The 56,502-nt window shown below is 42.2% G+C and carries 6 protein-coding genes and 1 pseudogene; 2 read left to right on the plus strand and 5 right to left on the minus strand.

Features of this window, described 5'->3' with window-relative positions; genetic code table 11:
• A pseudogene (locus AYJ08_RS07320) lies at nt 1-1,341 on the minus strand (molybdopterin-dependent oxidoreductase); the annotation flags it as partial.
• Nucleotides 1,342-1,755: 414 nt separating this feature from the next.
• Here AYJ08_RS07320 and AYJ08_RS07325 point away from each other — a divergent pair.
• Nucleotides 1,756-2,148: an AT hook motif family protein gene (locus AYJ08_RS07325; RefSeq protein WP_031415221.1), complete on the plus strand. Its 393-nt coding sequence runs from the start codon at nt 1,756-1,758 to the stop codon at nt 2,146-2,148.
• A 30-nt stretch (nt 2,149-2,178) separates the two neighbouring features.
• The gene (locus AYJ08_RS07330; protein ID WP_064017178.1) at nt 2,179-3,630 is read left to right on the plus strand and encodes an MFS transporter; all 1,452 of its coding nucleotides are present in this window, start codon (nt 2,179-2,181) and stop codon (nt 3,628-3,630) included.
• 250 nt (nt 3,631-3,880) lie between these two features.
• On the opposite strand, the gene AYJ08_RS07335 is transcribed toward AYJ08_RS07330, so the two are convergent.
• The 4 genes from AYJ08_RS07335 to AYJ08_RS07350 all read right to left on the minus strand — a co-directional run.
• Nucleotides 3,881-16,480: a non-ribosomal peptide synthetase gene (locus AYJ08_RS07335; protein ID WP_064017179.1), complete on the minus strand. Its 12,600-nt coding sequence runs from the start codon at nt 16,478-16,480 to the stop codon at nt 3,881-3,883.
• A 176-nt stretch (nt 16,481-16,656) separates the two neighbouring features.
• Nucleotides 16,657-53,190 (minus strand): non-ribosomal peptide synthase/polyketide synthase, encoded by a 36,534-nt coding sequence (locus tag AYJ08_RS07340; protein WP_064017180.1) that lies wholly within the window; start codon nt 53,188-53,190, stop codon nt 16,657-16,659.
• Nucleotides 53,191-53,725: 535 nt separating this feature from the next.
• Nucleotides 53,726-55,516, minus strand: a complete 1,791-nt coding sequence (locus AYJ08_RS07345) for an ABC transporter ATP-binding protein (RefSeq protein ID WP_064017181.1) — start codon at nt 55,514-55,516, stop codon at nt 53,726-53,728.
• A 14-nt stretch (nt 55,517-55,530) separates the two neighbouring features.
• The coding region (locus AYJ08_RS07350; RefSeq protein WP_157452835.1) for an ABC transporter ATP-binding protein at nt 55,531-56,502 on the minus strand (972 nt) is incomplete at its 5' end.

Genomic DNA, 56,502 nt, shown 5'->3' on the forward strand with positions numbered 1-56,502 from the left:
GTTTTTGCACCATGTATTTTCTTCCCACCCTGTCACCCGTGCCAACAAAACTGGATCACCCTCTGTTGAATTCCCTCAAATAAAAATGACAACCCCGACAACAGAAATATCAATAATTACCCCAGAATCACCGCCATAACCAACAGTTGACAATAGCCCGTCTGTAGCTGGAGATTGGCAATAACGTGAACAGTTGTCTACATTATTTGTTTCAAAGACCTGTCGGGCCAATTTCTGTACCAAATAAGCTTCCTCATTGGTTGTTTTTGATGAGCTAACGAAACCGAAAGCGTCTCCTCCATACTTTTGCTTCATCTCTTTCCACTTAGACGCAATCAATGTAAGCGCTTCCTTCCAGGTAGCTGGAACAAACTCATCTCCCCGTCGAATTAATGGTGTTGACAGCCGTTCATTGCTGTTGACGAAATCCCAACCGAACTTGCCTTTAATACAGGTCGAAATGCTATTGACTGGTGCTTCCTCAGATGGCTCAATTTTTAAAATTTGGCGTCCTTTCGTCCAAACCTCAAAGCTACAGCCTACACCGCAAAATGTACAAACCGTTTTCGTTTTTTTAGTTCGAGCTTCACGCATGGCTGCTTCTGCTTCAGAGATGGCCAATATTCCACTGTAACCAGGCTCTACTTCCTTGACCAAATCAATCATGGGATCAAGCAATTCCTTTCCCATCTTTGTCATGAACCCAGCTTCACCTAGCATAGTTTTTTCCATTAAAGCATTACATGGACATACAGTGACGCAATGTCCACAGGAGACACAGGAGGATTCATTGATGGGTTTATCCTGATCCCAGATAACGCGCGGCATTTCTCGTTCCCAATCAATGGTTAGTGTCTCGTTGACTTGTAAATCCTGACATGCTTCTACACACCGCCCGCACAGGATACATTGATTCGGGTCATATCGGTAGAAAGGATGAGACATATCTACCTCATAGCCCTTCTCTCTAAACGGTCGCTCCTGATGCTCCACTTCCATCAGCTCTACAGTATTATGTACACGACAATTGCCATTATTATTATCACACACCGTACAGTACAGCATATGGTTTTCGAGCACACGATCCATCGCTTGTTTTTGCGCTTCCTTTGCCCGTGAAGATGAAGTCTGGATACTCATTCCTTCCTCCACAACAGTAGAGCAAGCTCGCATCAGTTGACCGTTAATTTCGCAGGTACAAGTATCGCATGTTTGAATTGGGCCTAAAATAGGTGAATAGCAAATATGAGGATGCTTGATGTCTTGCTCAAGCAGATAATCAAGAATTCTAGTTCCCGCTTTTGCTTGGTGTAACGTATCATTGATGGTAAATGAAATCATTTTGTTCAAGGGTTATTTCCTCCGTTTCCTTCTCCATCTGCTTCAAAAAATAAAAATAACCCACCACAAAACAACCAGCGCAAATGTAAAACGTTGCCCAAGCTGTTTTATGGTGGGTTAATACTTAGCAGTGGTAAATACCAGTTATCAAGCCCTCCATACTCTGTACGCGTATGCGTAAAAGCACAGGATGAATAGAATGACTGTAATCAGCCAGACTTAGACATCAATGAACTTCTTTTTTAATGATAACCAAACTTTCAGAAATTGCAAGAGAAGAGCCTATTTTTTTCAGATTTATGCTGATTCAACAACAAAAAAATAAACTATTACATTTTTTGCAAAATAAATATATTGCCTAATTTTGGAAATGAGTTTATATTTTTTGTAGAACAAAAAAGGGTGGAATTATTTATGGATAATCGATACAGCTCTTTTCAAGAATTCGCTCAAGCATTTGAGAAAAAATGGGTAAACATAGCAATCGAACATGGATTAGTGGATGAGCCAATGGATATATATCTAGCTAAGGTCCGCAAAAAAGCACTTTTTGTCTGGAAGAAAAATAAAGGGGATGAATGGATAGAAAGACAAGGATATACCATTGTTGACAGAAACCTCGACAAGGAAGAGATTTTCGATAAAAAACTAGGGCGCGGTCGTCCACGAAAGCATGAGGATGATCGGCTACATCATGCCATCCATGTCAGACTAGACGAGGAAACATATCAAAAATTACTATCCCTGTGTCAAAAAAACAACCTTGACCTCTCTGAGACTATTCGTATGCTCATAAAAAAAGGGTAAACCGTTTCGCTATGTAAAGGAGGAATTAAGATGAGTCAGGAAGGTCAGTTGCCTACTATCAGGACTACACTTCGCTGGTGGATCCTTGCTAATGTGTCTTTGGGAATATTTATGTCAACCTTGGATGGCAGCATCACGAATGTAGCTCTCCCTAGTATTTCGGGTACATTAGACGTCCCCCTGCATATTGTACAATGGGTTGTAACAGCTTATTTATTAGCGATCGCTTCCCTTTTACCCATTATCGGAAAATTATCGGATCTTTTTGGACGTGGGAACTTATATAATCTGGGATTTTTAATTTTTTTGATTGGATCTGCTTTATGCGGTTTATCAAAATCCATTTGGATGTTAATTGGCATGCGTGTCCTACAAGCTGCTGGCGCCGCACTGCTGATGGCTAATAGTCAAGCTATCATAGCTGCCACTTTTCCCAAAGAAGAACGTGGTCGCGCCCTCGGTATAACCGGTATGGTGGTATCACTTGGTTCATTATCCGGTCCAGCCATCGGTGGCATTCTAGTTGATTCGTTTGGCTGGGAATCTATTTTTTGGATTAACGTCCCCATCGGTTTAATCGGATTTATCGCAGCATTACGCATCATGCCAAAACAGCACCAAAAACGTGCGGGAGAGCCTTTCGACTATCTTGGTTCGATTATGTATATGACAAGTATGATTACCTTCCTATATATCATTTCTAATGCAGAGGAGCATGGATGGACAACGGGAATTACATTAGGTGGTCTTCTCTTTTCAATCATCATCTTTGTCTTGTTTTATCGACGTGAAACCAGAATATCACATCCTATGCTTGACTTCTCACTATTTAAGATAAGGACCTTTCGTTCAGGAAGCTTTGCGACACTCCTGTCTTTTCTCTCTCTTTTTTGCATAACCATTCTCATGCCGTTTTATATGCAATTGGTGCTAGAATATCCCCCGAATATCGTGGGTTATGTTATGATGGCAAATGCTGTAATGATGGCGATCGTTGCTCCGTTCTCTGGTTGGCTGTCTGATAAAATTGGCTCCTATTATTTAACGATTTCAGGCTTGGTGATTAATGCGATATCCTTTGTTCTGCTAACGAAGCTTACAACAAATGAACCGGCATGGCTTGTCGCAACGCACATGGGTATATTTGGAATTGGCACTGGTCTTTTTTTATCTCCAAACAATGCAAGTATTCTAGGATCAGTTCCGCCTAAACTATTAGGAACAGCAGGCGGCCTAAATGCATTGGTCCGCAATATCGGGATGGTATTAGGGACGACATTTGCTATCTCACTATTCTCTTTTCAATTGAATAGATTAACAGAAGATCAATCTGAATCTAGCAGCACTGATATCCTAAATGTGGAAGCTTACATGACAGCTCTTCATACTGTCTTTTGGGTAGCAGCCGTGATTTGCCTATTTGCTGCCGTACTCTCCTCTATGCGTGATAAGCCTCAACGACAGAAAAGGAAAGTAGCGTAGCTTTTCTCTATTTACATTTCTATATTCTCCCATCTAAAACGAATAGCCCAGGTGAAGGATAAGCACGCATCATTGTAAGCAAATTACCTTTCATCAGATCAAAATCACTCAGTAAAGCTGGATTACCATATGTTGCTAAAAAATACGGGCATGATGCTCACGAATTCCAATTCGCGACGTCATGCCCGCAGCTTTTATGATTCTAGCCTATGCTTTTATTTGTGACAAAAAAACTTTTTAGCCACGGCCTTTAACGAAAATCATTCGTTGCATGGGTAGAGACAGCATACATTTCATCGATGATTTTCTGTAAGATCATGCGGACTATCCTTGCATTACCCTCAATCATTTCAGGATCAAGCAACTCTTCATGGGTTCCCACCGCTTGATATTGCATATGATTTCCATGAGTTGCCTGTTTCCAAGACCAAGAAGATTCTACTGTCGAGCATTTCTGAGAATCGGATGCTAGTAATTCATGGATATTGGCTTGAACCATCCCCTCATTGACAAGCTGATTCCGATATCTAGCGTACGAATAAATTCTATTTGTATAGGAAGGCGTCACAAGATGCTTGTACTGTTCAGGTGTGTCTTCTAAGAGAGTAGCGATTTCCTGTAAGGCGTCCTCTTTTAAAGATACAGAAACTCCACTCCTGATAATGGAATCTAGCATGATAATATCTTTTACTTCGTAGCCTCTTGACTCCATGGCTTTTGCCACTTCAAATGCCAAATTACCACCTATTGAATAACCTAGGAACACATACGGTTGATTTCCCTGTACATCAGTGAGGAGTTTGACATATTGCTCCATTAATTCCTCGTCATTTGTATACTCCTCAATAAAATCCATACCGTACAATACACACTGGTGTTCAAGTAATTTTGCCATTTCGATGTATGCCATGCCATACCCGATTGCTGGCGGGAAGCAGAACACATGTAAGCCTCCATGCTCGTTTAATTTTGTGATTGGTTTCCTATTATTTTTTGTAAACATAGATCTTACTATCTCTTCGGCCATCGCTTCTACAGTTGGCATCTCGAACACAACACGTATAGGGATTTCGACCCGAATATCTGTGTAGATTTTCCTGATTAATTCAAGTACATGTAAAGAATGCCCACCCAATTCAAAGAAGTTGTCATTCTTACCAATTTTAGAAACACCCAATACCTCTTGCCAAATAGCAGCCAATTGTACCTCCGTTGGTGTCTGTGGAGCGATGTACTCCACTCCTAGATGAATATGACCTTCTGGAGTCGGGAGTGCATTTCGATTAATTTTGCCGTTTGGAGTCAATGGCATCTGTTCAAGCTGGATAAAAAAGGATGGAATCATATAAGCAGGCAAATCTTGTGACAGCGAATTTCTGATTTCACCTACTGTAAGCTGTTGATTTGCCACAAAATAAGCACACAACTGCTTCTGTCCTGCTTGCTCCTCTCTTGCAATGACTACCGCTTCCTGAACAGAAGGAATTTGTAGGAGCAGGGCTTCAATTTCACCAAGCTCAATGCGATAACCTCGAATTTTTACCTGGTGGTCAATTCGTCCCAGATACTCAATGGTTCCATCAGGTAGCCATTTCGCTAAATCTCCTGTGCGATACATTTTTTCCCCGGTTATAAATGGATTCTCTACGAATTTTTCTGTTGTTAGCTCAGGACGATTCCAGTAGCCTTTTGCCAATCCTTCTCCTGCAATGCACAGTTCACCTGCTATCCCGATCGGTTGGAGGTGGTTTTCAGCGCTCAAAATATAGAAGGAAGTGTTTACGAGCGGTTTACCAATTGTTATCGGTTCTCCTTCTATCAGCTCTCCCACCGATGACCACACCGTTGTTTCAGTTGGACCGTACATATTATACAGGCGTGCCTGGGTGGTCTCTTGCAGGGCTTTGATCAGGGAAGCGGGAAGTGCTTCTCCGCCGAGCATAATTTCTTGTAATCCCTGTAGGCAGTGAATGTGCTCCGAGGATAACAACATTTGCATCCGAGAAGGCGTCATTTGGATCATGTCCACCTGTTGTTTTTGAATCACATCACATAATGCTCTTGGATCAGTTTGCTGAAGGCTGCTTGCTAAAATTACCCTTACACCTTTACACAGCGGCAGTAGCGTCTCTAACACAAAAATATCAAATGAGATCGTCGTCACTGAAAGAAGTGTTTTTCCTTGGGTAAAGTCGATCTGATCGGTTATGCCTTGTAATAGGTTTACGACTGCATGCTGTAAAATCATGACGCCTTTTGGCTTACCTGTTGAGCCCGATGTATAAATAACATAGGCCAAATCAGTAGGTCCACTAATAGGTTCAAGATTAGATTGCTCATGCTGATCCGCAGACTCTTTATCCATTAGTATCAAGCTTCCTGCAAAAGCAATCCGCTCTTGCAAATGACTCTGTGTCACTACCCAATTCGCTTTCGAATCTTCCAGCATGTAGCGAATCCGTTCGTCCGGATAATCTGGGTCAATTGGAACATAGCCTCCTCCAGCTTTCAAAATCCCCATTAACCCAATCATCATGTCTAAGGAACGATCCACCATAATTCCAACTAACTGATTGGCTCCCACACCTTCGGATCGCAGGATTCGTGCCAGTTGATTTGCTCGCTCGTTTAATTCCCGGTAGGTGAGCTGTTCATTTTCGTAAACGACAGCTATCTGCTCAGGGGTACGTTCCACTTGACTCTCAAACAATTGATAAATGGTTTTCTCTCTTGGATAATCTCCTTCTGTATCATTAAAGGTGTGCAGAAGCAACTCTTTCTCTTGCGAAGTAGCAATCTCAATGGCAGAAAGCTTTGCAGCTGGATCAGCCACTATGCTGTCAACGATCTGTAGGAAATGCTCTGACATTCGCTTGATTGTGTCACGCTTAAACAATGAGGTAGCAAACTCGAAAGTACACACAATGTTTTTATCATCTTCATTGGCATATAAGCTTAGATCAAATTTAGAGACATTATGCTCTGCTTCATATGGTCTGAGCTGTAAACCTTCGATGGCCTGATTACCTTGCTCCACGTTTTGTAAGGCAAACATTGTATCAAACAGGGGATTGCGACTAAAATCGCGTGCTACCTGTAATTTTTCTACTAGCTCTTCAAACGGATATTCCTGATTTTCATAGGCTTGTAATGCATGCTCTTTAACTTCTTTGACATATTCGTAAAATGTTTTTGTTGCCATTGGCTGAGTACGAATCGCTAGTGTATTAATAAATATGCCAATCAGGCTTTCAAGATCTGCATGCGGTCTTCCCGCTATTGGAGTTCCTACAATAATATCCTCTTGTCCACTGCTTTTGCCCAACAAGGTGGTATATGCAGCCAATAAGACCATAAACAAGGTGGAACCTGTTTGTGAAGCAATTTGTCGGAGTCCTTCACTTCTTCGTTGATCGATGACAAATTCAAAGATATCCCCCTGATAGCTTTGCAAGGCAGGTCTTGGATAGTCCGTTGGCAAATTAAGAACCGGAATTTCATTTCCATGAATGTTCAGCCAGTATGCTTCTTGATTTCGGATGCGTTCGCTTTGCACTTCTTCCTGTTGCCATACGGCGTAATCCTTATATTGAATTCGGAGCGGTTCTAGTTCCTCGCCTGTGTATAACTGAACCAAATCTTGAACCAAAATACTTAATGAAGCCGCATCAGAAATGATGTGATGCGTGTCAAACATTAAAATATGTCGATCTGCTTCAAGTTCAATCAGGCCTACCCGTAAAAGGGGAGCTTTTGCAAGATCAAACTCACGCACAAATGCTTGAATGATGCTAGCTATCTCTTCCTCTTTTGCCAGCGTGTATTCAATCTCAAATGTCACATCACGATAAATCTGTTGGACTGGCTCCCCGTTAATCATCGTAAAGCCTGTTCGTAAGGTCTCATGGCGATTGATTAACTTCTGGAATGCATCCTCAAGAGTTTTCCGATGAAGCTGTCCCTCTACCACTAGGACGGTTGGCATGTTATAGCTGAGCCCTCCACCCTCAATCTGATTTAAAATATATAATCGTTTTTGAGCAGAGGATACTGGATAAAACTCTCTGTCTAAAATGACAGGAATTGAGAAATGCGCCACGTGATCAATCTCAGATACTCGTTTGGCCATCTGTTCGATCGTAGGATATGCAAAGACATCTCGCAGAGGAAGATTCACTCCCATTTCTTTATGCATCTTGGCAACGAGAGTCGTAGCTCGCAAGGAATGTCCACCACTATCGAAGAAGTTATCTCTCACCCCGATATCAGTAATTCCTAGAACCTCCTGCCAAATACCAGCGATCTGCACTTCCCATTGTGTCTGTGGCGCTACGTATTCCACTCCCGTTTGCAGGTTTCCTTCAGGTACAGGTAATGCTTTACGATCAATTTTTCCATTTGGTGTTAAAGGCATTTTCTCCAATTGGACAAAGTAGGAAGGAATCATATAACCAGGTAGCTTTTGCAGCAATGTGCTTCTTACATCGCTTACAAGTAATGGTTGATCCGCTACAATATATGCGTATAAATGCTGTAGCCCAGCATGGTCTTCCTGTGCGATTACCACTGCTTCTTCAACCTCTTTTATATTCCTTATCTGTTCTTCTATTTCTCCAAGTTCAATGCGATAGCCCCTCACCTTTACCTGATGATCGATTCGACCTAGATACTCAATGGTTCCATCAGGAAGCCACTTTGCTAAATCACCCGTTTTATACATCTTACTTCCTGGTAGGAATGGATTTTCTACAAACTTATCCATCGTTAGTTCGGGACGATTCCAGTATCCTCTCGCAAGTCCCATACCAGCAATGCACAGCTCCCCAGCTACCCCTACTGGCTGAAGATGACCTTCCATACTCAAGATATAAAATTGTGTATTTGTTATCGGTTTGCCAATTGTAATAGGCTGGCCCGCTGTCACTGATCCAATCGATGACCATACGGTTGTTTCAGTCGGACCATACATATTAAACAAGCGTGCCGGTGTATGCTCTTGTAGCGCATTGACTAAGGAAATAGGAAGCGCCTCGCCACCAAGCATAATTTCTTGGACATGCTGCAATTCTTTGAACGGCTCTGTACTATCTACTGAAGATAACAGCATCTGCATGCGAGAAGGCGTCATTTGGATCATATCGATTTTTTGCTCAGCAATGACGTTTCTTAAAGCCTGTGAATCCGTCTGTTGAATTTCGCTAGTTACTACTACTCGTATCCCTTTACTAAGCGATAGGAGCGTTTCTAGCACGAAGATATCAAATGAAATGGTAGTAACACAAAGCAGAGATTTTCCTTCTGCAAAGTCAATCCGATCCGTTATGCCATGTATCAGGTTGACAACTGCCTGATGAGTAATCATAACGCCCTTAGGCTTACCGGTCGATCCTGATGTGTAGATGACATAAGCTAAATCAAGCGGGCTGCTTTCTGGTTCAAGATTAGTTGCATCCTCCTGATAAGAAGCCTCTTCCTCTATTACGATACATTTTCCCTGATATCCATCGAAGCTGATCTGAGCCTGTAAATGACTGTGCACAATTACGAACGTAACCCCCGCATCCTCTAGCATGTAGCGAATGCGATCTTCAGGATATCCTGGATCAATTGGTACGTAAGCTCCGCCAGCCTTCAGGATGCCTAACAGTCCAACTAACATGTCAAGAGAACGCTCCACCAAAATACCGACTAGTTGATTCGAGCTTATCCCTTCTGCTCGCAGTGTTCTTGCCAGTTGATTTGCTCGCTCATTTAACTCACGGTACGTCAGTTGTTCACCTTCATAGACTACTGCTGCTTGATCCGGTGTACGTTCGACCTGCATCTCAAATAATTGGTGAATGGTCTGGTCCGCTGCATCCTGCATTGCTGTATTGTTAAATGTTTCGAGAATCAACTTCTTCTCATCCGTTGTCACCATCTCGATGGCGGACAGCTTCGCATGCGGTTGACTTACAAGACCATCTACCAATTGGACAAAGTGCTTCGCCATTCGCTCGATCGTTTCTTGTTTGAATAGTCTTGTCGCATATTCAAAGCTACACAGGACTGTATCTGCATCCTCCATCGCATGTAAGGTTAAATCAAACTTGGATATGGTTTGTTCACTTGCATATGATGAAATGCGTAAGCCCTCTAGCTCCTGCTCTTTCTTTTCTAAATTTTGCAGGACGAGCATTGTATCAAACAATGGATTACGACTCATATCCCGATTTACATCGAGCTTGCCTACCAGCTCTTCGAATAAATAGTCTTGATTCTCATATGCCTTCAAGGAAGCTTCTTTGACTTCCTGTAAATATTCGTAGAATGTTTTTTCACCAACTGGATAGTTACGTATCGCAAGCGTGTTTATAAATATACCAATCATACTTTCTAAATCTGGATGAGGTCTTCCCGCTATCGGAGTTCCAACAATAATATCCTCTTGTCCACTGTATTTACTCAGTAGAGTCGTATAGACAGCCAATAACACCATATACAGCGTAGAACCGGTTTGGGCTGCGATTTGCCTTAATCCATCACTGCTTTTTTGGTCAAGCACAAATTCAAACGTGCTTCCCTCAAAGCTTTTCATAGCTGGACGGGCATAATCGACTGGCAAGTTGAGTACAGGAATCTCTCCCTGGAAAACTTCAAGCCAATATGCTTCTTGTCGCTTGATTGCCTCACGGTGAACGCCTTCGCGTTGCCAGACTGCATAATCCCTATATTGAATGCGAAGCGAGGATAACTCTCCTCCCGTGTACAGGCTGATAAATTCTTGCATCAAAACACCTGCGGAAACACCATCTGAAATAATATGGTGCATGTCTAACATTAGAACATGGCTGTCTTTTCCCATCTTAACAAGCCCAACACGGAGTAATGGAGCTTGCTCAAGGTTAAACGGACGGACAAAGCCTTGAATAATTGCTTCTAGCTCCTCCATACTGGCTTCAGCATATTCTATAGAAAAATCTACATTTGGGTGTACTCGTTGCATCGTTTCTCCGTTTACCAGCTCAAAACTAGTTCGTAAGATTTCATGACGCGAAATCAGCTTCTGGAAGACGATTTCTAAACGTTCTTGATCGAGCTCTCCATCTATCCTTACCACGTTCGGCATATTATAACTAATTTCTCCACCAATTAATTGACTTAAAATATACAATCGCTTCTGGGCTGAAGAAACCGGATAGAATTCTCTCTCTTCAATAATGGGAATGGAAGTATAGGCAATTTTTTCTCTTCCTATTAATATCTCTGCCATTTGCTCAATAGTCGGATTTTGGAAGACATCCCGCAGCGGCAGGTTTTGATTTAATTCTTTATAAATTCTGGAAACCAAATGTGTAGCTCGCAGGGAATGGCCACCAATATCAAAGAAATGATCCTTCACCCCAATCATGGAAAGACCGAGAACCTCTTGCCAAATCTGAACAAGCTTCGATTCCATCCATATACGTGGCGGCACATATTCTGCTCCTGTTTGGATAGTGCCATCCTCTGGGGCAGGTAAAGACTTTCGATCGAGCTTTCCATTTGGTGTATGCGTGATTTTGTCTACCTGTATGAAATAAGACGGTACCATGTAGCTAGGAAGCTGATTGGCCAATCTGCTTTTTAGCTCACTAATCATCAATTGCTTTTCCGATACAATATATGCGCATAAGTGCTGTAGTCCAGCATGGTCTTCCCGAGCGATTACCACTGCTTCTTGGACCTCTTCCATGCTTACGATCCGTGCTTCTATTTCTCCTAGCTCAATCCGATATCCTCGGATTTTAACCTGATCATCTGTTCTTCCCACATATTCCATATTTCCATCTGGCAACCATCGCGCAAGGTCACCTGTTCGATACATTCTTTCCCCAGGCCTAAAGGGATTTTCTATAAATTTTTCCGCGGTTAGCTCGGGGCGATTTAAATACCCTCTGGCAACCCCATCCCCTGCAATGTACATTTCTCCAATAGAGCCGATTGGCACTGGACGCAGAGCTTTATCTAATACATAAATCCTTACATTGTCGGCTGGTACACCAATTGGTACAGAGTCCTGAGAGGTATTATTCGGATCAAATGTATAGAGCATGCAGCCTACTACTGTTTCGGTAGGTCCATATTCATTCATAATTTGGACATTCCCACCAAAATTACGATGGATTTTGCTAGCCAGTTGCGTGTGCAGGTTCTCACCGCCGACAATAAATCTTTTCATGTTACTATTCGTGCCATCGTAGTCTTCTATTAATTTTAGATGGGTAGGTGTTAGCTTCATAATCCCAACCTTATTGTCTGCAAGGATGTCTTGAATGACCTGTACCTTGTCTTCTCCTCTATAAATATAGATCGTATTTCCAGAAATCAGAGGAGTATAAATTGACGTGACGGTCAAATCAAACGAAATGGACGAGTAAAGCGGGAAATGAACGGTCTCATTTTGCACATACACCTTTTTAGCCCACCAAATATAATTGACAAGCCCCTGATGAGTGATCATAGCTCCCTTCGGATTTCCAGTCGAGCCTGAAGTATAAATGATATACGCTAGATCATTCATGTTGTTTACGTGTTCAAGATTGGTGGTATTTCCCTGATAGATCTCTTGATTGTCTAGGTAAAGAATCTTTTTGTTATAAGTAAGTTTTTCGGAGAATTTTTGCTGCGTGAGTAAAATAGTTGTTTGACTATCCTCTAGCAAGTACTGAATTCGATCCTCTGGGTAGTCTGGATCAATCGGTACATAAGCCCCCCCAGCCTTTAAGATACCTAGCAATCCAACCATCATATCCAATGAATGCTCCATCAAAATACCGACTAGCTGATCTGAGCCTATTCCTTCTGCTCGCAGTGTTCGTGCTACTTGATTTGCTCGCTCATTTAACTCACGGTATGTCAGATGTTCACCTTCATAAACAACAGCTACCTGATCTGGTGTGCGTTCGACCTGCATCTCGAATAATTGGTGAATGGTTTGCTCCTCTACACCCTCTACTGTCGTATTGTTAAACGTTTCGAGAATCAACATTTTCTCATCTGTTGTCATCATCTCGATGGTCGACAGCTTCGCATGCGGATCACGTAAAAGTCCATCTATCAATTGGACAAAGTGCTTTGCCATACGCTCGATGGTTTCTCGTTTGAATAGTGTTGTCGCATATTCAAAACTACACAGTAGCGTATCCGCATCCTCCATTGCATGTAGAGTTAAATCGAACTTGGAAATCGTATGCTCACTTGCATATGGTGCGATGCGTAACTGCTCTAAGTCCTGCTCCTGATTTTCTAAATTTTGCAGGACAAGCATCGTATCAAACAATGGGTTGCGACTCATATCCCGGTTTACATCCAGCTTTTCTACCAGCTCTTCGAATAAATAATCTTGATTTTCATATGCCTTCAAAGAAGCTTCTTTCACTTCCTGCAGGTATTCATAGAATGTTTTTTCACTCGCTGGATAGTTGCGGATTGCCAGTGTATTTACAAACATACCAATCATGCTTTCCAAATCGGCATGGGGTCTTCCTGCAATCGGTGTTCCAACAATAATATCTTCTTGTCCACTATATTTACTCAGCAGGGTTGTATAGACCGCCAATAGCACCATGTACAACGTAGAACCGGTTTGGGCTGCAAGCAGCTTTAATTCCTCACTTGTGTGTTTGCCGATTCTAAATTCCAAAAGACCTCCGTCAAAGCTTCTAATAGCAGGACGGGTATAATCAGTAGGCAGTTGAAGTACTGGCAGTTCTTTTGAAAATACTTGTAGCCAATAATTTTCTTGTTGCTGATACCACTCACTTTTCATCTGCTGCTGTTGCCAAGAAGCGTAGTCCTTGTACTGGATTCGTTGTGTAGGCAATACCTCTCCCTGATACATGCTGGCAAACTCTTGAATAAGAACATTCATAGAGGTTCCATCAGAGATGATATGGTGCATGTCAAACAATAAGACATGGCGATCATAGGCTAACTGGATAAGTCCTACACGCAACAATGGAGCGCTTTGCAAATCAAACATTCTTGTAAAATCACGAATGATTCCTTCCGCCTCTTCTTCATTGGCAACCTGTACATATTCCAAGGCGAAAGGAACCTCTTTATGTACGCGTTGAATTGGTTCACCGCCTACCAGCTCAAAGCTGGTTCGTAAGATTTCATGTCGCGCAATGAGTTGCTGAAAAGTTTTTTCTATACGTTCTCGATCGATCTCTCCATCCAGCAACATAGCATTCGGCATATTATAGCTGATTTCCCCGCCTGCTAGCTGACTTAGAATATAGAGTCGTTTCTGAGCGGATGAGACGGGGTAATAAGGTTGTTCCTCAATATTCGTTATAACTGAATAAGCCGTTTGCTCTATATTCTCAATTACCCGAGCCAGTTGTTCGATGGTCGGATGTGAAAACACATCTCTTAGCTGGATATTTTTTTGTAGCTCCTTCTGAATCGTAGAGACCAGGGCCGTTGCTCGTAAGGAATGTCCGCCTCTTTCAAAAAAGTTGTCTTTTATTCCAACCTTAGATAGCCCTAAAATCCCCTTCCAAATTTCCGCTAATTTTTCTTCCAACAAGGTGCCGGGGGCTACATATTCTTCAATTGGCATTGTCTCCTCAACAGATGGGAGCATTTTTCGATCAATCTTTCCGTTCGGAGTAAGCGGCATTTGGTCAAGTGGTATGCAATAATCAGGAACCATATACTCAGGTAATTTATCGGACAGATTTTTGAGTAATTCTCCTGGCTGAATAGACTCCTTTCCCACGTAATAGGCGGCTAAATATTTATTTCCATCCTTTATTCCATCCACCACAATGGCTTCGTTGACCTCTGGGAATGCTAAAAGAGCATTTTCTATTTCTCCTAGCTCAATACGGAATCCTCTGATTTTAACCTGCTTATCTATCCGATCTAAAAAATCAATATTTCCATCTGGCAGCATCTTCACTAAATCGCCTGTTCGATACATGGGAGTACCTGGCACAAACGGATTATCAACAAACTTTTCTACATTTAACTCTTCTCTATTGAGATATCCTTTCGATAAACCCTCTCCTGCGATGCACAATTCACCCGGAACCCCAATCGGTCTGAGATTATTGAATTGATCCACTACGTACACCAATGTATTAGCCAGAGGTTTCCCAATCGGAACTGTAGCGACATCTTCATCCAAAGGAGTATTAATGGGATAGAAGGTGGTAAATACCGTACTCTCGGTAGGACCATAGACATGAATGAGTCGTTCTGGCCCTAAATAATGGAATGCCTTGCGAATATGAGTAACCGATGCACGCTCTCCCCCAAATAAGACTTTGCGGACATTCGTAAAGCATGTCAGCTGATTGTCAACAAGCGTATTGAAGAATGCAGTAGGTATAAAGAAGATCGTTACATGCTGTTGCTCGATTACGCTACTAAGCTTAGTAAGGTCAAGCATATCTGTTTTTTTCATGAGGATCAGCCTTGCCCCATTTAACAAAGCACCGTAGATGTCAAAAATAGAACCGTCAAATACATAATTAGAAAGCTGTAATAGTGTATCTTCTTCTCTTATTTCGATGTAATTGGTCTTTAGTACCACTCTTGTAGCGCTGAAGTGTCTGATTTGCGTACCTTTAGGTGTTCCAGTCGATCCAGAAGTATAAATGACATAAGCCACATCTGTTGCTTCTGCTACTGGCTCTACGTTGGAACTGTCTTCACTGTAAGCCTTCGAATCATCTAGGAATACGCACGTTCCCTCGAAATCTGCTCGATGCCGTATGTGACTTTGTGTAACAAATACTTTTGCTCCTGAATCCTCCAGCATATAGCGAATGCGATCATTCGGATATTCTGGATCAATCGGCACATAGGCTCCCCCCGCTTTTAAAATCCCGAAAATTCCGATGATCATTTCTAAGGAGCGTTCAACCATGAGCCCGACTAATTGCCCTCTAGTGACTCCTTGGTTTCGTAGCGTTCTTGCTAGTTGATTAGCCTTTTCATTTAACTCTTGATAGGTTAGTTGCTCATCATCTAATACAACTGCTACCTGATTTGGTGTACGCTCTACCTGTTCCTCAAACAACTGTTGAATGGTTTTCTCTCTGGGATAGGCGGTAGCCGTGTTATTAAACGTACGCAGAAGCTGTTCCTGCTCTTTTTCTGATAACAGATCAACCTGTTCTAGTGAAAGCTCTAGATCAAATAGGACAATGGATAAAATGTGAGATAAGTGCCTGCTGACTTGGTTAATCAGCTCTGGATCATAACGATTTTCGTTATAAATTGTGTTTAATTGAAGAGAGCCATTTTCCAGACCAAATTGAAAATGGATGTCAGAAACAGCATGTTCCTCGAAATCTAGTGTATGGATCTCCTTTAACGACACGATAGTATTAATGATTGGGACTCGATTCGAATCGTAATGTACATTCAGAGTATCAATAAAATTCCAAAAAGGAAGACTCTGATGTTTCATTGCTTCACTAATGGAGGATTTGATTTGGTTCAATAAGGATTTAAAAGTATTCTTGCTATGTACTTCATTTTTTAAAATGATGAGCTGATTTGAAAGTGGTTGGGCATCAGGTGAAGCACCAAATCCTGGAACACCCACAATGATGGTTTCTTGGCTAGTATATTTGGACAACAAGGTTTCTAAACCAGCTAATAAAATCATAAAGATAGCGATATGTGACCCGCCTGCAATGGAACTGATTCTTTCGAAAATCTGAGGCGGCATTGCACTGGAAATGCTTTGGTAGCTGTCGGTATTTCTATGAATAGTGGAAGTTCTGTTATACGGCAGAATTACGATTTGATCATCGGCATCAAACTTGCTACTCCAAAAAGCTTTTTCTTTTTCAAATAGAGCTTTCAATTACATCACTCCAAGTTTTTAGTCACATTTGAACGCTAAACAACAGCGAGGTGTCTTACTACTGCATCCACACCTCTAATCGAATTGAAATTCAGAAAAATGAATGAGTGCAAAAATGAAGGGTGAGCGTGTGCAATGGAACCCGCCCAAAACACACGCTCGTAAAGCTTTTTTCCTTAGAAATCAAATGTAATAGATTCTACTAGGTCATGATTGCTAGCTGTATTCTCTACTAGCTCGAATTCCCCTAGCTTTCTGTTTGGAGTGCTAACAACCTCAGATAGGATCCGTACGAAATCATTTGCTAACTGTTCAATCATGTTTTTATTGAAAAGTTTTGTGCAATATTCGAATGCTCCCCTGATCTCTCCCCCTTCTGTACTCATTGACAAGGTTAGGTCAAATTTAGCTACAGTATGGTCTTGTACATAAGGAGTAACGGATAACGATCCAATGGTTGCTTCCTGATCCTCCGTATTTTGCATAACAAACACTGTGTCGAAGAGAGGATTTCGGCTTGGATCCCGCTTCACATTCAGCCTTTCCACTAATTCTTCCAATGGATACTCTTGGTTTTCAAACGCTTGTAGCGTGCGCTCTTTCACCTCTTCAAGATATCCATGGAACGTCTTATCCTTCTGCGGATAGTTACGAATTGCTAAGGTGTTAACAAACATACCGATAAGCGGTTCTAATTCGGCAGAAAGTCTTCCACCAACAGGAGTACCAACAATGATATCCTCTTGTCCACTGTACTTAGAAAGCAAGATCGTATAGGTAGTCATGAGAAGCATATATAATGTGCTTCCGCTATTTTCAGCCAATTGGGTGACTTGGTCTGCCAAAGCACGGTCAATGACAAATTCATGCTCAGCGCCCTCAAAGCTGCGTACCGCAGGTCTCGGATAAGCAATCATTAAATCCAAGACAGGCAATGGACCAAAGAACTCACCAAACCAATAGTTTTCTTGCTGTTCATAGAGCTCACTCTTCGCTCGTTGCTGCTGCCAAACCGCATAATCCTTGTACTGTAGCCGCAATGGGGACAATTCCTTGCCCTCGTACAACTCGGCCACTTCCTGTATAAGGATGCCCATCGAAATTCCATCAGAAATGATATGGTGCATGTCATAGAGTAGGATATGGCGATCTGGCTCTATTTCTATCAGGCCGGCTCTGATCAACGGTGCTTGTTGAAGATCAAATTTCCGCACAAAACTGTTAAGATGTGCATCCACTTCCTCTTCTCTTGCTTGTATCTTCTCTAAGGTGAACTTCACGTCTTTATAGATCCGTTGAACTACCTCTCCATCGACCATTTCAAAGCCTGTGCGTAATGACTCATGACGATCAATCAATTGACGGAATGCTGTCTCTAGCTTCATCCAATCAAGCTGACCTTCAATTCTCATCACACCCGGCATATTGTAGCTAAGCTCTCCACCCTCGACGTGACTCAAAATATAGAGACGTTTTTGAGCTGAAGACACAGGATAGTACTCTTTTTCCTCTGCAAGAGGAATGGATATATAAGCTTGCTTCTCTGTATTGGCAATGTGCTCAGCCATCTGCTCAATCGTTGGGATTTGGAATACATCTCGCAGTGTAATGCTCGTGTCCAATGCTTGATGTATTTTGGCTACAAGGGTCGTAGCACGTAAGGAATGTCCGCCAATCTCAAAGAAGTTCTCTGTAATCCCTACTTGCGATAGCCCTAGGACTTCCTGCCAAATTTGAGCTAGCTTCGCTTCCACCCGGGTTCTAGGTGCAACATATTCTCTACCTGTTTGCATACTTTCTTCTGGTGTTGGCAACGCTTTTCGGTCTAATTTACCGTTTGCAGTCAGAGGCATCCGTTCCATTTGGACAAAATAAGCTGGAATCATATAGTCCGGTAACTGTTGTGACAATGCTTTTCTTAGCTCGGCTACAGTCAGCTCATGATCTGCAACAAAATACGCGCATAAGTATTTGTCACCGCTTGCGTCTTCATGTGCAATCACAATCGCTTCTTGCATGGATTCGATGTTTAGAAGCTGCGTTTCAACTTCTCCCAGCTCAATGCGATAGCCGCGAATTTTGACTTGATGATCAATTCGGCCTAAATACTCAATATTGCCATCTGCCAGCCATCTCGCTAGATCGCCAGTCTTATACATTCGTTCACCAGGTACAAACGGATTAGGAACAAATCGCTCATTCGTCAACTCTGGACGATTTAAGTAGCCACGGGCTAATCCTTCACCAGCAATATACAATTCTCCCTTAACTCCTACAGGTTGAAGACGCAAATGTTCATCGAGAATGTAAGCAGATAAGGTTGGGATTGTTTTACCGATATTGCTTTTCGCCTGAGAAATTTCTACTTCGGTAATTTCCTTGTACGTAACATGGACAGTGGTTTCTGTTATTCCATACATGTTGATTAGCTTGACTTGTGGGTATTTCGCCTTCCAATCCTTCAATAAAGCTGGACTTAACGCTTCCCCACCGAAAATCACATTTCGTAGAGACAACTCTTTTCTATTATCCTTCGCTTCTTCCTGAAGCAATTGATAGAAATAGGTTGGTGTTTGATTTAATATCGTCACTTGTTGATCCTGAAGTAACTGAAGGAATTGCTTCGGATTCTTCGCTGTTAACGGAGGCACGATAACCAATTTTCCACCGTATAAGAGTGCTCCGTACATTTCCCACACAGAGAAATCAAAGCAGAACGAATGGAATAGTGTCCATGTATCAGAATCAGTAAAATCAAACAGATTTTTGCTGTTAAATAACAGACGAACCACGTTCTTATGCTCGATCAAGGTACCCTTTGGTTTACCTGTAGTCCCTGACGTATAGATCACATACGCCAGATTCCTTGGTCCAGAGCGCAGCTCCAGATTAGAATGATCAGTCTGGTAGGATTGTTCGTCATCTAGTAACAAGACCTGCTTATCAAAAGCTACACGTCCTAGTAAATGGGACTGCAACAATAGCAGATTCACATTTGAATCCTCCAGCATATAGGCAATACGATCTTCTGGATACTCTGGATCAATCGGTACATAGGCCCCTCCTGCTTTGAGGATCGCAAGCATTCCTACAACCATATCCAAGGATCGTTCAGCCATGATGCCTACTAACTCATCAGCTTGAACACCTTGAGCTACTAATGATCTTGCAAGTCGATTTGCCTTCTCGTTTAGATCACGATACGAAAGCTGTTCCCCCTCAAAGAAGACTGCGACATGATCTGGTACAAGTGCTGCCTGCTCTTCAAACAACTGATGAATTGCCTTCTCGCGTGGATAATCCGCCTCTGAATCGTTAAATGTCTCAAGAATGGTAGTCTTTTCATGTGACGTAATCATCTCAATAGAGGAAAGTAGTGCCTCTGGATTTGCAAGAACAGAATCAACCACCTGCATGAAATGTTCGATCAGTCGTTCTATGGTTTCGCGTTTGTACAGGGAGCTTGCAAAATCAAAGCTGCATACGATGCTATCCTCAAGCTCTTCAGCATTTAAGGTCAAATCAAACTTAGCTACTATTGGTTGTTCCCCATAAGGTTTTAGTTGCAAGCCTTCAATGGACAGATCTCCTTGTTCCGTGTTTTGCAGCACAAACATTGTGTCAAACAGCGGGTTACGGCTTAGATCTCGTTTCACATCCAGCTTTTCTACTAATTCTTCAAATGGATAGTCCTGATTTTCAAAAGCTTGTAACGAATTGTCTTTGACCTCTTGCAAGTAAGTCAAGAAGGATTTATCCGCTTCTGGGTAATTCCGAATAGCTAAGGTGTTAACAAACATACCGATAATTGACTCAAGATCAGCGTGTGGTCTTGCTGCAATCGGCGTACCTACAATAATGTCTTCCTGACCGCTCTGTTTAGCAAGCAATGTGGTATAGACTGCAAGTAACACCATATACAAGGTGGACTCATGATCGGCTGCGAGTTTTTTCAATCCTTCGCTTCTCTGTTCATTGATTACGAATTCGACGGCTTCTCCCTCAAATTTTCTGTTTGCAGGTCGCTGATAATCAGTTGGCATGTCCAGAACAGGGATTTCACCAGCAAAGACTTTCATCCAGTAAGCTTCCTGCTTGCTCATCCACTCGCTTTGCATGCCTGCTTGCTGCCAAGCGGCATAATCCTTGTATTGGATTCGTAGTGGAGAAAGCTCTTCTCCCCGATATAGCTGGACAAATTCTTGCATGAGAACGCCCATAGATACACCGTCAGAGATAATATGATGCATATCAAATAGCAGAATATATTGATTCACATCGACTGAAAGTAAGCCTACCCGCAATAGTGGAGCCTGTTTGAGATCGAACGCACGTACGAATCCTTCAATCATTGGTTCTGCTTCCTCTAAGTTGGTTTCCCAATACTCCAGCTTAAACGACACTTCATCGTGTACTCGTTGCATTGGTTCCCCATTTACAAGCTCAAAGCCTGTGCGTAACGTTTCGTGACGTTGCGTTAATTGTTGGAACGCTGCTTCTACACGATCCTTATCTAGCGAACCCTCTAGCATCATAATGCCTGGCATGTTGTAGCTTAGCTCTCCACCCTCAAGATGACTTAGAATGTATAGTCTCTTTTGAGCAGAGGAAACCAAATAGTACTCACTGTCCTCTATGACAGGAATGGAGGCGTACGTGTTATGCTCCATGCTAGCTATCAACTGAGCCAACTGTTCAATCGTCGGATATTTGAAAATGTCCCGTAGTGGTATCGCAACATTCATCTCTTTATGAATCTTGGCAACTAAAGTAGTTGCACGTAGCGAATGTCCTCCCACATCAAAGAAATTCTCTGTCACTCCAACAGTTGAAAGACCAAGCACCTCTTGCCAAATCAATGCCAAGGCTGTTTCCACTGGTGTCCTGGGAGCAACAAACTCGTTTCCAGTTTGAATGCTTTCTTCAGGCACCGGCAAAGCTTTTCGATCAATTTTTCCATTTGGAGTAAGAGGCATTTTCTCCAATTGTACAAAGTAAGATGGAACCATGAATTCAGGCAGAACCTGACTCAATGCTTTTCGAAGTTCACTTACCTTCAACTGATCTTCAGAAACAAAGTAGGCGCATAACTGATTTTGTCCAGCTTCTCCTTCTTTTACAATGACGATCGCTTCCTGAATAGGAGCCACCTTCATTAGCTGTACTTCCACTTCGCTAAGCTCAATACGATAGCCGCGAATTTTGACTTGATGATCAATTCGGCCTAAATACTCAATATTGCCGTTTGGTAACCATCTGGCCAAATCACCTGTTTTATACATCCGTTCGCCGGCTGCAAACGGATTATCAACGAATTTCTCCGCTGTAAGCTCTGGTAGGTGCAGGTATCCCCTAGCTAAGCCACTTCCTGCAATGCATAGCTCTCCTGCTACTCCAATTGGCTGAAGCTGATTGTGAACGCCAATGATATAGACCTGTTTATTTGCTATCGGGCTTCCGATAGAAATTTCCTGTTCTGGATTCGTAATCATTAGAGATGTAGAGACTACGCTGCTCTCTGTCGGACCGTATTCGTTGCAGATTTCAATGCTTGGCTTCATTTCCATCACTTTGTTAACTAGCGACGAAACGATCTTTTCTCCCCCAGCTACGATATTCCTTACAGACTTCAGATCCTCTGGATTCATCGTATCCACAATACTCCATAAGAAACTAGGTGAGCTTTGCAGATGCGTAATGCTCTCTTGCTTAATAGCATTTTTAATAGCAACAGGGTCTTTGCTTTCTCCATCCGGCAACAAATACACCGTTGAACCAGATACCAATGGACCAAACAAGTGTGTCAGGAATGGATCGAAGACAAATGGAGTAACCATCAGCACGCGGTCGTTTTTCGTAAACCCGAATGCATTAGCTTTCCAATGGATCGTATTTGCAATACTTGCGTGTTCGACCATAACCCCTTTTGGTTTGCCCGTTGTTCCTGAGGTATAGATCACATAGGCTAAATCACTTTGTCCATGGATTGGCTCCAAATTGGAACGCTCAGCCTGATAATTCGCAGAATCATCAAGAAGAACAAGCCTTTCTGCAGCAAAGAAGGAAAGCTGATCTAGCAAATGTTGCTGCGTAACAACCAACTTCGCATCTGCATCCTCTAGCATGTAACGAATGCGATCCTCCGGGTATTCAGGGTCAATTGGTACGTATGCACCGCCAGCCTTCAGGATTGCCAGAATGCCGACGATCATTTCTGTGGAACGTTCAGCCATAATGGCCACCAATTGATCAGCTTGCACACCTTTCAATCGTAATGTTCTTGCCAGTTGGTTTGCTTGATTATTTAATTCACGATAGGTCATTTGCTTATCCTGGCATACAATGGCTAGCTGATCTGCCGAGAGTTCTGCTTGCTGTTCAAACAATTGATGAATCATGTACTCCTGTGGATAAGGAACTGCTGTATGGTTGAATGCCTTGATAATCTGCTCTTTTTCCTGCTCTGTTACTACTTCCACCATATTGACAGCGATGGCAGGGTTATTGATCACTTGCTGCATAACATGAACAAAATGCCCCAGGATTCTCTCAACACCCGCTTGATCGTACATAGCCGCATTGTACTCGACATGAATTCTAATTTCTTCACCAGGAATTACGATGAGATTAAAGTCATAGTTGGTTTGTTCGACCATCTTGACGTTTGTAACCTCAAATGCCGTTTCGTCATCTTTTCCCACCTGCTCCATCTGCTCTTCAACAGGATAGTTTTCAAACACCATAATATGGTTGATCAAATCCTGTTTTTGTTCTGTCAGAGCCTGAATTTCGTAAAGTGGATGCGTGTCATATGCATGAGATGCCAAAGCTTTTTCTTGATTCTGCTTTAATAAATCAGTGAAAGAAATGCCTTCCTCGCAATGGATACGAACAGGAATTGTATTGATAAACAAGCCGATCATATTCTCAACGTCTCGAATATCCGCTGGTCTACCAGAAACTACACTTCCAAAGACGACATCATCCGTTCCATTGTACTTTTGAAGCATGATGCCCCATACCGTCTGCATTAATGTATTGATTGTCACCTGATGCTGTCTTGCTAGATTGTTCAACTGTGCCGTCAGATCTTTCTCTACATCGCAGAAGCTCGTTCTAAAGATTTGCTCCGCTTCTTTATCTGGCGACTTCGCTTTTGGAACGATTGTTTGTTGCTCATAGCCTGCCAAATAATTGCTCCAATAGCTAAAGGCTTCCCTACTGTCCTGGCGCTCCAGCCATTCAATATAGGCACTATAAGGCGAGACTTCAGCCAATTGTGGGGCTCTTTGCTGCAGAATGGCAAAGTAGCATTCAAACACCTCTGATGCAACTAAAGATAAGCACCAGCCATCCATTAAAATGTGATGGGAGCTCCAAATTATTTTGTATTCTTCTTCCTCTGTCCGAAGAATAGAAACGCGCATCAATAAATCTTGGCTTAAATCAAAGCCTGTTTCCCTGTCCTTCTTGATAAAGGAGGCAACGTAAGCATTCCGCTCTTCTACATTCATCACCATCAGGTCCTCATAATATAGAGAGCTATCTTTCTCTCGATATACGACCTGTAGCGGCTGCTCCTTCCATCCGTTGTAGAAATTCGTTCTAAATATCTCATGTCTTTGGAACAGCATACGTAAGCTTGTTTCAAAGATGTCTACATGGAAGTTTCCACGGATGTCAAAAGTCGTTTGTTCAAAATAAGCTCCAGACTGCGGGTCCATCAAGCTATGGAACCACATTCCCTTTTGCATAGGTGTCATCGCATAAATGTTTTCCACTTCACCTACATGGCTGGTCTGTTCAACGATCTGTTCCAATTCATCAACAGTAAGTCCACGTAACAAGACATCGCTTGGCGTTAATTCTGGCCGCTCCTTGGCTACGCAATGATTTAGAACTTCTCGGAGGCTTGCTTGTAGTAATGCTGCTAGCTGCTCCATCGTTTCTCTCTGGTACTCTTTTTCACTGTAGGTAATTTCAATGGATAGAGCGCCTTCTGAGATCAAACCATTCATGTCTAGTGTAAATGGCATGGCTGCATTCGGGCTTGTCTCTGCACCACTTGCATACGCAGAGAGCTTGATATCATTGTTTTGCAAATCCTGGTCAAACTGTCCCAGATAGTTAAAGCTAATCTCAGGGTCCGTAAATGCACGATCCTCGTTTCGCTTAGACAAATATCTATGAATGCCGTAACCAATTCCCTTTTGCGGGATATGGCGAAGCCCTTCTTTAACACTCTTGATTTGCTGGGAAACATGTTTTCCTTCATGTAGTGCCAGTACTACTGGATATTGACTTGTAAACCAGCCTACTGTTCGGGTAATATCTATGTCTTCAATAATAGATTCGCGACCATGCCCCTCTAGGCTCACATGGATTTGTTCTATTCCAGTCCAAGAATGTATAGCCATGCCGAGTGCTGTGAGCAGCAAATCATTCACTTCTGTATTGTAGGCACGATTCGCTTGTTTCAGCAGTTGCTCTGTTTCCTCTGCTGTCCAATGCACCATAATAGACTGGCTGTCTTTCATAAGCGATGTAGCTTGGGCATTATCTTTTGGCAGCGGAGTCATTGGAATTTGTTCAAGGTGTTGCCAATACTCTCGCTCTTGCTCCATCGCATCTGACTTAGCATAAAGAGCCAAATGATGTGCCCACATCTGGAAGGAATCTGTTTTGTACGGGAGGCTAATGTCCTCTTTGTTTTGCGCTTGTTCATACCCATTCGCAATATCTTCGAATAGAATCCGCCATGAAACCCCATCTACTACTAGGTGATGAAGTATGATCAACAAATGATCACCATTCTTGCAACGGAACAAGCCCAGTTTCATAAGCGGTCCTTCGCTTACGTTCATGCTGCTTTGCATCTCACTTGCCTTAGCTTCGACCGCTGTCGCTTCGTCAGATACATCTCGGAAATCAACAACCTCCAGGCTGTAGAGTTCGCCTTCCTCAATGCCACGGTTCCGTGCTTTATACCCGTTTTCCGTTGGGATATATACGGTCCGCACAGCATCATGGTGTTCAGCAATCTTTTGCATCACCTTGCGAAGCGCTTCTTCCTCAAAGCCTTGCTCTTTAAACAACATAACGGACTGGTTATAGTGATGTTGTTGTGTGTATGCTTGCTCAAAGAACCAATGCTGAATCGGAGTTAATTCAACTTCGCCTACCACTTCACCTTGATCCGCCAATCTTGTGATCGATTGAATCCGTTTGCTCAATTCGGCAATGGTTGGATATTGGAACAAGTCCTTCATTTCCAGCTTATAGCCTGCTTGGAACAAGCGTGATGATACCTGGATAGATTTGATAGAGTCACCACCAAGATCAAAGAATTTATCCATGATCCCTATTGCATCTGTTCCAAGTACTTCTTGCCAGATAGACACAAGCGTCTTCTCAACCGGTGTACGTGGAGCTACGTAATCTGCACCTGTTTGTACACTTCCTTCTGGGGCAGGCAAAGCCTTGCGGTCAATTTTACCGTTTGGCGTTAGTGGCATCTCATCCAATTGAATAAAGTAGGTTGGAATCATGTACCCTGGCAATTCTTGAGATAGTGTGTTGCGAAGTTCGCTTAGGGTCAGGGTTTTCGCCGCTACAAAATAAGCGCACAACTGCTTAACCCCAGCCTCATTTTCTTGAGCAACTACTATAGCCTCTTGCATGAATGGCGTCTTCAAGAGCTTGGACTCAACTTCCCCTAGTTCAATCCGATTACCGCGAATTTTTACTTGGTGGTCGATTCGGCCAACATACTCCATGTTTCCATCCGACAGCCATCTTGCCAAATCTCCAGTTCTGTACATTTTCTCTCCCGGAACAAACGGATTATCCACAAACTTTTCTGCCGTTAGCTCTGGTCGATTCAAATAGCCTCGCCCTACTCCTTTTCCGCCAATATACAGTTCACCTAGCACACCTATCGGCAACATAGCATGGTTCTCATTTAACACGTACATATTGACATTAGGTAACGGTTTCCCAATAGGCAAGCTTACTGAAGGTACAGTCGTTACTTGTTCGAAATAACTAGAATCGATGCACGCTTCTGTAACACCGTAACTATTTAAAATACGCATTTGTGAACCAAATCTACTCACCAATTGAGCAAAGGCATCTGAAGGGCATTGATCTGATCCTACAATTAATGTTTTCAAAGAACGAATGTCCAAGCTGTTTTCATACACGTACTCCATAAGTGGAATAACGATGGCTGGTGTAGATTCAAAAATGGTGATTTTGTACTCTTTCATCAATCCGTAGATACGAACAGGATCTAATCTGGACTGACTCGGGCAAATCACTAATTTTCCGCCATGCAACAATGCTCGAACATAATCACCTGTAAATACGTCAAATGAGAAGCTTGCCCATTGCAGCAATCGAACGGCATTGTCTTCTAATCGGTACGCTTTGTTCCAAGCAGCAGCGATTGAAGTAACCTGCTTGTGCTCAATCATGACACCTTTAGGCTTGCCTGTTGTTCCTGATGTATAGATGACATAAGCAAGATGCTCTGGGCTCGATGCTGCTACTAGATTCGTTCCATCTCGATCGTAGCTGTCGGAATCATCTAGCAGTACGAGTTTTCCAGTAAAGGACACGCACTCTACTAAATGACTTTGCAAGACCAATAGTTTCGCTTGAGCATCCTCTAGCATATAGCTGATACGTTCTTCTGGATATTCAGGATCAATTGGTACATACGCACCGCCAGCTTTGAGAATTCCCAAGATCCCAACCATCATTTCCACCGATCGATCAACCATTATTCCTACTAACTGATCGGCTTCAACACCTTCAGCTCGCAATGTTCGGGCTAGTTGATTCGCTCGCTCGTTGAGTTCGCGGTAAGTTAATTGATTGCCCTCATGTACAACCGCTACTTGATCTGGAGTACGCTCCACTTGCTCTTCAAATAAGCGATGTATCGTTTTTTCGCTTGCATAATCAATAGCCGTAGCATTAAACACATCTAAAATTGCTTCTTTTTCTGCCAAAGTAATCATGTCGAAAGACCCTAGTGTATTTTGAGGATTTTGGACAATGGCAGAAATGATTTGTTTGAAATGCCCCACTATGCGCTCAACAGTCTCTCTCTTGAATAGAGCCGTAGCATATTCTAACGTGCATACAATTCCTTCTTCTCTCTCCATAGCTTCTAGCGTTAGATCGAATTTAGCCACGGTATTTTCACTTGGATAAGGCTTAACATGTAAACCTTCCATCTGTAGCTCGCCTTGCTCCAAAGTGATAAATTCAAACATCGTGTCAAACAGAGGATTTCGACTTAAATCTCGGTTTACTTTCAGCTTTTCTACCAATTCTTCAAATGGATAATCCTGATTTTCATAAGCTTTCAGAGCATTTGCCTTCACTTCTTGCAAATATTCATAGAAGGATTTGTCTTTAGACGGATAGTTGCGAAGTGCTAAGGTATTCAGGAAAACTCCTATCATGTCTTCAAGGTCAGCATGTGGTCTTCCAGCAATCGGAGTTCCCACAATTATATCCTCTTGTCCTGTATATTTATGCAGGAGCGTAGTATAGGCTGCTAGCATGACCATGTGTAAGGTAGAACCTGTTTGGGCCGCTAGTTTCTTTAAGCCCTCTCTGTCATGATCCTCTATTACAAATTCAATCGTTTCACCAGCAAAGCTTTGTAGAGCTGGTCGAACATAGTCGGTAGGCAGATCTAGTACAGGAATCTCTTTGCGGAATGCATCCAGCCAATATGCTTCCCGCTGTTTCATTTGCTCACTGTGAACATTTGTATGTTGCCATGCCGCATAATCCTTGTATTGGATGCGAAGCGGTGATAGCTCTTCTCCTGCATATAGTCGAGCGAATTCTTGAATAAGATTGCCCATTGAAACCCCATCAGAAATGATATGGTGCATATCAAATAGCAAGAGATAACGATCAGGGTTGGTTTCAATCAAACCAATACGTAGCAATGGTGCCATTTTCAAGTCAAATTCGCGGATAAATCCACGTATATGCTCTTTTGCTTCTTCAAGACTTGCCCGTTCATACGAAATAGAGAAGTCAACCTCTTGATGAACTCGTTGTACTGGTTCTCCATTTACCATTTCAAAGCTGGTTCGTAAGGTTTCGTGACGCTCGATCAGCTTCTGGAAGGCTTCCTCCACCCGCTGTTTATCCAACGAGCCTTCAATCATCACGATGTCTGGCATATTGTAGCTAATTTCGCCACCTGTGAACTGACTTAAAATGTATAAACGTTTTTGTACAGAAGATACAGGGTAATACTCTCGCTCCTCAGTAACTGGAATTGAGGTATAAGTACTTTGCTCCTTACCAGCTATTACGTTGGCCATTTGCTCGATAGTCGGGTATTGGAATACATCCCGAAGAGGAAGATTTTTGTTCATTTCTTTATAGATCCTCGCTACCAAGTTTGTGGCACGTAAGGAATGCCCACCGATTTCAAAGAAGTTATCTCTTATTCCGATGGTTTCTAGTCCTAGTACCTCTTGCCAAATTTGTACCAGCTTAACTTCCATCCAAGTACGAGGTGCCGCGTATTCTGCTCCAGTGTGAATGCCTCCTTCTGGGGCAGGCAGTGCGTTACGATCAATCTTTCCATTTGGTGTAAGTGGCATTTGTTCCAGTTGAATAAAGTAAGTCGGAACCATATAGCTTGGTAATTCCTGAGACAATTGGGCTTTTAGATCATGGACAGTCAGTTGCTGATTCGCTACAAAATAAGCGCATAACTGCTGCTGACCCTCTTGATCTCCACGTGCAATGACCACTGCCTCCGCTACCGAGCTTACCTGTAATAGCTGTGTCTCTATTTCACCTAGCTCGATTCGATGGCCTCTAATTTTTACCTGATGGTCAATCCGACCAAGATACTCGATCGTTCCATCTGGTAGCCATTTGGCCAAATCTCCTGTTTGATAAATTCTTTCTCCTGGTACAAGCGGGTTCTCAACAAACTTCTCTGCCGTAAGCTCAGGACGATTCCAATAGCCTCTTGCCAATCCTTCACCTGCGATGCACAGCTCCCCTGCAACCCCGATCGGTTGTGGCTGACCCTCAGCATTTAACAGATAGAAGCGTGTATTGAGAAGCGGCTTACCGATTGTTATTTGCTCCTCATCTGTCACATCTCCGACTGAAGACCATACAGTGGTTTCCGTTGGCCCATACATATTGTATAGACTTGCAGATGTATTCTTGCGCAACGTCTCCAGCAAGGAAGTAGGCAGTGCTTCTCCCCCGAGCATAATTACTTGTAGCTGTTGCAAGCAATCCAGATAGTTAGACGATAGCAACATCTGCATACGGGATGGCGTCATTTGAATCATGTCTATTTGTTGTTCGACAATCGCATCACTCAATGCTTTTGGATCTGTTTGCTGATCTGTATTAGCTAAAACGACTCTTACTCCTTTACTTAATGCTAGGAACGTCTCTAACACGAAGATATCAAACGAGATCGTGGTAACAGATAAGAGGGACTTGCCTTGAACAAATTCAATTCGATCTGTGATACCTTGTATCAGGTTTACGACCGACTGATGCTGAAGCATAACCCCTTTTGGTTTACCTGTTGATCCAGACGTATAGATGACATAAGCCAAATCATCGGAACTACCCAACGCATCTAGATTTGAGCCGTCATGATGATAAGAGGCTTCCTCATCTAACGAGATACGTCTGTTTACAAAAGTGAGGCGATCGTGCAATTGGTTTTGCATGACGACCAGCTTGGCTCCAGCGTCCTCTAGCATGTAACGGATACGTTCTTCTGGATATTCCGGATCAATCGGTACGTAAGCCCCGCCAGCCTTCAAGATACCTAATAATCCGATCATCATTTCTAAAGAACGTTCCACCATAATACCGACTAGCTGATCTGGCTGCACACCTTCAGCACGTAGTGTGCGTGCCAATTGGTTAGCTCGTTCATTCAGTTCACGGAATGTCATCTGCTGTCCTTCGCAAACCACGGCCACTTGATCTGGTGTACGCATCACCTGATCCTCAAATAACTGGTGAATCGTTTGTTCACGAGGATATTCTGCTGTTGTATCATTAAACGTTTCAAGAATAAACGCTTTCTCTTTAGCTGTTATCATCTCAAGAGTAGCCAGCTTTTCATGTGGATCATTAATAATGCCATCGATCACCTGTAGGAAATGCTCTGCCATCCGTTCTATGGTCTCACGTTTGTATAGTGAGGTAGCATATTCCATTCCGCATCTGATGCCCTCTGCTTCTTCCATTGCATTCAAAGTTAAATCAAACTTGGCAACACCATGCTCATCTGCATACGGAGTAAATGTCAAGTCTTCAATAGCAAACTCCTCATTCTCCATATTTTGCATGATAAACATTGTGTCAAATAATGGATTTCGGCTGAAGTCACGAGCCAGTTGCAATTGCTCCACCAGTTCCTCGAACGGATACTCCTGATTCTCAAATGCTTCTAACGCATGTTCCTTGACTTCTTGCACAAACGCATAGAAGGATTTTTCTTTTGCAGGCTGAGTCCGGATCGCTAATGTATTAATAAACATACCAATCAAGTTTTCTAAATCAGCATGAGGTCTACCAGCAATTGGCGTTCCGATGATGATATCTTCTTGTCCGCTATATTTGTGAAGCATCGTTGAATAGCTAGCCAGTAAAACCATAAATAAAGTAGAACCGGTCTGAGCTGCGATCTCTTTTAATCCCTTACTACGTTCTTTGTCAATGAAGAAATCAAAAGTATCTCCTTGATAAGTTTGTATCGCAGGTCTGACAAAGTCCGTTGGCATATCCAAGACTGGAATTTCTCCGCGGAAAACATCTAGCCAATATTCTTCCTGCTTGTTCATTTGTTGGCTTTGTACTTCCTCTTGTTGCCACACTGCATAATCCTTGTATTGAATTCGAAGCGGTGGCAGCTCCTCACCTTTGTATAATTGAACGAACTCATGTATCAGAATGCTTGAAGATGCACCATCAGAAACAATGTGGTGTATATCAAACAGGAGGAGGTGTCGATTTATGCCAAGCTCGATGAGTCCGACTCTGAGAAGCGGCGCTTTTTCCAAATCAAATGCGCGAACAAAAGCTCTAATTAGATGCTTCGCTTCTTCTTCAGTTGCCTGTGCATACTCTACTTCAAACTCTACTTCCTGATACACCCGCTGAATTGGCTCTCCATTTATCATTTCAAAGCCAGTTCGCAGTGCTTCATGTCGTTCAATCAATTTTCTAAAGGCTTCCTCTAAGGATGTTCGCTTAAGTGGACCCTCTATTAGAAGGACGCTCGGCATATTGTAGCTGAGCTCTCCACCTTCCATCTGACCTAAAACATACAATCGTTTTTGAGCGGATGAGACAGGATAGTAATCTCTTTGCTCAACAATAGGTACAGAAGCATACGCAGCTTGAGAGTTTATATCTGTAATTATTGCTGCCATTTGCTCAATCGTTGGTGAACTAAATACGTCCCGTAACGCTACGTTTAGCCCCAACTCTTTGTGTATTTTAGCCACTAAAGTTGTTGCACGTAACGAGTGGCCTCCAATATCAAAGAAGTTGTCCTTAACTCCAATGTCTGATATTCCCAGTACCTCTTCCCAAATCTGGGCTAAGGAAAGCTCCAGTGAAGTGCGTGGTGCTACATGCTCTACTCCCGTTTGCAGACTACCCTCTGGGGCAGGTAATGCTTTTCGATCAATTTTTCCGTTTGGTGTTAGTGGTAGCTCCTCTAGCTGCACAAAGTATGAAGGGATCATATATGCAGGTAGCTCTTGCATAAGCGTTGCTCTCAAATCGCTCACGATAAGCTGATCGTCAGCTACAAAGTAGGCGCATAGATGCTTTTGTCCAACTGAATCCTCCTGAGCTATCACCACAACTTCTTCAATCGCATGCATCTTCAATAGCTGTGCTTCTATTTCACCTAGCTCAATTCGATTTCCACGAATCTTAACTTGGTGGTCGATTCGGCCTACATATTCGATATTGCCATCTGGTAGCCATCTGACTAAATCACCTGTTCTGTACATTCTTTCGTTGTCGACAAATGGACTGTCTACAAATTTTTCTGCTGTCAGATCAGGGCGATTCAGGTAACCACGCCCCACACCTATTCCAGAAATATACAGCTCACCCGGAATTCCTACAGGCTGTATTGCACGATTCTCATCTAAAACGTACATTTTTACGTTAGGCAGCGGCTTTCCTATCGGTAGATTCAACGACAAGAGATTTGTCGTCTGCTCATAGAAGCTTGAATCAATGCACGCTTCTGTCACACCATAGCTGTTAAGAATGCGCATCTGGTCACCAAATCTACTTAACAACTGAGCAAAAGCTTCTACAGGGCATTGGTCTGAACCTACAATCAGCGTTTTTAATGTATGGATATCTAGCTGGTTCTCGTAGACGTAATCCATAAGAGGAATCACGATAGCTGGTGTTGATTCAAAAATGCTAACCTGATGCTTACTAATTAGCTCATAGATGCTAGCAGGGTCCAATCTGGCATGACTTGGGCAAATAACTAATTCCCCGCCATGTAAGAGAGCACGTACATAATCACCTGTGAATACGTCAAAGGCAAAACTAGCCCATTGCAAGACTTTTGGATGTTGTTCATGCAACCCATAGGCTACTTTCCAAGCATTGGACATAGCAGTCAATTGCTTGTGCTCAATCATTACACCTTTTGGCTTGCCAGTTGTTCCTGACGTATAGATAACATAAGCTAGGTGATTTGGTGATTGTATCGGTTCCAGATTTGAACCATTTTCACTATAAGACTCTGGCTTATCCAGAAGCAGCATGCTTCCCATAAAGGCAACACGATCTTGTAAGTGGCTTTGTGTAACAATTAGGCTTGCTCTCGCATCCTCTAACATGTAGCTGATACGTTCTTCTGGATACTCAGGATCAATCGGAACATAAGCAGCACCCGCTTTTAGAATTCCTAAAATCCCAATCATCATCTCAACAGAACGCTCCACCATGATCCCTATCAGTTGATCAGCTTGTACACCCTTACTTCTCAAGGTTCTGGCTAACTGATTTGCCCGTTCATTCAGTTCACGATAAGTCAACTGCTCGTCTTCGCACACAATTGCCACTTGATCTGGTGTACGCTCTACCTGATTCTCAAACAATTGCTGAACAGTCTTCTCTTCCTGATAATCAGCTATTGCGTTGTTAGAATGATGTAAGATTTGCGCTTTTTCTTCAGCGGTTACCAGTTCCAGTTGATCTACAGATACCTGCGGATCATTGACCACTTGCTGTAGCATGTGAACAAAATGGCCCAAAATCCTGTCAATTCCTGCTTGATCAAAGACAGACGCATTGTACTCGATATGGACTCTAATTTCTTCCCCAGGGAGAATATTTAGATTAAAGTCATAGTTTGTCTGTTCTACAATCGAAACGTTAGCAACCTCAAAGGCTTCCGGATTATTACCACCGACTTGCTCCATCTGTTGTTCCATCGGATAGTTTTCAAATACCATAATATGGTTAATCAAATCTTGTTTTTGTTCAGACAAGGCTTGGATTTCATAAAGTGGATACGTGTCATACGCATGAGATGATATTGCATGCTCCTGACTTCGTTTCATCACTTCAGCAAATGTATCACCAGCCTCAGAACGAACACGTATCGGAATGGTATTAATGAACAGACCAATCATGCTCTCTACATCTGGAATATCAGCCGGTCTTCCTGAAACAACGCTTCCGAAAACAACATCTTTACTATCATTGTACTTCTGAAGCATCAGACCCCACACGGTCTGCATTAACGTATAGATTGTCACCTGATGTTTTCTTGCAAGCCCATTCATCTGTACAGTCAGTTCTCGACTCAAATCGCAGAAACGATGGTCGAAAACCGGAAGTTCTTTTCTTGGAAGTTTCTCTTTTGGCACTGTCGTTTGTTGGTCATACCCAGCCAAATAATTGCTCCAATAGCTAGATGCTTCCTGCATGTCCTGGCGCTCTAACCATTCGATATAGGCACTATATGGCGGAACATCAGTCAATCTCGGTTCTCTATTTTGCATGATGGCAAAGTAGCATTCAAACACCTCTTGAGCAACCAGAGATAAGCACCAGCCATCCATGAGAATATGATGGGAACTCCAGATGACCCTGTATTCCTCCGTACCTGTTCGTAATACGGATATCCGCAACAGCGTATCCTGACTTAGATCAAATCCTGTTTCTTTATCCTTTTGAATAAAGTCTTTCAAATACAATTCCTGTTCAGCTTTATCCATTCCCAGTAGCTCTTCATAATGAAGAACATGGGCTCTATTTTGGAAGACAACTTGAACTGGTTGATCCTTCCAGTCGTTGTAGAAGCTTGTTCTAAAAATCTCGTGGCGTTGGAACAGCATTTGTAAGCTTTGTCCGAAAACGGTAGCATCAAAGCGTCCAAGCACATCAAATGCCGTTTGTTCAAAATAAGCTCCTGATTGCGGATCCATGAGACTATGGAACCACATTCCCTTCTGCATTGGCGTCATTTCATAAATGTTTTCAATTTCACCAATGTGTTTGGTTTTTGCTTCAATCTGTTCAAGCTCTTCTACTGTCAATCCTCTTAGTAAAACATCACTTGGCGTCAGTTCTGTACGTTCTTTCGATACGCAGTGCTCAATTACTTGACGTAGACTCTCTTGTAAAAGCTTAGTGAGCTGCTCCATCGTTTCGCGATGATACTCTTTGCCACTGTAATGGATTGTCATTGACAAGGCACCATTCGAAATCACGCCATTCATATCCATGGCATATTGCATCGTCGCATTTTCACTCATGTCTGAGCCTTTTGAATATGGAGATAGCTCAATAGCATTGTTTTGCAAGTCCTGATCAAACTGACCGAGATAATTAAAGCTAATCTCAGGTTCAGATGTGAATGCATGCTCCTCACGGCTGTCAGATAAATATCTTAGGATACCGTAGCCAATTCCCTTTTGAGGTACTTGGCGAAGACCTTCTTTAACCGTTTTTATTAATGTAGACATCTGTTTGCCAGCATTCATCTGCAGCAGGACAGGATATTGACTCGTAAACCATCCTACGGTACGTGTGATGTCGACATCTGAAAGAATAGCCTCTCTGCCGTGCCCTTCCATGTTTATCAGCACTTGTTCCATTCCTGCCCAAGAATGAAGCGCTAAGCTTAAGGCTGCCAGCAATAGGTCATTTACCTCTGTGTTATAAGCTCGGTTTGCTTGCTTTAACAACTGCTCGGTTTCCTGCTCTGTCCAATGAACAGTGACAGACTCAACATCCTTCATCAACGAAGCAACTTGTCCGTTATCTTTTGGTAATGGGGAGGCTTTTGTTTGGTCGATTTGCTGCCAGTATTTACGCTCTAGCTCGATTTGTTCACTATTGGCGTATTGGGATAACTGCTCTGCCCATGTACGGAACGAGTCTGTTTTATATGGGAAACGAATAGCTTCTCCCTTAACAGCTTGTTCATAGCCACTTGCAATATCCTCAAACAAGATTCTCCACGAAACCCCATCTACAACTAGATGATGGATCACAATCAGCAGATGATCTCCATCCTCGCATTGGAATAACCCAAGCCTTAGAAGCGGCCCTTCACTCATACTGATGCTCGCCTGCAACTGATTTGCTTTCTCTTCAATCGCTTGAGCGCAGTTGGTCACGTTTTTGAAATCAAAAACATCGAGACTATAGGCTTCCCCTTCATCTACTCCACGGTACCATGCCTGATACTCGCCTTCAGATTCGCGAATTACCATCCGTAGTGCATCATGGTGTTCCGTGATTTTATCCATTACTTTATGAAGAGCGGTTTCATCAAAGCCTTCTGCCCGGTATAGCATCATCGCTTGGTTATAGTGATCGGAGTCTGCATAGGATTGCTCAAAGAACCAGCGTTGAATCGGAGTTAACAACGCTTCCCCTATTACCTCTCCTTGATCAGCTATTGTTGTAACCGAATGAATATGCTTGCTTAGCTCTGCTATTGTTGGATAGCGGAATAAATCTTTCATCTCCAGCTTATAACCTGCCTGCAATAAGCGTGAAGAAACCTGTATAGATTTGATCGAGTCACCGCCAAGATCAAAGAAATTATCCATGATCCCGATTGCTTTTGTACCCAAAACAGCTTGCCAAATGGAAACCAGCATTCTCTCTGCCGCTGTGCGAGGTTCCACGTATTCGATTTCATTCTCTATAGTTCCATCTGGGATTGGCAACGCTTTACGATCAATTTTTCCATTCGGTGTAAGCGGTAGTTGCTCTACTTGCATGAAATACGAAGGAACCATGAAACTCGGAAGCACTTGTGACAAAGCCTCTCTTAGTTCACTTGAAGATAGTTTTTGATCTGCTACAAAATAAGCGCACAAATACTTTCTTCCTGCTTGGTCCTCTTGTGCAACGACGACATTTTCTTTTATCTTCGCGACTTTTAAACACTGTGTTTCTACTTCTCCTAATTCAATTCGGTTCCCGCGGATTTTTACCTGATGATCGATCCGACCCAGATATTCAATATTGCCATTCGGTAGCCATCTTACCAAGTCGCCTGTTCGATACATCCGCTCTCCTGCAACAAACGGATTCTCTACAAACTTCTCTGCTGTCAGCTCTGGACGGTTCAAGTAGCCTCGTCCCACACCTTTTCCAGCTATATACAGCTCACCAGGTATCCCGATAGGCTGCATCACGTTGTTTTCATGTAAAACGTACATTTTAACATTAGGCAACGGCTTACCAATCGGTATATTCATAGCAAAAAGAGAGTCAGTCTGTTCAAAGAAGCTAGAATCAATGCACGCCTCAGTTACCCCATAGCTGTTAAGAATTCGCATGTGCGAGCCAAATCGAGTTAGCAAGGTCGCAAAGGCGTCTGGTGGACATTGATCGGAACCAACAATTAGCGTTTTTAAGGTAAGAACGTCCAATTTGTTGTCATAAATATAATCCATCAGCGGTACCGCAATGGCTGGTGTTGATTCAAAAATAGTAACCTTATGCCCTCTGATTAGCTCATAGATACTCGCAGGCTCTAATCTGGAATGACTTGGGCATATAATCAATGTTCCGCCATGCAGTAATGCTCGGACATAATCTCCTGTAAATACGTCAAAGGAGAAGCTTGCCCACTGCAATACTGTTGGTCGCTCTTCACCTAATCCATAGGCTACTTTCCAAGCATGAGCCATCGCTGTCAATTGTTGCTGCTCAATCATGACACCTTTTGGCTTACCTGTTGTACCAGATGTATAAATCACATACGCTAAATGATCTGGTCCTTGAATTGGTTTTAGATTGGAATGATCGTGACTATATGCTTCTGCATCGTCTAGCATAACGATGCTGCCTGTAAAAGCTACACGCTCCCGCAAATGGGTTTGCGTTACCAGCAGTTTGGCTCCCGCATCCTCGAGCATATAGCTAATGCGTTCCTCAGGATACTCAGGGTCAATCGGTACATAGGCTGCGCCGGCTTTTAAAATCGCAAGAATACCGACTATCATTTCTAATGAACGTTCAGCCATGATCCCTACCAATTGATCAGCTCTTGCTCCAGCAGCTCTCAATGTATGGGCCAGTTGATTTGCCTTTTCATTTAACTCACGGTATGTTAGCTGACTTCCCTCATAAACAACCGCTACCTGATCTGGTGCACCTTCTACCTGTGCCTCAAATAGCTGTTGAATGGTCATTGCATGAGGATATTCCATGTCAGTATCATTAAATACTTCTAGGATTTGTGCCTTTTCTGTTTCTGTTATTAATTCCAGCTCGTTGACACGAATGTATGGATTGTCCGCAATTTGCTCCAAAATGTGTACAAAATGGCCTAGAATCTGTTGAATGCTATCCTGATCATAGACAACTGCATTGTACTCGGAGCAAATATTCATATTTTCTCCTGGGATAATAGATAGGTTGAAGTCATAGTTGGTCTGTTCCATTATCTGGATATTTGCAATCTCAAAGCCCTCATCATCGCCATTGCCCAACTGCTCAATTTGTTCTCCCATTGGATAATTTTCAAACACAATAATATGGTTGATCAAATCTTGCTTTTGTGCAGATAATCGTTGGATGTCGTATAGCGGGTAAGTATCAAATGCTTGAGATGCCAGAGCTTGCTCCTGTCCACGAATCATTACATCCGCAAATGGTTCTTCCTTTGTGCAACGAATACGAACAGGAATTGTGTTGATAAATAGACCAATAATGTTTTCAATTCCAGGAATTTCGGTTGGTCTTCCAGAGACAACACTTCCGAAAACAACATCTTGGCTATCATTATATTTTTGCAAGGTAACTCCCCATGCTGCTTGTACCAGCGTATTAATTGTTACTTGTGTTTGTTTTGCTATCTGGTGCAAACGCTCGGTTAGCTCCTTGCCAAGCTGACGAGTGAACTTCGATGCGGAATAGCCCTCAGGTTTGTTTGACATCTTTCCTTTTGGCAGTAAGGTTTGCTGGTCATAACCAGACAGATACTCACTCCAGTAATCTGATGCCTTAGCCTCATCCTGATTTTCCAGCCACTCCATATAGTTACTATAAGGTGTTACATCACCAAGCTCAGGTTGCTTATTTCCTCGAATGGCAAAATAGCTGCCAAACACTTCTTTTGTCATAAGAGATAAGCACCAGCCATCCATCACGATATGATGGAAGCTCCAGATCAAGTGATATGCTTTGTCATCTATGCGTAAGATTGATACCCGAATGAGTGAATCTTGGGCCAAATCAAAACCTTTTGCTTTATCTTCAACAGCGAAATTAGCAAGATATGCATCACGCGTTGCCTTATCCATTTGACGCAAATCTTCATAATAAAACTCACTGCGTTTGTTTCGATAAGCCACTTGTACGGGTAAGTCTTTTAAGCCATTGTAGAAATTTGTTCTTAATGCAACATGCCTTTGCGTCAAGATTTCTAAACTTTTTCCAAAAGCAATGACATCAAAGCTTCCTTTTAAATCAAATGTCGTTTGTTCAAAGTAAGCTCCAGACGATGGATTCATTAAACTGTGGAAATACATGCCCTTTTGCATCGGTGTCAACGGATAGACGTTTTCAATCTCACCAAGGTGCTGTGTATTCTCCACTAATCGTTCCAGTTCTTCAATCGTCAGGCCTTTTAATAAAATATCACTTGGAGTCAATTCTGCACGTTCCTTAGCTACGCAGTGTCTAATGACCTCTTGTAAGCTAGAACGTAACAGCTCAGCAATATGCATAATCGTTTCGTGCTGATATTCCTTGCCGTTAAAGCCAATCGTAAGTTCTAATACACCTTTGGTAATCAAACCATTCATATCCAGAGTGTATCTGCGTTCCTTTTCCTGGCTGACAGCTTCTCCACTTGAATAAGGCGAAAATTGCATTTCATTGCGCTGTAAATCCTGATCAAATTGTCCCAAATAGTTAAATGTGATCTCAGGCTCCGCCATGAATGTCATACCGTCTTTAGGATCAGATAGATATCTTAGAATGCCGTAGCCAATACCTTTTTGCGGAATTTGACGCAGTCCCTCTTTAATAGTCTTAATCCGCTGACCGATATGTTTGTTCGCACTGGTTTCCAAAACAACTGGGAACTGACTAGTAAACCAGCCAACTGTACGTGAAATATCAATATCTGGAACGATAGATTCCCGACCATGGCCTTCTAAATTCACCAATACTTGTTCCGTACCTGTCCACGCATGAATAGCCATTCCAAGCGCTGTTAATAACAGATCATTAACTTCTGTATTGTAGGCACGATTTGCCTGTTTTAGGAGTTGTTCTGTTTCTTGCTCTGTCCAGCGTATGGTAACGATTTCTCCATCTCGTACATATGACTTCTCCAGAACCTGATCTTTCGGTATCGGTATCGTCTTACTTTGTTCAATTTGATTCCAATAAGCTCGCTCTGCTTCCATCGTCGGACTGTTGGCATAAAGAGACAACTGTTCAGCCCAAGTTTGGAAGGAATCGGTTTTTTGAGGGAGACGAATCTCTTGTCCATTCAATGCTTGTTCGTAACCTGATGCAATGTCCTCAAATAGAATTCGCCATGAGACACCATCAACGGCCAAGTGGTGAATTACGATCAGCAAATGATCGCCATCTGAACATTTGAAAAGTCCAAGCTTCATTAGTGGACCTTCTGTTATGTTGATGCTGCTTTGAATCTCATTTGCTTTCGCCTCAATTACCTGGGTCACTTCACGTTCGTTTCTCAAATCAATTATTTCAAGACTGTATAGCTCTCCTTCATCTATCCCGCGATTCCAAGCCTCATAACCAGCTTCGGTCTCTTTGAACACCATTCGCAAAGCATCGTGATGCTCTACAATCTTTTGTATTACTTGACGCAGTACCACTTCATCGAATCCTTGCTTTTGATACAGGGTGACTGCTTGGTTGAAATGGTGCGGCTCAGCCGATTTTTGTTCAAAAAGCCAGTGATGAATTGGCGTTAGCTTGATTGCCCCAACTACTTCCCTTTGGTCTGCGATTTTGCTAACCGCTTGAAGATGCGGACTTAATTGGGCTACAGTTGGATATTTGAACAAATCTTTAATCTCAAGCTTATAGCCTGCTTGCAGCAATCTGGAAGATACCTGAATAGCTTTGATCGAATCTCCCCCAAGATCTAGGAAATTCTCTAAAATACCAATCTGTTGACTTCCCAAGACTGCCTGCCAAATCGAAACCAATGTTTGTTCAACCGGTGTACGCGGCTCTACATACTCAACTCCTGTTTGCACGCCACCCTCTGGTGCAGGCAGTGCCTTGCGATCAATCTTTCCGTTTGTAGTAAGAGGCATTTGTTCTAGTTGTATAAAGAAAGCCGGAATCATAAAGCTAGGTAATTCCTGAGCCAGTACGTTTCGAATCTCACCCACAGTTAACTGCTTATCTGCTACGAAATAGGCGCATAGGTGCTTCTGTCCCTCTTGCTCTTCACGTGCAACCACAATAGCCTCTTGCACAGATTCGATTCGTAACAGATGCGCTTCCACCTCGCCAAGCTCGATCCGATACCCACGAATTTTCACCTGATGGTCGATACGCCCTAAATATTCAATATTTCCATCTGGTAACCATCTCGCCAAGTCCCCAGTCTTATACATCTTCTCTTCTGGAGTAAATGGATTGTCCACGAACTTCTCTGTTGAAAGCTGTGGAAGATGCAAATAACCTCTAGCCAATCCTGTACCTGCAATGCACAGTTCTCCAGCTACGCCTACTGGCTGAAGCTGATTGTGCTGATCTAGGATATACACCTGTTTGTTTGCAATTGGTCGGCCAATTGATAGCTCCTGTTCTGGCTGCGTTATGGATAGCGATGTAGTAACTACACTGCTTTCAGTAGGACCATATTCGTTGCAAATTTCAATGCTTGGATTCAATTCCGCCACTTTTTTTACAAGGGAGGCAACAATCTTCTCTCCACCAACTACAATGTTTTTTACTGACTGTAAATCTTGAGGATTCATTGTTTCGACAATTGCCCATAAAAAGCTAGGCGAGCTCTGGAAATGTGTCATATGGTGTTGAGTAATTGCTTTTTTGATCGCTTCCGGGTCCTTACTTTCTTCGTCACGCAATACATATACGGTTGAACCGGATGCCAGCGGTCCAAATAAATGGGTAAGGAATGGATCGAATACAAATGGAGTTACCATTAGCACACGATCTTCTGGTGAAAACTGATAAGCGTTCGCCTTCCAAAGTATTGTGTTGACAATGCTTGCATGCTCTACCATAACACCCTTAGGCTTACCTGTTGTTCCAGACGTATAGATAACATAAGCCAAATCTTGTGGTCCATGTATCGCTTTAAGATTAGAAGCTAGTGTCTGGTAGGATGTTTCCTCGTCTAACAATAGGATTTTACCTGTAAATGATACTCTCTCCTGTAGATGACCCTGTGTCAGGAGTAAGGCGGCTTTCGCATCCTCAAGCATGTAGCTGATGCGCTCCTCAGGATACTCAGGATCAATTGGGACATAGGCCCCGCCAGCTTTTAAGATGCCTAACACACCGACAATCATTTCTAGCGAGCGTTCAGCCATGATACCAACTAATTGATTGGCTTTTATCCCCTGCTTACGCAATGTTCTTGCTAATTGATTAGCTCGTGCATTTAGTTCACGATAGGTAAGCTTCTCATGCTCGCAAACAATCGCTATTTGGTCTGGTGTACGTTTTGCCTGACGTTCAAACAATTGATGAAGCATGATGTCCTGCGGATAAATCTCTTTCGTATCATTGAACACTGTTAAAATTTGTTCTTTTTCTGCCGCAGTAACCAGTTCTAATTCGTTCACACGCAATTGTGGGTTAGACGTAATTTGCTCTACGATATGGACAAAATGGCCCTGGATTTGTTCAATGCTGGTTTGATCATATACCAAGGTATTATAGCCGTAGCAAATCCCCAGCTCTTCCCCAGGCATGATGATCAGGTTAAGGTCATAGTTCGTCTGTTCCACTGTCTCAATATTTCCAATTGCAAATTTGGATTGTCCAGTGCTTCCCAATTGCTCAATCTGCTGTTCCATTGGATAATTCTCAAACACCATAATGTGATTGATTAAATCCTGTTTTTGTTCTGTGAGCGCCTGTATATCATAGAGTGGATAGGTATCATACACATTCGATGCCAATGCTTGCTCCTGAATTCTTCTCATTACCTGTGCAGCCGTTTCCTCTGCTTCACAACGAATACGGACCGGGATTGTATTAATAAACAGACCAAGAATGTTTTCGACCCCAGGAATGTCAGCCGGTCTTCCAGAAACCACACTGCCAAAGACGGCATCACGGTGATTATTGTATTTCTGGAGCATAATTCCCCATGCAGTCTGCATCAGCGTATTGATTGTTACTTGATTCTGCTTAGCTGCTTGATCCAATCTCTTCGTAAGTTCTTTACTAAATGTGAAGTGTAATTTGGTTGCCGCATAAGCTTTGTCTTCCTTACCCTGCTTTCTATCATGAATCAGTAGGGTTTGTTGTTCATAGCCAGCTAAATACTCGCTCCAGTAACTGGCTGCACTCTCCTGATCTTGGCGTCCCAGCCATTCAATATAATGGCTATACGGTGTTAGGGCAGCATATTCAGGTTGTCTATTTTCCCGAATTGCGTTGTATCCACCAAATACTTCCTTGACCATGATAGATACGCACCAGCCGTCCATCACTATATGGTGGAAACTCCAAATAAGACGGTACTTTTCATCCTCCATACGAAGAACGGATACACGAATCAAGGAATCCTTAGCTAAATCAAATCCTTTTGCCTTGTCTTCTCTCTTATAATTGGCAATATAGGAATTACGGGTTGCCGCATCCATTTCGCGTAGGTCTTCGTAATAAAGTTCACCATTTTTATGACGATACACCACTTGTATAGGCTGATCTTTAAAGCCATTGTAAAAATTTGTTCGCAGTGCCTCATGCCGTTGTACCCATGCATCTAAGCTTTTAGCAAACGCGGTGAGATCAAAGCTTCCTGTCAAATCAAAGGATGTTTGCTCAAAGTATGCACCTGAATGAGGATTCATCAAGCTGTGGAAATACATACCCTTCTGCATCGGTGTTAATTCATATACGTTCTCGATTTCACCTGTTTCTCTCATTAGTTCCACTAACTGATCAAGCTCTTCAATGCTTAGACCAGCTAATAAAACATCACTTGGAGTAAGCTCTGTGCTTTCTCTCGCCACGCAATGTGTAATCACATTCTGTAGGGAAGACTGCAAGAGCTTAGCTACTTCTTCCATTGTTTCTTTCTTGTATTCTTTCTTACTGTATCTGATGGTCATCTCCAAGCGTCCATTAGAAATCATGCCGTTTATATTTAACGCGGTTTTCATTTCCAGCTGTTCACTTACAACATCTCCAACAGAATACGGTGATAATTGCATCTCATTATTTTGATAGTCCTGATCAAACTGCCCCAGGTAATTAAAGCTAATCTCGGGCTCTAGCTTGAATATTGGTTTACCTTGCAGTGCTGATAAATACCTTAAGATGCCATATCCAATTCCTTTGTTAGGAATCTGACGCAAGCCTTCCTTTACCGCTTTAATTTGATGAGACAGATTCTTTTCCGCTTGTACCTCTACCACTACTGGATACTGACTTGTAAACCACCCTACGGTACGAGTGATATCAATATCCTCAACGATGTCCTCTCTACCATGCCCTTCAAGATTTACGAAGATTTGCTCCATACCTGTCCATGCATGGATTGTCATACCAAGTGCAGTGAGCAGCAGATCATTTACTTCTGTTCCATAGGCGCGATTTGCTTGCTTTAGCAATTGTTCCGTTTCCTGTTCAGTCCATTGAACGGTAATCACTTCACTATCGCGTACCAGCTTCTTGACTTGTACATAATCCTTAGGAAGTAATTGCATCTCCATTTGCTCTAGTCGCTGCCAATACTTTTGTTCGTTCTCCATAGCCGCACTATTCGCATAAAGTGATAACTGTTCGGCCCATGTTTGGAATGAATCTGTTTTTTGCGGTAATTGAATGGCTGCCTCATTCATTGCTTGTTCATAGCCTGTAGCAAGATCTTCAAATAAAATACGCCATGAAATTCCGTCTACTACCAAGTGATGAATAACCATTAATAAATGGTCTCCATCTGAGCAATGGAACAAACCAAGTTTCAGAAGCGGACCCTCATCTATATTGATACTACTTTGAATTTCGTTTGCTTTCTTTTCAATCGCCTTGGAGCAATCCGGGTTTCCTTTGAGATCAATCACTTCTAGGGTATATAAATCCCCTTCATCCACTCCACGGTTTCGTGCTTCGAATCCACTATCCGTCTCTTTAAATACCATTCGTAAGGCATCATGATGAGAGACCAGCTTTTGCATCACCTCGCGAAGCGCAGACTCTGTAAAGCCTTGCTTACGGTATAACATGTAGGCTTGGTTGAAATGATGCGGTTCAACTGGCATCTGCTCAAAGAACCACCGCTGTATTGGTGTAAGTTCTACTTGACCTACTACTTCCCCTTGATCCGCCATTTTGCTAATCAGTTGGAGACGAGGACTTAACATCTCTACAGTTGGATATTTAAACAAATCCTTCATTTCCAGCTTATATCCGGATTGAAGTAGGCGAGAAGAAACCTGGATTGCTTTGATAGAGTCTCCACCCAGATCAAAGAAATTATCCAAGATGCCGACTTGCTGACTGCCTAAGATCGTTTTCCAAATCGATGCCAACAGTTGTTCGACTTCATTGCGTGGGGCTATATACTCAACCCCAGTGTCTACGTTTCCTTCCGGTGCAGGTAGCGCTTTGCGATCAATTTTTCCATTTGAGGTAAGTGGCATTTGCTCTAATTGCACAAAGTAGCTCGGTATCATATACGTAGGTAATTCATGAGATAATTCGCTTCTAAGCTTGGCCATACTCAGCACGCTTTCAGCAACAAAATAGGCACATAAATGCTTTTGCCCTGCCTCGTCATCTCTTGCGATGACAATAGCTTCTTGAACCGTATCTACCTTCAGTAGCTGCGCTTCAACCTCACCCAGCTCAATACGGTACCCACGGATTTTTACCTGATGATCAATTCGACCCAAATATTCAATGGTACCATCTGACATCCATCTAGCCAGATCGCCCGTTTTGTACATTCGTTCCCCTGCGCTAAAACGGCTGTTCACAAATTTTTCTTCAGTAAGCTCTGGTCGATTCAGATAACCCCGCGCTAGCCCGACGCCAGCTATGCATAGTTCGCCTGCAACACCGATAGGTAGCAAATGACCTTCTGCATCAACAATGTAGATGCGATGGTTCTTAAGAGGTCGACCGATAGGCACAATCTTTTCTGACATTGACTCGCGATCATAAGACCATACGGAGGAGCAAATCGTATCCTCAGTCGGACCGTAGGCATTGAAATACGACACGTGATCTTTCCATTTCTGCACTAATTCAACAGAAGAAGCAGACCCAGCAGTGATCAGTGTCTTTAAACTAGGCATATTGCTTGGCTCCAGATATATTGCATAAGTAGGAGGCAATGCCGCGACAGTAATTTGATTGGTAGTAATATAGTCCTCGAACAAACGATAATTCATAATGACGGAGGTAGAAGGTATATATAGGGTTCCGCCACAAATAAATGCTTTGAAAAATTCTGCGCACGCTGCATCAAAAGACATGCTGGCAAACTGCACGATTCGATCATCCGCGCTAAGTCCCAAATGGTATTCAAAATACGTTTTTAAATTGCACAGCCCATGATGCTCTACCATAACACCCTTTGGTTTACCGGTAGTTCCAGATGTGTAAATGACATACGCCAAATCATTTGGTCCAGTAATTGATTCAACATTGGTATCGTCTGCGCTGTACACTCTCTCATCATCTAGCGTTAGGAATGTTCCATTGAAGGTAATTTGCTGCTGTAAATGGCTCTGGGTGAGCAACAGCTTAGCCCCGGAATCCTCCAGCATATAACGAATCCGCTCTTCTGGATATTCTGGATCAATAGGAACGTAGGCGCCTCCAGCTTTTAATATCCCAAAGATACCTATTATCATTTCTAACGAACGTTCTACCATGATACCGACTAGTTCGTTTTTCTGAACTCCCTCTGCTCGCAGGGTTCGTGCCAGTTGATTTGCTTTCGCATTCAATTCACGATAAGTTAATGGTTTTTCTTCATAAACAACTGCCACTTTATCAGGGTTTTTCGCTACGTGTTCTTCAAATAACTGGTAAACCGTCTGCTCACTCGGATAGTCAGCCTGCGTATCATTGAACACATTGAGAATTTGCTCCTTCTCAATAGGTGTTACAGCTTCCAATTCATTTATACGGGCATCTGGATTTTCAATAATCTGCTCCAGCATATGAACAAACTGCATCGCAATTCGCTTAATGCCAGCTTCATCAAATACATGTGCATTATAATCCAGCAAAAGCTTCATCTCTTCGCCCGGCATGACAGCTATGTTGAAATCATAGTTTGTTTGTTCTGTTACTTTTACATCTGCAATCGTGAAGTTGGCTTGTTTTCCAATCCCCAACTGCTCCATCTCATGATCGATCGGATAGTTTTCGAATATCATAATATGGTTAATTAAATCTTGTTTTTGTTCCGTCAGCCCTTGAATTTCATAGAGCGGATGCGTATCGTACGCATGCGATTGCAGAGCTTGTCCTTGTACCTTTCGCAATACTTCACGTAACGTATCTGTTCCCTCGCAACGAATCCGCACCGGAATGGTGTTAATAAATAAACCAATTACACCTTCAATTCCTGATATATCAGCTGTTCTTCCTGAAACGACACTGCCAAAAACAACATCGTGATTACCATTGTATTTCTGCAATAAAAGCCCCCATGCAGTCTGCATGAACGTATTAATTGTTACCTGATGCTGTTTAGCTACTTGATTCATTCGCTCTACAAGCGTCTTATCAAGAACGTTGATCACTTTCTTAGCAGAATAGCCTTCTTTATTTGGTTGTTTTTCTTTGGGCAAGATGGTTTGACCCTCGTATCCTGCCAAATACTCACTCCAGTATTTCGTTTTCTCTTCCTCATTTTGATGCTCTAACCAATCGATGTACTGGCTATATGGCGTTACAGCTTCCCATTTAGGTTGTCTATTTTGTAGACTAGCAAAATAGCCTTCGAACACCTCTTTGGTCATAATTGGCAGGCACCAGCCATCCATCACGATATGATGGAAACTCCAAACAAAATGGTAGGTATCTTCTGTCAAACGTAAAATTGATACCCGCATCAAAGAATCTTCTGCTAAATCAAACCCTCTGCTTTTATCCTTTTTGGTAAAGCTACTCAGATAATCCTCATATACAGCTTCGTTCATTTCTCGCAAATCTTCATAATATAGCTCACTATTTTTCTGGCGGAATACAACCTGAATAGGGTCATCTTTTAAACCATTATAAAAATTGGTTCTTAACGTCGCATGTCTTTGGGTGAAGGTATCTAGACTCTTCCCAAAAGTGATGACATCAAAGCTGCCCTTTATAGTAAACGTTAATTGCTCAAAATACGCCCCTGAATATGAATCCATCAGGTTGTGGAAGTACATCCCCTTCTGCATTGGTGTTAAATAATAAACATTCTCAATTTCACCAATATGCGCTGTCTGTTCTACTAATCGCTCAAGCTCTTCAACTGTCAAGTCTTTTAATAATAGGTCACTTGGTGTTAATTCTACCTGTTCTTTTGTCACGCAATGCGCAATGACCTGTTGTAGGCTGTCTTGTAAGTATTTTGCTAGCTGCTGCATAGTTTCGGTATGATATTCTTTACTGCTGTAACTAATCGTAAGCCTCAACGATCCATTGGTGATAATTGCATTCAAGTCAAGAGTATATTTTCTCTTCGCCTGCGGACTCACAAATGCTCCACTTGAATAATGGGAAAGCTGAAGATCATTATGCTGTAAGTCCTGATCAAATTGCCCCAAGTAGTTAAAACTGATTTCAGGATCCAATTTGCTTATGTCCTGCTTCTCGGATTTATCCAAGTATCGTAAAATACCGTATCCTAAACCCTTATGCGGAATTTGACGCAGCATTTCTTTGACCTGCTTAATCCGGCGAGAGATTTCCTGATCCGCATCCATTTGGAGCATGACAGGGTACAAGCTTGTAAACCAGCCCACCGTCCGAGTGACATCGATATCTTGATGAATCGATTCGCGACCATGACCCTCTACATTCACCAAAAATTGATTTTTGCCCGTCCAATCGTGTAAAGCCATTCCTAACGCAGTAAGCAATAAGTCGTTAACTTCCGTGTTGTAAGCGCGATTTGATTGTTTCAATAATTGTTCTGTTTCTTGCTCAGTCCATTGAATTTCTACAATTTCAGTATCCGCAATGACTGACTGTTCTTGAATAAGGTCCTTTGGCAAATCTATATTTGTAACTTGTTCGATTTGCTTCCAGTAGGCTTTTTCACGCTGCAATTCATCACTATTAGCATAATCAGAGAGTTGCTCTGCCCACTTTTGGAACGAATCTGTCTTTTGCGGGAAGCTGATGGTTTCCCCTCGAAGTGCTTGTTCATAACCGCTCGCGATATCTTCGAATAAAATTCGCCACGAAACTCCATCAACCGCCAAATGGTGAATAGCAATCAGCAGATGATCTCCTTCTTGACACTGGAACAGTCCAATTTTCAGAAATGGACCTTCAGTCAGAGAAATACTGCCTTGAATTTCATTTACTTTAGTCTCAATGATTCGGGCGCAGTCTGTTTCACTTCTCAAATCTATTACTTCAAGACTATACAGCTCGCCCTCCTCTACTCCTCGATGCCACGTTTGATAACCATTTTCTGTTTCACGAACAACCATTCGTAACGCGTCATGATGAATGGCGATCTTTTCCATGACCATACGAAGCAGTGTTTCATCAAACCCTCTTTCCATGAAAAGCATGAAAGCTTGGTTATAATGGTGTTGTTCAACCAGTTTTTGCTCAAAGAACCAGTGCTGAATCGGGGTCAATAAGGTATCCCCTACTACCTCACTCTGATCAGCAACCTTCGTAACCAGCTGAATATGTTGACTTAATTGTGCAATGGTTGGATAGGCGAACAAATCTTTCATTTCCAGCTTATAGCCTGCCTGAAGCATCCTGGAAGAGATCTGAATAGACTTGATCGAGTCTCCTCCCAGGTCAAAGAAATTATCTAATACACTAATTTTCTTAGCTCCTAGAACAGCCTGCCAAATGGATACCAATGTCTGTTCCATAGCAGTACGAGGTGCTACATACTCTACACCCGTTTGAATACTTCCCTCTGGTGCTGGTAGCTTTTTACGATCAATCTTGCCGTTTGGTGATAGAGGCATTTTATCCAATTGTACAAAATAGGATGGAACCATATAGGTTGGCAGCTCTTGTGAAAGCTCAGCTCTTAGTTCACTTACAGTCAACTGCTCGTTGGCCACGTAATAGGCGCACATGTACTTCTGGCCGTTTGCATCTTCTCTTGCAACTACCACTGCTTCTTGAATCGCTTCCATTTTCGATAGCTGTACTTCGACTTCCCCAAGCTCAATACGGTAACCGCGAATTTTAACTTGATCATCAATCCGGCCTACATATTCCATATTTCCATCTGACAACCATTTTGCAAGGTCCCCAGTTCGGTACATTCTTTCTCCAGGCCTAAAGGGATTTTCTATAAATTTTTCCGCGGTCAATTCAGGGCGATTTAAATAGCCTCTAGCAACCCCATCTCCGGCAATGTACATTTCTCCAATAAAACCAACTGGCACTGGCTGCAAGGCTGCATCTAATAAATAGACTCTAACATTATCAGCTGGTACACCAATTGGTACAGAATCCTGAGTGGTATGATTCGGATCAAATGTATAAAGCATGCAGCCTACTACTGTCTCAGTAGGCCCATATTCATTCATAATTTGGACATTCCCACCAAAATTACGATGGATTTTGCTAGCTAGCTGTATATGCAGGTTCTCTCCACCCACGATAAATCTTCTAATACTACTAGTCGTGCCATCAAATTCTTCGATTATCTTTAGATGGGTAGGTGTTAGTTTAATAATTCCAACTTTATTATCTGCAAGGATGTCTTGAATGACTTGTACCTTATCTTCTCCTCTATAAATATAGATCGTATTACCAGAAATGAGAGGAGTGTATATAGATGTAACGGTCAAATCAAACGAAATGGACGAATAAAGCGGGAAATGAATGGTCTCGTCTTGTACATACACTTTTTTAGCCCACCAAATATAATTAACAAGCCCCTGATGAGTGATCATAGCTCCCTTCGGATTTCCAGTCGAGCCTGAGGTATAAATGATATACGCTAAGTCATCCATGCTGTTTACATGTTCAAGATTAGCCCTGCTTCCCTGATACAACTCTTGATTATCTAGGAATAAAGTTTCTATGTTATGATCCAATTTGTCTACATACTTTTGCTGCGTTAGCAAAAGAGTGCTTTGACTATCCTCTAGCAAATACTGAATTCGATCTTCTGGATAATCAGGATCAATTGGTAGATAGGTAGCTCCTGATTTTAAAATACCAAGGATTGCTACGACCAATTCCCGGGAATGCTCTGCCATAATCGAAACAACACTATCAGTAGTAACGCCTTTCTCTCTTAAAAAATGTGCTAATTGATTGGAGGTTTCGTTTAATTCCTGATAAGAGAGTTGTTCTCCTTCAAATATAACAGCCACTTGATCCGGTGTACGGGCCACTTGTTCTTCAAACAACTGATGAATCAGTTTATTACGTGGATAATCCGCTTGGGTGTTATTAAATACTGATAAAATATTATTCTTCTCTTCTTCCCGAAGCAGGGATATATCTGCAATTTTTGAAGTAGGACGATGAATGATTGTTTCAACAATGATAAAGAACTGTTGAACTAGTTGTTCCATCTCTTCATCTGTAAACAACTGTGCTCGATAGTTTAGTTGAAGATTAATCTTTTCATTATCTAATTCGATTACGTTCATTTCAAAGTCATTGATAACGTCCCCACAAAAATTCTCAACAACTTCGACTTTCACATTTTCATACTGCAGGTAATCCATCGCCCGGTACTGTACAGATACGCCAAAGAGACGTTGAAGATCCTTATACTGATGCGTTTCCCGCAAGTCTTGCATCATTTGATTATATGGGAACCTTTGATGGCGTAGGATCGAAATCTGCTCTTTAGATACGGCCTGTAGAAGCGCTAGTAGGTCCATGTCAGGATCTACAAATACTCGTGTTGGCACTGTACTAACGAACATTCCTACCATTTCTTTTTCCTTTTTGGTTGTTCTATTTGCATAGAATGTACCAATAGAAACATCATTCTGCGCTGTCTTTTTATGCATGTAGATGTACAACGCAGTCACAAAGACTGTGAGCATACTGTTATTTGTTTGTTTGCAAAAATCGGACAAACTGTGATACAAACTATCTTCAAGGATTATATCTTTTCGTTTACCAGCAGTGCTCAGGGTAACCGGATTATAGGATTTAAACCCAATCACTTCAGGTAAAGTGCTGAATTTATCAACCCAATACGTTTTATCCTTTTGATAACGGTCTGATTTCTCATAGTCCTGCTCCGTTTGTATAAAGTCGAAGTAAGCATGATTTGCAGCTATTTCTAAAGGCTCACCGTTTGCAATCTGAGAATAGCATTTGTTCACTTGATTCATGAACATTTTTGCAGAGATTCCGTCGCAAACAATATGATGAATTTTGAGGTTATACCAGTATTCTTGATCACTAATCTTGCAGATGGTGAATTTATACAACTCCGAATGGAAAAGTTCAAAAGGTGTACGATTATGTTCATCCAGCCACTTCAATGCTTGAGCTTCCCCGTCAACACCAGAAAAATCTAAACATTCAAACTCTTCATCACTATGCTCCTCCACATATTGCTGAGGAAATCCATTTTGAGAAGTTAATTTAATCCGGAGGGAATCATGCAGCCCAATAATCATATTTAGAGCTTGTTGCAGGGCACTTAGGTTAATATTGCCTTTCAGCTTAACGATCGATGAAATCAACGACACACCCGTATTTGGATAAAGCAATTCAGAGTACCAAATCCTTTGTTGAGGCTGAGTCAACGAAAATAATTGAATCAAATCCTTATTCATATTGCTGCACCTCTTGTTAGACATTATAGTTTCTTATAAAAAATACTATGATTGCTTACTATGTAGATGCTATCGACATGCTGCAGGGTTTGACTGTATGTTAGCAAAAATTAACGTAATCTCTATTACGGAAGTTATGTCTAGGGATGTAGGAAAGGCTTGAGGAAAAAATCGTAAGTTATGAAGAGGAATCATCAAGATGTGAAAGGTTTTTTGTTTATTGATAAAGTTAATACATATGCACCATCACCTCTTTGTTCAAGGATAATTGAAACGGTAGTATGCTACCATAATTGGGCTCCTCTCTTTATGTATAACATATTTTTTGAGCGAAAATCTTGAAGCTATTGTATAGCCATAAATCGCATATTTCATAAAAATATATTTTAAGAACAAATAAACACTTGAAACTTATTATAACATATCAGTATTATTCTTCCATCTGTTTTTTTGTAAATTTTATGAACTTCAATTTATATCTCTATGAATCCCCAGATGAAAAAATATAGCAAATCATAAACATGCTCGCACTGTATTAGTGGATCATGATAGCTTCGTTAGAATTGTTTTCCTCTGCAAATAAACGTTGGTACGGGCCTTCTTTCGCTTTTATTTCATTAGGTGATCCATGATCCACAATAGCCCCCTGTTCCATCACAAAAATGACATCTGCCATTTCTGCTGTTTGTCTCTGATGTGTTACGATCATCACCGTACGTTGACCTTTTAATGCACGAATCGCTTCCCGCACACATGTTTCTGAATGTGAATCTAGAGCAGACGTAGGCTCATCAAATAAAACAATGGGAGCTTTCGATAGTAAAGCGCGGGCAATGGCAATTCGCTGGCGTTGTCCTCCTGATAAACGTGCCATGTCCTCTCCAATTCGTGTTTTGTATCCATCAGGTAGCTCCAGTATAAACTCGTGCGCAAATGCCGCCTTAGCTGCTTCAACAAGCTCCTCCATTTTTGCATCTGGTCTCCCGAATCTAATATTTTCTTCAATCGTACCTTCAAATAAGTGCGGGTCCTGAGGAACGTAGGCTATCAATTCCCTCACCTGTGCAAGCGTGTGAGCTTTTGCATTTTTAGCAAAGTAATAAATATCTCCTTCCGCAGGGGGATAAAATCCTAAAAGCGCTTTTATTAACGTGCTTTTACCAGAACCACTTGTTCCGACAACCGCAGTTAGTTCACCGACCCCAACTGTAAGAGAAACATGATTTAATACCTGATTCATGCCGCGTTGTAGGACAACATCCTGTAACGAGAATGCCTCGGTAGATGAGCAACTTTTGACATGATCGGACTGTTTTTCAGATTCTTCACGAGAGATGACCAGATCAATTTGTTCAACAGGGTGATTCAACAGACCATACACTCTAGCTGAGCCCGATAAGGAATGTTGCAGGGAAGCAATAATTCTGCCAAACTCTAGGAAAATAAACACCATAGTCGTCTGTAACTGCACTAGTTGTCCTAAGACACCTAATTCATTTTTGGTATAGATAAACATGCCAACAACTAACATACCGCCGAACATCACAAAACTAAACAAAAAATTGATAGCATCTAATAGTCCTGTCTTAAAACCCTGGCTATTTGCGGTTTGTGTTAGCTCCTTATTTGTATCAGCCAGATCCTCTCTAACCTTTTTCCCGGCAGAAAAGGTTTTAATAATAGGCAATCCTTCTATAAACCCGGCTATCTTTGCTGTTATTTCTCCCAATTTAGCTTGAAGTCGGTCATTTGTCTCCCTCAACGGCTGTACAAACCTAATATTTACAAACGTGATGCCAATTCCTAGCACGATAAATATGAGAGAGAATCTCCAATCCATGATCAGCATTGTGGTAGTTACCATCACCAAAGTCATCACATTTTGCAAAATATTGCGCATACTTTCTCCATATGCTTCTTCCATGTTGTGTGCATCGTTTATGATACGAGACACCATTTCACCAGGATGATTAGCTTCAAAATAAGAAACGGGCAGCTTGGTAAGATGTTCGTACAGCGTTACTCTAATATCGGCCATCGTCTTTTTTATGATTCGTTGTAAACTATAGTGAATAAAAGGAACTGCTGCGCTAAAAAAAAGAAAGGTTAGACTTATCAGGATGGAGGATCGAACCAATGACTCTAAGCTGCCATTTACTGATGCCGTAATTAGTTCGTTGAGCGCAAAGCTGATCGCTACTGGTAATGCCCCCATGATGGTGCAGTCGGCCAGTAAAGCGAATAGATAAGCTCGCCGTCGTGATTTTAGAAATATCAGCATATCCTTCCATTCTAAATAGGCCTTTTGAATTCCGTGTAATCCCATTGTATTCCTCCTATTTACTTCACTGAAAGGCTAGGCTGTATGAGATAGTGATCCTGAACCTGTGGATCGTAGAGCTTTCGATACAATCCGTTTGCCTTCATTAATTCTCGATGGGTTCCCCGTTCTACAATATTTCCACGATCCAACACCCAAATTTCATCACAATGTCGAATGGAAGAAAAACGATGTGCCACCATCACAACGGTCTTATTTTCTAAAAGCTTTTTAAGTCCTTCTTGGAACAAAAGCTCTGACTGAGCATCCAAAGCCGAAGTAGGCTCGTCCATGATAATAAAGGGCGCATTCTTTATAAAGGCGCGTGCAATGGCTATCCGTTGTTTTTGACCACCAGATAATTGGAAACCTCCCTCACCCACAACAGTTTGATAACCCTGAGACAATCCCGAAATAAATTCATGTGCATTCGCTAGTTTAGCTGCTTCTACAATTTCTCCAAGGGTTGCATCTTCTTTTCCAAAGGCAATATTCTCCGCAATCGTCTTAGAAAACAAAAAGACATCCTGTGGGACATACGCAATAAAGGATCGTAGCGAAGCGACATCCCAATTTTGTGAATAAGAATGATCGCCTTTGACCCGGAAATGTCCCGTATTTGGAACATAAAGGCCGCAAAGCAGTTTCACAATCGTTGATTTTCCGCCTCCGCTTGGTCCAACAATCGCGATATGCCTGCCCGTTTTTAGCTCAAAATCTAAATTATGTAACACGGGAGGTTTTTGTTCATCATATGTAAAGGAGATTTGGTTGAATTGTAAACAAAAATCTTTCGCTAAATAATCCTTAGGTATCTCTGCGGGAATGATTTCCTCTTCAGGTAAAGACAGAATCTCCCCCGTACGTCTATACGATCCTAGTGCTTGTTGAAATTGAATGATTAATTCGGGAAGAACTGAAACAGGCTGTATAATATGTCCCAAGAAATAAATAAAGGCAATTAACTCCGCTGGTTTCAATTCCTGGTGGGC

It is taken from the genome of Brevibacillus sp. SKDU10 (assembly GCF_001645205.1).
GTDB lineage: Bacteria > Bacillota > Bacilli > Brevibacillales > Brevibacillaceae > Brevibacillus_B > Brevibacillus_B halotolerans.

Excerpts from the sequence above, each read along its gene's own strand:
- AYJ08_RS07325 (WP_031415221.1), top strand. The coding sequence starts at position 1,756 with ATGGATAATCGATACAGCTCTTTTCAAGAATTCGCTCAAGCATTTGAG.
- AYJ08_RS07330 (WP_064017178.1), top strand. The coding sequence starts at position 2,179 with ATGAGTCAGGAAGGTCAGTTGCCTACTATCAGGACTACACTTCGCTGG.
- AYJ08_RS07340 (WP_064017180.1), bottom strand. The coding sequence starts at position 53,190 with ATGAATAAGGATTTGATTCAATTATTTTCGTTGACTCAGCCTCAACAA.
- AYJ08_RS07345 (WP_064017181.1), bottom strand. The coding sequence starts at position 55,516 with ATGGGATTACACGGAATTCAAAAGGCCTATTTAGAATGGAAGGATATG.